Origin of the sequence: Pilimelia anulata, assembly GCF_014647895.1 — a bacterium.
In the GTDB taxonomy this organism is placed as follows: domain Bacteria; phylum Actinomycetota; class Actinomycetes; order Mycobacteriales; family Micromonosporaceae; genus Pilimelia; species Pilimelia anulata.
Genome location: NZ_BMQB01000014.1, coordinates 57,672 through 113,217, shown reverse-complemented (window position 1 = coordinate 113,217; position 55,546 = coordinate 57,672). Strand labels below are relative to the sequence as shown.

The window sequence follows — 55,546 nt, the reverse complement described above, 5'->3', positions numbered from 1 at the left end:
AGGATGCCGGAACCAACCCCCGACTACCGGATTGCCCGTTCAACGTTCACAGATAAGGCACTAGCTCGGTCTGCGTGCCGCCCGGAGGCTCGGCGCCTCACAACCGCTGCCCTGCCTCACCCTAAGCACCCCGAGGTCGTACCCGACTCTGCTGCAACGGTGGATCGCCGCCGGGCGAACACGGCGGGGTGGCGCCCCCGTTTACCCCCCGAAAACCCCTGCGAAGCGTTGACAAACAGTGACAGCAATTGATCACCACGGTTCAGAGTTTCGGCAGGTCGGTGCGCATGTATGACAACCGATCACAAGCTAGCGGTCATCACGCCGGTAACAGAAGGTTAGGGGTTCGAGTCCCTTCGGGCGCGCAAGATCAAAACGCCATGACCTGCGGAAACGCTGGTCATGGCGTTGCTGTTGCCGTCCAATGTGGGCCCAGATGTTCTCCTGGCGTGCTCCCCTGTCGTGATCTTGTTCAAAACTACTTCACGTGGTCGCTCCGACGCCGATAAGCGCGCTTGCCCGGGCGTTCGCTTACGCTCACGAGCGATGGACGACGTCGGGCAGTGCCGGTCAGACTCAGCGGCGTGGTGCAGCCTGTCGGTGAGCCGGAGCCGCGGCCGTGGGACTCATGCACGTACCGCCGTGACGTCCCGGCGGGTGTCCGGCACGCCGCCGAGTGCGCGAAGCTGGCCGCCTACGCCGCCCGACCGGCGAGCAGCCGCCCAAGTGTTCCTCTGCCACCAGCCCCGCCGCCGGGCATGCGGCGGGCCGGGCCGGCTGCCATGACGGCGACCACCCGGGCTGCGATGGGGAGGACGCCGCCTGCCAACCCGCGCAGACTGCCGCGGTCATCCGGTCCGACAGCCATGCACTGTCATCGGTCGGCATCTATGCTGCCCTCCACCGGGCTTCATGACCTCCGGAGAGGGCGACTGTGATGCAGATCGGAACCGCGACATCAGCAGGGGTCATCGTGGCGTTGGTCGCCGGCCTGTCCGCCGGCGGAGCTCCGGGGCAGCCCCGGCCGGCGCGGGAGTACGGCATCGACGTACAGAACATCAACGGGTCGGGCTGCCGGAAGAAGGACACGGCAGTAGCCCTGTCCAACGACAACCTGGCCGTGACCGTGCTGTACGCGGGGTTCACCGCCGAGGTGACCCAGAAAGTCAAGGACGCGCGCAAGGACTGCAAGCTGATGCTCAAGATCCGCGCACCCCGGGGCAACAGGTACGTCGTGACCAACGTCGTCCAGCGCGGCTACGCCGACCTGGCCGACGGGGCAGCGGGTTCCCTCGCGGCCGTCTACGGCTACCCCGGCGCGACTCCCCTGTACCGGGCCGAGCGCACCTTCAAGCCCGGCAGCGCCCCCTGGCAGGACACCACGCCGGCGACCCAGCAGTGGTCGGACTGCGACGCCCACAAGCCGTTCCGGGTCGACACCGACATCGCCGTCACCGGCAAGAGCGATAGCACGATCGGCAGCTCCCTCACGATCGACTCGACCGACGCCGACGCGGCCAGCACCACCTTCGGCCTGCGCTGGGAGAAGTGCTAGCAACATTCGCGCACAGCGGAGATGATCCTGCACAAGATCATTGTTGACCGCGGGACGCTCGACGGCATCCTGGTGCGGGCGCAGGCCCTCGGCTCGCGCGGTTCCCGCTGCCTGATCCTGCCGATCCGCTGGGAGGAGCCGTTCGGCATGGTGATGATCGAGGCGATGGCCTCCGGGCGGCCGGTCGTCGCGCTGCGCCGCGGCTCGGTCCCCGAGGTGGTGGTCGACGGCGTCACCGGCTGGATCTGCGACACGGCCGACGACCTACCCGCGGCCCTGCACCGCACCGCCGAACTGGACCCCGCGGCCTGCGTCGCCCGAGTGCGGGCCGCCTTCGGCGCCGGCCTCATGGCCCACCGGTACGAGGCGGTCTACCGCCGGGCGATGGACCGGACCCGCCGCTTCGGCCCGCGGCGCCCGGCGATCGGCCGCGCGCCGATGCCGGCGGCGCACACGGTGCCGATCCAGTCCGCCTGAGCCCGCCCCGTCCCGTCACCACAATGCCCCGTCAATATGACAGATGTTTCGTACATACCTCCGCCTTTGAGTAAGGGTTGGTACGCATTGAAGTGATCCAATTGCCCTTGGAAGGGTCTCCTCGGTCGGGCTCGGCTCGGTCGGGGAGACTTCATGAAGGTACGGCACACTCACCGCCACAGGGTCGTGGCCGTGGCCACCCCTCGCAGCGACCGCCGTAGCGGCGGCAGGGGCATCCGCTCGGGCGGACCCACACCGGGGCGGCCGGCGTCCGTTCACTTCACATTGCGGGCCGCCGCTGGCCCTCGACCACGCGCACCACACGATCTGTCCATCACAGACGACCGGGGACGCACCGCGACGGCATCCCGACCGCGCCGCACGATTCATCATCCTGACGTGGCGCAGCGGGCCGCGCCGCTGGACATCGATGCGCGCGCAGGCGTTTCGGACCGGCCCTGGGGGGCACGGTGGCGGTGTAGCCGGTTGTCGAGTTCTGGAGGATTCGGGATGAGTAAGGTCAGCGAGTCGGTCGAGGTCAACGTTCCTGTCCGTACCGCCTATGACCAGTGGACGCAGTTCGAGTCGTTCCCGCGGTTCATGGGCGGTGTGGAGGAGGTGCGGCAACTGTCGGACACATCGACGGCATGGCGGACGAAGATCGGCGGGGTGACGCGGGAGTTCAACGCGGACATCGTCGAGCAGGTACCGGACCGGCGGGTGGCGTGGCGGTCGACCGACGGCGCGCACGCCGGGCAGGTCAGCTTCGAGGAGCTGGACCCGGCGCGGACGCGGGTGACCGCGGACATCACGTTCGAGCCCGAGGGGCTGGTGGAGAACGTCGGGGACAAGCTCGGCGTGGTCGACCACCGGGTCGAGGGGGACCTGGAGCGGTTCAAGGAGTACATCGAGTCGCAGGGCGCCGAGAGCGGCGCCTGGCGCGGCGAGGTCCGGCAGGGCCGGGTGACCGACGAGCGGCCGTCGATCTGACGATCCAGTGGACGGAGTGCGGGTGGGCCTGCTCACGCAGGTCCACCCGCCGCTCGCCGCCGCGGGTGGACCGGTGATGACGTCGGCGGTGGCGCCTCCCGCTCCGGGTGGGTCGGGTGGGTGCCACGGACTCCGCCGGCCGAAGGTCCTCGGCCGTGGCGCGGAGGGTGTCGGGAACGATCCGACCGGCCGGCCCGCGCATGACCGGGGCGCCGCAGGGGTACGGCGGGCCGGTGACCGAGAAGACGAGCGCGACGGGCAAGACGAGTCGGGGCAGCGGAACGCCGGTGGGTGCGGGCCTGCTCATCGGGGTGGGGTTCGGCGGCTTGGTCGACGGGGTGGTGCTGCATCAGATCCTGCAGTGGCATCACCTGGTCTCCGAGGTGGACCGCTACCCGCCGGGTACGGTGCCGGGCCTGGAGGCGAACACGCTGGCCGACGGGCTGTTCCACGCGGTGACGCTGGTGCTGCTCGGCCTCGGGCTGTTCCTGCTGTACCGGCGGGCGGCCGCGGGCGTGCCGCTGCCGCGGGGCGGGCGCTGGTGGGGGCTGGTGCTGGCCGGCTGGGGCGGGTTCAACGTGGTGGAGGGCGTTGTCGATCATCACCTGTTGCGCGTGCACCACGTCCGACCGGGGCCGTACGAGCTGGCCTACGACCTGGCATTCCTGGCGTTCGGGGTGCTGCTGCTGGTCGGGGGTTGGCTGCTGTACCGCCGCGGCGGCCGGCGTACCCGCCCGGCACGGCGACCCGGCGAGTGAACGGGCCAGCCCTGTCCATCGGTCGGGAACCGTACGGCAGTACTCGGTGAAGCTCGCTGCGGGTGACCGTTGTCCGGGTCACATCCCGACCCCGACCGAAGTACTGGCACTCGACGTGGTCGAGTGCTAATAGTTGAGGTAGCTGGCCGGGCGGAACCGCCGCCCGGCGTCACCCAAGGAGGTGGTTGCTGTGGTGCTCCGTTTCGACCCGTTCCGCGACCTTGACCGCCTTACCGGTCAGTTCCTCGCCGAGGGACGGCGGGTGCCGCTGGCCATGCCCACGGACCTGTATCGGTCGGGCGACCGCTACGTCCTGCAGTGCGACCTGGCCGGCGTCGACCCGGGGTCGGTGGACGTCAACGTCGATGGCGGCACGCTGACGATCAGCGCCCGGCGGACCGGCCAGGCCGACGACGTGCAGTGGCTGCGCCAGGAGCGGTCCATCGGCACCTTCCAGCGGCAGTTCTCCCTCGGCGACGGCCTGGACCTGGACCGGATCGACGCGAGCTACGACGACGGGGTCCTCACCGTCACGATCCCGCTCGCCGAGCGGGCCAAGCCCCGGCAGGTACCGATCGGCGGCGCCGGCCGTAGCCGGGTCCTGGAGCCGGCTGGCTGAGGGCGACCTGCGTGGCGGCTCACCAGCGGTTCGCCGGTGAGCCGCCGTCGCGGGTGCCGGTCCCGGCATTCCCGGCGGACGCGCAGCCGTAGCCTCTTCGATCGGTGATCACGGGCTGACGCCGGCGCACGAGCAGCCACCGGGTCTGGCGGCGGGCACGCCCGGTTGCACCCGGCCCCCGGTCGACGCCCTCCTCATATCCGGGGGTACCACCGCCGGGCGTTGCTGCTCGGGCATCCCCCCACGTAGTCAGGGAGCCAGCAGTGACGACCGATGACGGCACCCCGCCCACTGCACGCCCCGGGGACGTCGTCCCCCTCGGCGAGGCGATGCGGGCGTGGTCGGCCATCTCGCTGCAGACTTTCGGCGGCCCGGCCGGGCAGATCGCGGTCATGCAGCGGCACCTGGTCGACGAGCGCCGGTGGATCGGGCAACGGCGGTTCCTGCACGCGCTGAACTACTGCATGCTGCTGCCCGGCCCCGAGGCCCAGCAGCTGGCGATCTACGTCGGGTGGCTGCTCAACGGCCTGCGCGGCGGGCTGATCGCCGGCTCGCTGTTCGTGCTGCCCGGGCTGGTCGCACTGCTGCTGCTGTCAGCGGTGTACGTGCGCTACGGCGATACCGCGGTGGTGACCGCGCTGTTCGCGGGGCTCGGCCCCGCGGTCGTGGCGATCGTCGTGCAGGCGGTATGGCGGGTCGCCTCGCGCGCCCTGACCAGCCGGCTGCTGGTCGGATTCGCGGTCGCCGCGTTCGTGGCGTTGGCCGCGTTCGCCGTGCCGTTCCCGATCGCGGTGGCGGTGGCGGGGCTGGCCGGGTGGGCGGTGCACCGCTGGCGGCCGGGCCGGGTTGCCGCCGGCAGCGGGCACGGCAACGCCGACGGTCCGGCCCCGCTGATCCCCGACGATGCGCTGCACCACGGCCGGACCTCGGCTCGGCGGGCCGCCGCGATCCTGGCCGTCGGTCTGCTCGCGTGGCTCGCTCCGGTCGCGCTGGTCGCCGCGACGACCGGGGTGGGCAGCGCCTACACCCAGCAGGGCCTGTTCTTCTCCGGCACCGCGGTGGTCACCTTCGGCGGCGCGTACGCCGTCCTGGCCTTTGTCGCCCAACGCGCCGTCGAGCACTACGGCTGGCTGTCCGCCGGCGACATGGTGCGCGGCCTCGCCCTCGCCGAGACCACGCCCGGGCCGCTGATCATGGTGGTGCAATTCGTGGCGTTCCTCGGCGCCTACCACCACCCCGGCCCGCTGGAGCCGTGGACCGCCGGCGTCGTCGCCTCGCTGCTCACCACGTGGGTGACGTTCGTGCCGTGCTTCCTGTTCATTCTGCTCGGCGCCCCGTACGTGGAGCGGCTACGGGGCAACCGGTCGCTGTCGGCAGCGCTGACCGGGATCACCGCCGCCGTGGTCGGCGTCATCGCCAACCTCGGGTGCTACTTCGCCGTCCACACCCTGTTCGGCGCCGCCCGGGAGGTCACCGCCGGGCCCGTCCGGCTGGACCTGCCCGACCCGGGCACCGTACGACCGGTTCCGGCGGTGATCGCCGTGATCGCCGGCGTGCTGGTCCTCAAGGCGAACTGGTCGGTGCTGCGCGTACTGGGCACCTGCGCCGCCCTGGGCCTGGCCGCGGGCCTGGCCGGACTGCCGGTCACCTGACCCGCCGGTGTGCTCGCGCCGCCGGACGCTCGCGGCCCGGACGGGGCGCGCCGCGTCGGGCGACGCGATGGGACCGAGTGGTCCACGCGCCCGATAAGAAGCGGCAGCCCAGGGATTCCGGGCCGGCGCTGGCGAGCGCCGCGCTGTTGCCCATGAACGCGTGCGCTGCTCACGCGCACCGGGCCTCGGCCACTGTGGGCTCGTCGCCGTCCAGGCAGGCGCTCGTCCGAGGTGGTCAGCGTTCGGTGGATGCCACGATGGCGGCCAGGGCGGCGCGGCCGCTGAGGTCGAGCTTGGCGAATATTCGGTGCAGGTGCCGTTCGACGGTCTTCACGCTCAGGAATGCCCTCGTGGCGATTTCCCGGTTGGTCAGGCCCTCGCTGACGGCATCGGCGATCTCCCGCTCGCGAGGCGTGAGGGCCTCCAGACCGGCGGGTACGTCGCTGGTGCGTGGCGCCCGCGGGCGGCTGGCGTTCATCCGGCGCTGGGCGCGCACGGCTTCGGCGTAGAACCGCTCGGCTCCAGCGCCGTCGAAGAGTTCTCGGGCGCGCGCGAAAGCAGCGCGCGCTGTCGTGTCGTCACCGGTGGAACCAGCAGTCGCGGCGATGGCCAGGTACGCCTGTCCCGCAAAGACCGGCGCGGCGGCGGCGTCCAGAAGGTCGGCGGCTTGCTCGGCCGCCGCCAGCGCCGCTTCGGGTGTGGGGGCCACGAGCGCCTCGGCCAGCAGTCCGATGCCGCGGCGCATCGGCAGGTCGAGGCCCGAGACCGTCTGCCGGCATTGATCGGCGCAGGCTGCCGCTCCGGCCGTGTCGCCGAGCAGCGCCAGGGCCCGGGTGCGCACGTACAGCCAGGTCGGCCGGGTGGGTGCGTCGATACGGGTCAGGTCGAGGTCGGCGATCAGCGCGGCGCAGCGTTCGGGATCGCCTTCGAAGAGGGCGACGAGCGCCAGGGCCGCGTGTGCGAAGGCGCGATTCCAGTCACGTTCGTCACCGGCGACGGAGATCGCCTCGCTGGCGTAGCCGCGCGCTGCCGGCAGGTCGCCGCGCCACACGGCGACCCAGGCCCGCTGGGCTCCGGCCTGGGTGCGCAGTTCGGCGCTGCCGGTGAGCGCGGCCGCTTCGGCGGCGTCGTGCAGGACCTCGTCCGCGGCGGCCAACCGACCGCTGAAGGCGAGGACGACGCCTTTGGTCAGCAGCAGGTACGGGGTGAGGTGTTGCTGCCCGGAGGCCCGGGCGAGGCGCAGACCCCGTTCGAGATGGCGCAGGGCCGCGGGCCAGCGTTCCAGGAACATTTCGGCCAGCCCGAGCCACGTCGTGGCATTGACCTGCCGGTGCAGATCCGTGTCGGACAGGGCATCGATGATCTCGGCTGCCTCCGTCGCGAGCTCGCGGACCCGGGCGCCGGTGACGCCGGCGCACAGCGCCAACGTGGCGGACTGGGCGGCGGCCAGCGCCAGCATTGCGGGGTCACCGAGGTCGCGGGCGGTCCGCAGCGTTTCGGTGTCGGGCGGGATGAACTGGCCGCTGTTGAGCCGGGCATTGGCGTACTCGAGTTGTAGCTGCACCGCGAGCGCGCTGTGCCGATCGGCAAGGGTGGACAGCTCGCGGTTCAGGAGGCCCAACGCCTCGGCGTGGTGGCCGAGCAGGCTGTCGAGCATTGCCGCGAGGCGGACGAGGTCCGCCCGCCGGGTGGGCGCGCCGGCGGGCACCAGCGCCAGGGCCGCCTCGGTGACCTGCCGGCCCTCGGCGAGCTGCCCGCTGACGGCCAGGGCGTATGCCCGGTGCGCCAGCAGGTCGAGGCGCTGCGGTGCGGCGGCGGGGTCGTGCGGCAGGAGGCCAGCGGCCGCGTCGAACCAGTGAGCGGCGGTGGCCGGCGCCGTCGCCATCGCGCTGCGGGCGGCAACGACCAGCGCGTCGACGGCCCGCGCGTCGCCCTGCACGGCGTATCGGACGACGTGCCCGGCGAGGGTGGTCGGAGCGGCTCCCCGCGCGCGGAGTGCCTCGTATGCGCGCTGGTGGGCGCCCAAGCGCCAGACCGGGTCCGCGGTCGCATGGGCGGCGCCGACCAGCAGTGGGTGGCGGTACCGCAAGCCCGCGCCGTCGGCTCGGATCAGGTCGCGGCGCGCCAGGCCGGTGAGGGCGGCGCCGGTGCGGTCGGCGTCCAGCGGTGCGATGGCCGCCACGAGGCCGGGGTCGAACGGATCGCCGGCCACGGCTGCCGCGGCCGCGACCAGTGCCTCGTCGTCGCGTAGCGCGCTGAACTCCCCGATGAAGCGATGGTGCAGTGCTGCCCACGTGCCGTCCGCGGGGGTCGCTGCGGGCGGGGCGTCACCGTGCCGGGCCAGCGTTTCCAGGTACAGGGGGTTGCCGTTGCTGGCTGTGTAGAGCGCGGTTCGGTGCCCCGGGTCGGTTCCCCAGTGTTCGAACAGCACCTCGGCAGCGGGCGCCTCCAGCCCTTTCAACTCCACCGTGACGGCCCGGCCGTGGCGCGACGCTTCCGCCAGTACGGCCGCCAACCCGGGAGGGCACTGCCGAGGGCGCAGCCCGATGGCGAGGACGAAGCCTGCCGCCGACCGGTGGCGCAGCAGGTAGTCCACGGCCGCCACGGTTCCCTCGTCCGCCCAGTGGACGTCGTCGAGACATACCAGGAGACCACCCGGGTGTGTGCCGGCCGTTGCCGAAAGCAGCGTTCGCAAGGCCTGGTGAAGCCGGTACCGCTCGATCTCTGCTGTGGTCCCGGCCATCGCGCCGACCACGGGGAGGACAGCATCGAGCAGGATCTGCTCCGCGGTGCCCAGCCGGCGGCGAGCGGCGTGGATGGCGGGGTCGTCCAGAGCGGCCCTGAGCAGTCCGAAGGGCACCTGCCGATCGCGTTCGGCGGCACGCCCGACACAGACATGGCCGCCACGGCCGCGGCAGTGCCCGGCGAGCCGGTCGAGGAGCGTGGTCTTGCCGATGCCGGGATCACCGCCGACGGCGACCGCGCCGACCCGGCCGTCTCCGGTCCCGACCGCGTCGGAGAGCAGCGCGAGTTCGCGCTCTCTACCCACGAACGGCGCCCTCGCAGCCGCGCCACCGGTAGTGATATCCGGCATTGACCTCCCGCCGTCGCGTCGTTCGACGGCTGATACCCGCTCCGCGGGGCCACCGGACACCGTTCGACTCACGGCGCCGATTGTCGGCGCCGACCAAGGCGTGCCGCAACCGTCGGACGGGCCCACTGAGTCGGCCGTCTGAGCGAACCCGGCGAGCAATGTCCGGAAGCAACCAGAAAGTCCACGGTCGATAGTCGGCTATCGCGAAAGACTGTACGTTGGCACATTTGTCTATTGTGGTCCGGGTTTGTGAATTCGGGGTGAGGGTTCTCATCCATGTTAAGTGGACCCTCCGCCGAATACGTTCGGAACCGCGTTGCCCTATGGGCACAATGAAAAGGGGACCCATGTCACACCTGAAACTCCTCCGCAGCCTCGCGCTGGCGACGGCGATCGTTGCTCCAGCCATCACCGCGGTTCCTGCCGTCGCGGCGGCTGGCCCGGCGTCCGCCATCAGCGCCCCCGCCGCGGATGTTCCCGCGTGCACCCTCGGCTTCGGGAACCAGACCTTCCACCTGGACTGCACGCCGTACAGCCAGCGACGCCGCTTCTACGTGCTGGCGTACTGCAACAAGGGCAGCTCCGGCGCCATCGTCGATGACGTCGACATCCCGGTCGGCGAGACCTACCACAAGGACAAGAACGTCCACTACAAGTGCCCCTGGCCGGGCTACGTCAGCCGGGTCACCCTGCACCCCTACTGACAGTTGCCCACGTCGAACACCTGACCCGTGAGATCCCGAGGGTGGTGCGTACGTCGCGACACCCGACGCACGCGCCACCCTCGGAGCACGACACACTCCGGGCGGAGCGACCCCGATTCCGCTGGCGTGACAGGTCTTCCCGGCACCGGGGCCCGACGCGGAGGCGGCGAAACCGGCGCGCAGGCCGTCGTGGATGGCGTGCCTCGCACCGCCGCGCCGGTGCTCAGCGGCCGGGTTGCTGACCGCCGAGTGCGGTGATCGCGGCGCGGATCTCCTTGGCGTAGACGCTGACCTGGGCGTAGAAGCCGGGGGTGCCGCGGCTGCCGCAGCCGTACCCCCAACTGGTGATCCCGACCAGGGTCCAGTTGCCGGCCATACCGGCGAGCAGGGGGCCGCCGGAGTCGCCCATGCAGGTGGTCCTCTTGTCGTCGCCGGCGCAGATGTGCAGGTCGGGACGCTCGAAATCGGGATCGTCGGAGCAGCTCCGGTCGGCGTCGGGGACCAGGGGCAGCTCCACCTCGCGCAGGATCTTCGCCTGGTGGGAGCCGTAGGAGGTCATGCCCCAGCCGATCGCGCGGAACGCCGGTGCGGCGTCCTGAGCGGCGTCGTCGGCCAGGCGCGGGTAGTGGGCGGCCCGGTGGGGCCGGTCCAGTTTGATCACGGCCCAGTCGGACTTGCGGACGCCGCGGCCGTAGCGGTAGCCGGCGGCGGTGCGCCGCTGACCCGCGGCCTCGGCGGTGGTGGGGTCGATCTTGCCGATGTCCAGGACGACCCTGTCCGGCTTGCCGTCACCGGTGGTCTCCAGGAAGCAGTGCGCCGCGGTGATGACGATGTCGGGGGAGACCTGGCTGCCGCCGCACATCGCCACGCCCTTCGGGACATGGAGCTGGATCCAGGCCATCCACGGGTACCGGGCGTCGTCGGGGACCTCGGCGCCGCCGATGATCCGGGGCGCGGGCGTAGCGGCGTCGGGCGGGGTGACCAGCGACGGCGCCGCGGCGGCTGCCGTGGCGGTCACCGTGAGGCCCGCGGCGAGGGCCGCGAACAGGGCGTGGCGGAGGGGCACGACGCCTCCTTGGCGGAGTGGGCGTCCACCGGCGTGGGCGGGTGCCGGGCGGGGCGGCGAGCCCGCGAGCGGGCCTACCGCCGCCCGACGCTACCCCGACGGAGCCCGCGCATTGAAGAACCAAGTATTTACAGATGCCGCTTCCTGTCGTGGCTGCCCGCTACCCATTCGACTCGGGTCAGGACGACTCGACTGCGGCGGAAAACCACGTTTGCGCGCCGCAATTACCACGATTGCCGTCGACGTTTCAATACTGCCTCACGCCGACCTCGCGAACATACGATTTGGCATTCACTGCCACTGTCTTCAGTGGTGCGCCGCGACCCACCCGCCGTCCGCCAGGAAACACGACCATGAGCCACTTCACCGGTTCCACCCACCGGTTAGCCGGATCCTTCATCGCCGTCACCGCTTTCGCAGCGGCCTCCGCCGTGGACAGCAGCGGCGCGTTCGCGCGGGAGGCCGCCGGTCGCGTCCTGGCCGCTGACAGCCCGGCGGCCATCGCCGGCAGCTACATCGTGAAGGTCAGGGACGACGCCCCCACCCGCGGTGGGGTCGACGCGGCCGCCCGCCGGATCGCCGGCGCGTACGGGGGCCGGGTCGTCCGTAGCTACGCCGGCACCACCTGCGGCATGGCCCCCCGGGGGGGGGCGAGGATCCACACCGTCCGGGTGCTGGGCTGCCAGGGCAGCGTCGTCGTCGCGGGCGTCGACTGGGTGGCCGAGAACGCCGTCAAGCCGGCGGTGGCCGACATGAGCCCGGGCGGACCCGTCAGCCAGGCGTCCGACGACGCGGTCCGGCGCGGCATCGCCGCCGGCGTCGTGTTCGTACTCGCCGCCGGCAACGACCGCAAGGACGCCTGCCGCGCCTTTCCCGCTCGCACGAAGGAGGCGATCACGGTCGCGGCGAGCCAGCGGACCGACGCCGCGGCGTCGTTCACCAACTGGGGTGGCTGCGTGGACATCTGGGGACCGGGCGTCGACATCACCAGCGGCGCCCGGGGCAAGGGCGACGACAAGGCCACCGAGAGCAGCAGCGGCACGTCGATGGCCGCACCGCACGTCGCGGGCGCGGCGGCCCTGTACCTGGAGGCCAACCCCACCGCCACCCCGGCCCGGGTCGCCGAGGCCCTGGTGGCCGCCGCCACGCCGGACGTGATCACCGGTGCGCGGGACACGGTGAACAAGCTGCTGTACGCCGGCCCCGCACCGCACGCCGCCCGCGACGCCGCGGGCGCCGGTGGGCGCTGAACGACATCGGGAGCTGCCACCGGAGGGGTGGCAGCTCCCGATGAGGTTCGCCGGGCTAGAGCGCTCCGCCGCTGGTGAGCAGCGTGAGGCTGTAGGCCTGGAGGATCGGGTTCAGCGGCTGGTACCAGCTCTGGCCGCTCGGGCACTTGCCCGACGCGCCGGACGCCACGCCCTGGGCCTGGCTGCCGGCGAGGAACGAGCCGCCGGAGTCGCCCGGCTCGGCGCAGGCCGACGTCTTGGCCAGGCCGTTGACCGAACCCTGCGGGTAGTTGACCGTCTCGTTGAAGGCCTGGATGCTGCCGCAACGCCACTGGGTCGTGGACCCGGAGCGGCAGATCTGCGCCCCCACCGACGCCTGGGTGGACCCCGCGACCGGTACCCGGCCGCCCTTGTAGTCGTTCACCGCGCCGACCGGTCGGTCGGCGGAGCTGATCCGGACCCAGGCGATGTCCCGGCCGGGGAAGGTCGAGCCCGCGACGCTTCCGGTCGGCTGCGTGGTGGCGGTACCGGTCTTGCCGCAGTGGCCGGCGGTCGCGAAGCCACCCTCCACCGGGAAGCCCACCGAGCACCGCGAACCCTGCGGGTAGTAGGCGTTCCCGCCGATGATGTCGGCGATGGTCTTCGGCGTTTCGGTGGTCCGCTCGATCCGAACGCCCGCGAGCGGCACGCCCGCCGCCGCGACGAAGGACTCCGCCGCCGGGACCGACGTGGCGGAGACGACGACCTCGTTGCGCCTGACGTCCGTACCCCAGGAGCCGACGCTGGCCGGCGCCCGGGTCGCGTCGAGGTCGGCGACGACACCGGCGAGGTCGGCGGCGCTGCGCGCGACGAGGTGGGCCCGCGCGCCGGCGGCCCGGGCCTCGGCGGCGGCGGCCTCGGTGGTCACGGCGACGACGAGGCCGTCGCCCTCGATCCAGGCCCCGCCGAAGGCCGCGCCGAGCCGGTCGGTGAGTTCGTGTTCGAGCAGGCTGGCCCGGTGGTCGCTGGCCCAGCGGGCGCGCGCCTGATCGGGGGTGAGGCCCAGGTCACGCTGGACCGCCTCGGCGAGCCCGGCCGGCATGGGGTCTGCCGGTGCGGACCGATCGGCGTACGCGGGGACACCGACCGCGGCGGTAGCGGCGAGCGCTACGGCTGCGGCGGCAATGAGGCGACGCGACATGTCGACACTCCGTTTCTGGAGCAGCACACCCGGCCACATAGGGAAGGAGGATGGTGCGGTGAAGCCGCGCGCGAGTGCTCCGCTGTGGGGATGGGGTGGGCGCGCGACGGTACGCCGCGCGGCAGGGGTGGCTGCCCAAGCCCAGCGCCATCGACACTAGTGAATTTCTACGGTACGCGCCACCGCCCACCCCGACCCACCAGCACCCCGCGGGAATGCCCGTGGATGCTCACCCCCGGTGTGAACTGACCCGACGGAACGACAGCCCTCGGCGGCGTGCACTCCCGGGCCCGGGTCGACAGCGCGGCAACCCGTCCGAGGACTGGCCCGAGCCGGTGCGGGGTATGACGAACGCAGCCGAGCCCGCCGCGGCTCGCGAACCGCGAACGGAGACCTCATGCGCGCCCTGCTGGTGGCCGTGGGCATCGTGGCCGTCGTACTCATCCTGCTCGGCCTGCTGTTGAAGGCCGTGAAATGGCTGCTGATCCTCGGGCTCATCGCGCTGGCCGCCGCTGCCGTCCTGGGCGTGGTGCAGGCCCGCAGGATCTCGCGCGAACCGTAGCGGACCCCGTTGGGTCATCGCGGTCCGCGCTCGGCCGGCGCGGCGATGTGCCCCGGCGCCCTACGGCGGGTACTGCCCGCCCGGGTCCGGGCCGCGGGAGCCGGTTCCGCGTTCCGGCGCTGCCCGGCTCCGGCGGCGTCCCCACGCCGAGATCAGCGGGGCGAGGGTCAGGTCGAGTTCGCGGGCGTCGACCGCGGCCAGGTGTGCGTCGATCTCGGTGCGGTCGACCAGCCCGGCGGCGACCAGCTCGGCGCGCACGTGCCGGATGGTCGCGGCCTCCAGCCGGTCGCAGGCCACCCCGCCCACCGGGAAGCAGCCCGCCGCCGCGACATCGACCAGGCCGGCACCGCGCAACTCCCCCGGCAGCGTGCGGCCGTACCGCAGGTCAACGCCGCGGCGGCGCATCAGCTCCCGGACGGCGGCGCGCACCCGGTTGGCCCGGCGCTGCGCCGGGCCGCTTTCGTCGAGGCAGGCCAGCGGCTGCAACGCGGTGTCCGCGTCCTCGACCAGCAGCCAGCCCCCCGGCCGCAGCGCCGCGACCATCGTGGTCAGCGCCCGGGCCCGGTCGGGCACGTGAACCAGAACCAGCCTGGCGTGCACCAGGTCGAACGTCCCCGGCTCCGGCGGCGGATCCACCGCGACGTCGTGCCGCCGCACCTCGTACCCGCCATCCGGGTCCAGCCAGACCGGATCGATGTCGGTCGCCAACACCCGGCCGGACGGGCCGACGGCCGCCGCCAGCGCCCCCGGAATGCTCCGACCGCCGGCCCCCACCTCCCAGCAGCGCCAGCCCGGGCCCACCCCCAGCCGGCCGAAGTGCCCGAGCGTGGCCCCGTCGAACAGCTCCGCCAGCCAGACGAACCGCTCGCCCGCCTCGGCCCGCGCGTTGTCCAGCAGGTACCGGTGCGCGGGAACCGCCCCCGCACCGGCCCCGCCCGCCGCGGGTGCCGGCACACCGCTCGGGTCCGGCAGATCCGATGATGGGGTCACCACCCCATGGTCGACCGCTACCGTGCACCGCGCCACCGCAACGCCACTGATCCCCGCCGGGGCTACGGCGTGCCGTCCGCCGGCATGCGCTCCGGCAGCCCGAGTCGCGGGAACCGGTCGTCGTGGAACGTCACGATCTCCGCGATCGGCTCGTCCGCGTCGCCCGCGGGCAGCTCGTCGAGCAGCCGATCCGGGTAGGGCTGCAACCAGCGCACCTCGCCGCCGGTCGCGGGCTCCGGGCGGCGCTTGGCCAGCAGGTCCAGGCAGGCGTTGGTGGCGATCCGGTACAGCCAGGCCCGGAACGTCGACCGCCCGGCGAAGGTCTCCCGCCGCCGCCAGGCACGCAGGAGCGTCTCCTGCACGGTGTCCTCGAACGACCCCAGCATCCGGTAGCAGTGCACGTGCAGCTCCCGCCGGTGCCGCTGCGCCAGCCCCGAGAACGCCGGCTCGTCCACCTCCCGCAGTCCGCTCACGCCCGGTTCCCCCAGCCACATGCCTGCACCCATCACGCCATCCTCCGCCTCGTCGTGTCCTGTCGTGGGTGTGACGGGCGCGGGCGCGACGACTCATCGCCCGTCCCGGTCCCGGCGCACGTCGGGCGGCGAGATCGGACCGGGTGCGCCATTCGGCACGCTCTCCCGGCGCCGGCCGGGCTGCCGCGCCGTCTCGGCCCGAGCCCGGGGTACCGCACGTACACGACTGTCCGGGCCGCAAAGGCGGCCGATTCTTGAGCAACGATTCCCGATCATCAACCGCGTTCGGTTATGGGCCGGGATATTCACCGATACAACGGCGACGGGGGTTGCCAATACAGCGACGCCCGTCAACATCGTCACTCGCGGAAACACAATTACATGGAATTGATCGAAACGCGCATATGTAAACGTTGCATTTTCTGTTCCTGCGGCGCAGGCTCCCGAACGTCGATAACAATCGATGTCACCCGGTGTTGGACGTATCGGGGTGGTCGAGTCGGGACCATCCGGCCACGATCGTCCGACCCCCGCTCCCACCCCTCGGAGCGGGCCCACCCCCACCCAGGGAGACAGGATGTACCGAAGGTTTGTTGTGGCGCTGGGCGTCGGCGGCAGTGCCGCTGCGCTGGTGGCGGCGGGTTTGCCGCCGCTGTCCGCCGCGGCCGCGAGCGGGATTGTTCTGGGCGCCGGTGCGCCGAACGCGATCGCGGGCAGTTTCATCGTGAAGCTCCACGAGCAGCAGACGGCCCGCGCCGGTGTTGCCGCCACCGCGTCCCGCCTCGCCGCCATGCACGGCGGCACCGTGGCCCGGACCTACACCGCGGCGTTGTCGGGGTTCCAGTTCACCGGCGACGCGGCAGCCGCGGCCCGGCTGGCCGCCGACCCGGCGGTGGCGTACGTCGAGCAGGACCAGACCATCACCCTCGACGACGACACCGTCACCGACACCCGCGGCGACGAGCTGGCCTGGGGCTTGGACCGCGTCGACCAGCGGCGCCTGCCCCTCGACGGCAAGTACGCCGCCAACAGCAAGGGTGCCGGCGTCAACGTGTACGTCATCGACACCGGCGTACGCCTCACCCACCGGGACTTCGGCGGGCGGGCCAAGACCGGCTTCGACGCCGTCGACAACGGGGGCTCCGCCAACGACTGCAACGGCCACGGCACCCACGTCGCCGGATCCGCCGCCGGTACCACCTACGGAGTAGCACCGGCGGCCGCCATCCACGCCGTCCGGGTCCTGCCGTGCAGCGGCAGCGGGCCCAACAGCGCGGTCATCGCCGGCGTCGACTGGGTCGTCAAGAACGCGGCGAAGCCGGCTGTGGCGAACATGAGCCTCGGCGGCGGCGCGAGTCAGGCCACCGACGACGCGGTGAACAAGGGCATCCAGGCCGGGATCGTGTTCGCCGTGGCCGCCGGGAACAACGGGCAGGACGCCTGCGGCGTCTCCCCCGCCCGCACCCCCAACGCGATCACCGTCGCCGGTACCCAAATCGACGACGCCAAGTACAACAACACCAACCACGGCCGCTGCACCGACCTCTTCGGCCCGGCCGTGAACATCCCCTCGGCGTGGAAGGACAGCGACACCGCCACCAAGTCCATCACCGGCACGTCGATGGCCACCCCGCACGTCGCCGGCGGTATCGCGCTGCTGTTGGAGGCCAACCCCACCGCAACCCCGGCCACGATCGCGGAGAAGCTGCTCGCGAACACCACCCCGAACGTGGTCACCAACCCACCCACCGGGACGCCGAACAAGCTGCTCTACGTCGGCGTCGGTTCCTGACAGTCCCGCCCACCCGCGGGACCCGATGGCCCCGGCCGGCGCCTCACCACCGGCCGGGGCCATCACCCGAGGAACCCCGCCCGGCCCGCACCCCACTACCGCCCCAGCGGGCCGGGCGGCCCCGAACCACACGGCGACTCAGCCCACCCGCCGGCGGCAGCGCCGCGGCTCATGCATTCCTCATCGAGAACGGTCCGGTACTACCGCGACGTTCCCGGGCGGTGGTCCCCGGCGTTGCGGGCCGGGGGCCACCGCGATCCCGGTCATCCGCCGGACCGGTGCGATCGCCGCCGTCCGGATTCCGGCTGGGTCCCCACTCGACATCAGCTCGCCCGACGGAAGGACGAAATCATGAATGTGCAAAGACTGAGCACTACCGGTAGGACTGTTGCGGCCGCCGTTCTCGGCGGCCTGCTGGCTTTGTCGGCTGCCGCAGCCGGCGCCGCCGCAGCCGGATTCGCCGACCACAAGATCGCCGTCGTTCTGATCAACTTCACGGACGACAAGATTGATTCGTCGAGCGCGTTCAGAACCAAGGTCCGCGACATGTACTTCGGCTCCGGCACGTCGCTCGCGCGCTATTACGAAGAAGCCAGCAACGGCGCGGTACGGTTCGCTCCCCTGCCGGGGCAGGCCGACGTGCTCGGGCCGTTCACGATCAACGCGGCCGCGAAGTGCGACGCCGGGGTGATGCGTACCAAGACCCGCGAGATCCTGTCCGCCAACGGAATCGCGCAGTTCGACTCACTGGCCGTCTGGTTCCCCAACCGACTGGCTCGCTGCGATTGGGGCGGCCTGGGTGAAATGCCGGGGTCGACCACGTGGATGCCGGACGAGTACGGAAACCCCAGCGGGGTCGTCCACGAACTCGGCCACAACTTCGGCTTCGACCACCTCGGCACCGTCACCTGTTCGGCCGGCACCCTGTCGAACTGCGCCGATGCGGGCTACCGCGGCTCCTCGCCCATGGGCGGCGGCGGCTATCAAAGCGGCTTGGCCGCTCCGGAGCTGCTGCACAAGGGGTGGCTGGCGCCGGCGCAGCACGTCACCGTAGCGGAATCGGGAACCTACACGCTGGTACCGCTGCACGCGGCCGATTCGGTGACCGGGACCCGGGTGTTGGAGATCCCGCGCGACCCGTCCGGCAAGCGGATCACCGTCGCCTACCGGAAGAACGGCACCACCATCGACGTCGGTGTCGGTGAGGGCGTGCAGCTCCACCTGACCGAGCAGGGCCGGTACGGCCGATCCGACCTCGTCGACCCTTCGCCGGCGACCACCGACGACCGCGACACCGACCTCGACGTCGGCGCCCGGATCACCGACAACGGCACCGTCATCGAGACCGTCTCGGCCTCCGCGACCAGCGCCACCGTCCGCATCACTGTTCGCACCGGGGCCCACTGAGCGAGCCGCCTCTCGAACACCGACGCGGACATCGACGTCCGAGAGCAAGAAACCGGATATGCGCCGGGACCGGATTCGCGGGAGCACCTGTCCGCACCCGAAAGCCGATAGGCATTCACAACTATCAGTTTCTCGGGTAGCGTCGGCAGCCCACCCGGTCCCGGAGCCAACACCATGCAGCCGCACCTCACCACGGCCCTGCGCGAAGGGCCCTTCCACGAGGCGCTGCGCGCCGCGATCAAGGCGCGCGGGCTGTCATTGGAGCGCCTCCGGACGCGCCTGCACGCCGCCGGTTCGCCGGTCGGAGTGGCCACGCTCAGCTCGTGGCAGTCCGGCCGGCGCCGGCCGGAGCGGCCGGAGTCGATCAGCGCGGTCGGCGTTCTCGAATGCATCCTGGACGTGCCGTCCGGCTCCCTGATCACCCTGCTCGGCACCCCCCGCCCGCGCGGGCCCGGCCCGCGCAGCACGACCCCGTCGCGCCGGTTCGCCGACTACATCCAGCTCGCCGAGCCGGACGCGGCGCTGACCCAACAACTCGCCTGGCCCGACGACCGGATGCGGGTGATCAGCGCCTGGGACCAGATCCACGTGACGGCGGGGAGCTGCCTGGCCTCGATCGAGACCTTCCTCGTACTGGAAGCCGTCGAGGACGTGGACCGGTACGTGACCGCGCACCACGGCGTCGAGTGCCCCGACCCCGACCGGACGTTCCGCTTCGAGGCCCTGGCCCACTGCCGGCTCGGCCGGGTGCGCCGGGATCCCGCACACCCGCTGTTCGTCGCCGAACTGCTGTTCGACCGGACCATCCCGGCCGGCGACACCGCCCTGGCCCGGTTCCGGATCACCGATACCAGCGGCATTCCCGACACCGAATTCGGCCGGTTCGCCCGCATGTCGACACCGCACGTCACCGTGACGGTCACCTTCGCCCCGGACGCCCGCCCGCAGCGGTGTTGGCGTTTCCAGCGAGAGCGGCAGGGCTGGCCGGACCGGGTACACACCGAGGTGCAGGTCGGTGAACAGGGCGAGGTGCACATCGCCCGCAGCCCGATGCCGCCCGGCTGCCTCGGCATCGCCTGGGAGCCCGCCGACCACCCGCCCCCGGCCGCGGGGACGGACGGATAGCGCAGCCTCTCGGATGCGCGCCGACTTCGCCGACGGCGTTGTCACCGGGCCGCGGGCGTGACCCCTATCCCTCGGGGCGGTGCAGCAGGCCGGCGGCGAGCGCGTGCAGCAGCGGCAGTACGGCCGGGTCCGGTACGTCGAGCGCCGGGCCCGTCACCGCGTACCACTCGTCGGCGTCGCGATACTGCACGCGCAGCACCAGTCGGCCCTTGTCCACCCGCGTACCGAGGGTCAGTTCGCCCGTGACGGCACCGACCTCATCGGTCATGACGCCGCCGCCGTTGTTCGCGATCGGCGCGGTCAGCTCGCCGGGGATGGTGTCACCGCTGTCGGGCTGCTGCTGTTCGGCCATGCTCCGGTCTCCAGAATCGTCGCCGGTGCGGCTCGGCCGCGCGGCGCTGCGTCGGGGTCGGCCGCGGAACTGCGGGGTCGCGGCTGCGGATGGGTACTGCGGTCACCGGTGGTGTGCGGACGACGCCCACAGCATTCCCCGCACGGGCGGCCATCATGCCTCCATCATCGCCGGCGGGTGCTCGCGAGGGGCGGTCGTCCGGACTGCCGCCGCTGGCGGGAGGCTCGCCGCAGCGACGCCGAACTCCGCCCCGTCGGGGTCGGCGCCGCGCCCCAACCTCGCCAAGTATCCAAGTTGCTCAATCTGGCGTACACTGCTCGTCGGCGTCGCCCGCTGATGGGTCAGCGGTGCTGCGTGTTGTGCACGACGGGTTGCCCGAGTGGTTAGGGAGCCGCCTGCAAAGCGGCGAACGTCGGTTCGAATCCGGCACCCGTCTCTCCTCTGCCTCCGGCAGCGCACCGGGCACTTGGGACCCGCAACGCGCCGACGAGACGCGCCGGGCCGGCCCCGCGAGGGATGGCTGGTAAATGACTGGACGAGTGGGCGCCCGGGCTTATAGCTTCAGCAGTCGGCCGTGACACCGCCCGAGGAGGTGAGACCCATGAACGCTGTATCGATGTGGGTGCTCCCCCTTCCCGCCACGGTCGGGCGATCGACGTAACTGTCGCCGGGAGCGCCATGCCGACAAGGCCCTCCCGAAAGGCAGTACCCCATGCACCCTGCGCAGTTCACCACCGAGCCGTCGTCGACCGATACGGCCGAGCGCGACACCGCGGGCGACGCGCCGACATCCGGCGCCGACCGTGCGCCCCGCACGTACGACGTGATCATCGCCGGATGCGGCCCGACCGGGGCGATGCTGGCCGCCGAACTGCGGCTGCACGACGTACGGGTACTCGTCCTGGAGAAGGACACCGAGCCCGCATCGTTCGTCCGCATCGTCGGGCTGCACATCCGCACCATCGAATTGATGGCGATGCGCGGACTGTTGGAGCGCGTTCTCGAACGCGGGCGGCGGCGCCCGGCCGGCGGCTTCTTCGCCGCCATCGACAAGCCCGCGCCGGCGGGCCTGGACACCGCGCACGCCTACCTGCTGGGCATTCCCCAGCCGGTCATCGTCCAGCTTCTCGAGGAGCACGCGATCGACCTGGGCGCCCGGGTCCGGCGCGGCTGCGCGGTCGCCGCCTTCGCGCAGGACGACGACGGCGTGACCGTCGAGCTGGCCGACGGGGAGCGGCTGCGTACCCGCTATCTCGTCGGCTGTGACGGCGGGCGCAGTACGGTGCGCAAACTGCTCGGTGTCGGCTTCCCCGGCGAGCCCTCGCGGACCGAGACGCTGATGGGCGAAATGGAAGTGGGCGTGCCGCGGGAGGAGATCGCCGCCGGGGTGGCCGAGGTCCACCGGACCGACCGGCGACTCAGCCTCCAGCCGTTCGGCGACCGGGTGTACCGCGTCGTGGTCCCCGCCGCGGGAGTCAGCGATCGCGCGGAGCCGCCCACCCTCGCGGACTTCGCGCAACAATTGCGCGCGATCGCCGGAACCGACTTCGGCGTGCACTCCCCGCGCTGGCTGTCCCGTTTCGGGGATGCCACGCGGCTGGCCGAGCGCTATCGGGTCGGGCGGGTGCTGCTGGCCGGCGACGCGGCACACATTCATCCGCCCATCGGCGGACAGGGCCTCAACCTGGGCGTCCAGGACGCGTTCAACCTCGGCTGGAAACTGGCCGCACAGGTCCGCGGTTGGGCACCGGGGGCGCTGCTGGACACGTACCACGCCGAACGTCATCCGGTCGCCGGGGACGTCCTGGACAACACCCGCGCCCAGACGGAGCTGCTCGCCACCGGACCGGGCCCGCGGGCCGTCCGCCGGCTGCTCACCGAACTGATGGACATCGACGAGGTGAATCGCCGGCTGATCGAGAAGATCACCGCGATCGACATCCGGTACGACCTCGGCGCGGGCCCGGACCTGCTCGGCCGCCGAATGCGCGACCTGGACGTGCGACAGGGCCGCCTCTACGACCTGCTGCACCGCGGCCGGGGCCTGCTGCTGGATCGCACCGAACGCCTGGGCGTCGGCGGCTGGTCGGACCGGGTCGACCACCTCGCGGACGCCACGGCGGTACTGGACGCTCCGTGCGTCCTGCTGCGCCCGGACGGCCACGTCGCGTGGATCGGCGACGACCAGCAGGGCCTGGACGACCACCTCGCCCGCTGGTTCGGCGAGCCCACCAACCCCTGAGAAACGCGGGAACCGGGGGGCTGTTGCTGCGAGCATTCGCCTCGTGCTTCGCGGATGCCCATCCGCACGACGCGTGCGCGAATGTGCCATGGGGCTGCTGGGTGCTGGACATCGACGCGCTCTACGCCCGCATGGGGCAGCTCGGGGTGCCGATGATCGACCGCATCCAGGGGCCGCCGCGGTGGGACGGGCCCGACCTGCTGCTCCGGCAGACCTCGTTCCGGGCACTGGCCGAGCCCGCGGCGTTCCGGGGCGCGGACGGGACGCTCAGCCCCGGCGCGCTGCGGATCCGCTTCGGCGAGGTCGAGCAGCGCGGGATCGCGACCACGCCGGCGGGGCGGCGGCGGTACGGACTTCCTGCCGAAGTCGGCCGCGGGAATCTTCGCCTCCAATCTCACCTCCGCCGGCCGGGTCCGCGCCGACCGGGCGGCCCACCGGGACCGGGACTGGCTGTCCGGCGTGCTCGGCCGGGAGGTACACGACCCCGATCGGCTCTGCCTGCTCCAGCGCGCCCGCTCGATCCGCGCGGTGGAGCGGGAACTGGGGCGGCCGGCGGCGGACCGCCGCCGCTGACCCCGACGAGCGGGTACCCGTTCGGCCGGGATATGTGGCGGATCATGCGATGTTCGTACCGGTCGCCCGGTCCGTCCTCCACAATGGGTGTTCCGCGTCCACATACCCCCGGGACTCTTCATGGTGCTGGCACCCGATGCCCCGTCGGAGCCCTCCTGGTCGCGTCGGCTGGCCGGCGCGCTGTTCGCGACGCAGCGGCGGTGGGGCTGGCGTGCCATCGAGCCCGTCCGGCCCGCGGCGGCCATCGACCCGGACCCCGGCGCCGCGCCGGAGTGGGTGGAGCCGATGCCGCCCGACACCAGCAACCTCGTGGCCGAGCGGAACTGGGCCCGGCGACACCTGCTGGCGCGGGTCGCGTTCGCCGGCGCGGCCGCGGCGGTGTACGTCATCACCCGCCCCGGCGTACAGCGGTTCCTCGCGGGGCAGGGGTTCGAGCCGGAGCTGTACGAGGCGTACGCGACGTACGGGTGGCTGCTGCTCCTGGTGCTGGCGCTGCCGGTCCTGCCGCGGACCGAGGCGTGGCTGCGGGCGCGCCGGAACCTGGCGCGGTTCCTGGGCCCGTACCGGCTGCGGGCGGACGCTTCCCGCGCGGCGTACGACCGGGCCTTCGCGGCGTGGCAGGAGGCCGTCGACCAGCACGCCCGCCGGCTGCACGCGATGACGACGCGGCGGAGCGCCGGGCCGCGGTGGGAGCCGGTGGCGCCGGCGGTGGCCACCCAGCGGGTGGACGTGATCGGGGGCGACGCCCGGCGGCACGGCTGGGCCAGCTTGCTGGTGATGCTGGGGACGTCGGTGCTGGGCGAGGGGCAGCGGCTCGCGGTACTGGACCTGACCGGCGCCGACGTGGCCGGCGGGCTGCTGGCGCTGGCGGCGGAGCGGGGCCTGGACACCCGGCACGTGCACCTGTCCGGGGCGGGCTCCGACGCGGACCTGCTGGCCGGGCTGGGCGAGCCGGAGCTGGTGGAGTGCCTGACGTACGCGTTCACCGCCGCCACCGCCGGCGCCGACCAGCGGCACGAGCGGGCGCTGACCAAGGAGGTGCTCGAGGGCCTGGTGCGCGCCCTGGACGGCCCGGTCACCCTGGAGCGGCTGGCCGCCGGGATGCGGGTCCTGCGCCGGGCGGCGCCGCCGGACGTGCTCGCCCCGGCCGAGCTGGAACGGCTCGCCGAGCAGCTCGGCGCGCTGGGCACCGACGACTGGACCGGCCGCCGGGTGCGGCTCATCGACCACCACCTCGGCACGCTGGCCGAGCGGGTGCGGCCGGCCGACGGGGCCGGGCCGCTGTGGCCGGAGGTACCGCTGGCCGTGGTGGCGACGCCGGACGGCCGCGGCGACGACAAGCGCCTGCTGGACCAGGTGCTGGTCCAGCTCGCCCAGCACCTGTGCGACCAGCCGCGGCGCCCCCGGGTGCTGGTCGTGGCCGGCGTGGACCACCTCGGCGCGGGGACGCTGGACCTGCTGGCCGGGCACGCCCGGCGGGCGGGCGTGCGGCTGGTGCTGATGATCGACCACCCGCAGGGCACGGGCGAGGCGGCCATCGGCACCGGCGGTGCGGTGTGCGTCATGAAGATGTACAACCACCGGGACGCCGAGGCCGCGGCGAGCTTCATCGGGCGCGAGCACACCTTCGTGCTCAGCGAGACGACCGTCAACGTGGGGCGCAGCTTCAGCGACGGCGGCCGGGACGGTTTCGCGGTCTCGACGGGCCGCGATTCCCACGGCTCCCCGGAGACGTGGCCGATGGCCCGCCGGATCGACGGGGTGTCCGACTCCCGCGGGCAGGCGTGGACCGGCACCCGGACGTGGAACGCCGGGCGCAGCGTCGACTCCTCCTGGACCGCCAGCCGGGTGCACGAGTTCACGGTCGACCCCGAGCGCATTCTCGGGCTGCCCGAGACGGCGTTCATCCTGGTCGACAACGCGCCGTCGGGCCGGCAGGTCGTCCTCGCCGACTGCAACCCGGGCCTCGCCCTGCTCAACGGCGCCGAGCCCGAATAGCGGAGCCGCGCCGCGGTCCGGCGCCGGCCTTGTCATCGGCAAACAGAATTGGTCGACGTGAAAATGCCGCGCTAGAAGGCGCGAGCCATAACCTCGCATAGCTAACCGCTATAGCCGGTGGCTATACACCGCTGGGATTGTCCGCGCCCCGATCCGAACGGCGATAGTGATTGACGTCGATCGAGTGCGGTCGGCGTCCTCATCATCCCCGTGCGCCCGTCCCCACCCGGAGTCCGCCATGAACTCTCGTACCCTGCTGTCCGCATTCGCCGCGGCCGGCGCCGCGGCGCTGGTCGCGATCCCGGCGGCGCCCGCGGCCGCTGCCGACCCGCCGCGCGGCATCGTCGGCGGCAAGCCGGCCGCCGAGGGCGCCTACCCCTGGGCGGCCCACCTGTCCATGCTGTGCGGCGGGTCGCTGGTCTCCCCCGACATCGTGCTCTCGGCCGCGCACTGCTTCGCCGGCGGCAGCGGCCGGGTCACCGTCAGCGTCGGCGACGTCAACCGCACCAAGGGCACGAAGCGCACCGCCGCCGGCGTCAAGTACGGCGTCAGCCCCGACCCGACCGACCCGCCGGGGGCGAACGTCGCCGACTGGGCCGTGGTCAAGCTCGACCAGCCGATCACCGACATCGCTCCCGTCGCGGTGCCGACCGACAACCGGTACGACGCCGGACCGACCTTCCGGGCGATGGGCTGGGGCGCCCGCAGCGAGGGCGGCAACAGCGTGACCGCGCTGCGCGAGGTCGACGTGCCGTACGTCGCGCCCGAGCAGTGCGCGGACACCGTCGGCGCGGCCGAGATCTGCGCCGGGGACCTGGCCAAGGGCGGCATCGACACCTGCCAGGGCGACTCCGGCGGCCCGCTGGCCGCCCGCGACGGCGACCGCTGGGTGCTGGTCGGCCTGACGAGCTGGGGCCACGGCTGCGCCCGGGCGAACAACCCGGGCCACTACGCCCGGGTCAGCGGCTTCGTCACCCCGATCAAGAACGCCATCACCGCGCTCGGCGGCACCATGCCCGCGGGCTGGTGACCGATCCGTCCCGCACCCCGATCAACACAAGGAGAGCAATCGTGAAGTACCTGACCAGCCGCCTGCTGATCGCCGCCCTCGCGGTACCGGCGCTCTGCGTCGGATCCGCCGCGCCGGCCCTCGCCGGCGGCGCGTCGCCCGTCGTCGACCCCACCGGCGACACCGTCGACGCCACGACCAACGAGCCCGTGGAGCAGCCGGAGGGCGACCTCGTCGCGGCGAACGGGCGCCGTACCGGCGACGGCCTGGAGTTCAGCTTCAAGGCCGCGAAGCCGACCGACCCGCAGACGGACGGGGCGTGGCAGGACGGCGTGGCGAGCGCGTGGATCAACCTCGACACCAACAGCGACGGCCAGCCCGAGTACACCCTGTTCTACGGCACCTACACCGCCGAGGGGGTCGTCGCCCGCGTCTTCGAGAACCACGACGACGGGACGATCACCACCATGTGCGACGGCGACGCCGTGTTCAGCGGGGGCACCAACACGTTCACCTTCCCGCTGTCCTGCATCAACAGCCCGAGCGACCTCGGCTACAACGCCAACCTGGCGTACCCGCGCGAGGACGCCGACGAGCCGCCGCTGAGCCTCGACGCCGCGCCGGACAGCGGCTACGCCAAGGTCGACTGAGCCACCGTCCACGGCGGACGGCGGGCACCGGGAGCCGGGCGGTGGGGCGGGAAATGCTGGGTGGACCCGCCCCACCGCTCCCGCGGCCCGCCGTACCGACATCGCCCCGGCCCCGGCCGGCCGGCGCAAGCCGCAGCCCGCACCGCCCACACTCCCCGGGAGTCCTGGTGAATCGTCGTCTCCGCTACGTCCTCGCCCCGACCGCGGCCGTCGCCGTGTCGGTCGGGCTGCTCGCCGCGCCCGCCGCGGCCGACCCGCCGCGCGGCATCGTGGGCGGCAAGCCGGCCGCCGAGGGCGCGTATCCGTGGATGGCGCACCTGAGCATGCTGTGCGGCGGATCGCTGGTGTCGCCGGACATCGTCCTGTCGGCCGCGCACTGCTTCGAGGGCGAGAGCGGCCGGACCGCGATCAGCGTCGGCAGCGTGAACCGCACCGCGGGCACCAAGCGCACCGCCGCCGGCGTGAAGTACGGCGTCGGCCCCGGTACCGGCAGCGAGCCGGTGCCGAACGTGGCCGACTGGGCCGTGGTCAGGCTGAACGAGCCGGTCACCGACATCGCGCCGGTCGCGGTGCCGACCGACGCCCGGTACGACGCCGCGCCGACGTTCCGGGCCATCGGCTGGGGCGCCCGCAGCGAGCACGGCAACAGCGTGACGCTGCTGCGCGAGGTCGACGTCCCGTACATCGCCGACGACCAGTGCCAGGGAGTGGTCGGGGCGGCGGAGATCTGCGCCGGCGACCCGGCGAAGGGCGGCATCGGCCCCTGCCGGGGCGACTCCGGCGGCCCGCTGGCCGCCCGCGACGGCGACCGCTGGGTGGTGGTCGGGATCACGAGCTGGGGGTACGGCTGCGCGCAGCCGTCGGGGGCCCACTTCGCACAGGTGAGCGCGTTCATCGACCCCATCAGGGAGGCGATCCGAGCCCTCGGCGGGACCATGCCCGCCGGCTGGTGAGCCCCTGCCCGACGTCTTGCCGGACGTCCGCAGACCCGCGGCGCCACCCGGCGTCGCGCCACCCCTCCTTCCGGGAGTAGTCATGAAGTTTCGTATTCTGTCCGCCGTCGCGGCGGCCGGCGCCGCGGCCCTGATCGCCGGGCTGCTCGCCGCCCCGGCCGCGGCCGACCCGCCACGCGGGATCGTGGGCGGCAAGGCCGCCGCCGAGGGCGCCTACCCGTGGATGGCGTTCCTCAAGATCGGCATCTACCAGTGCGGCGGGCTGCTCGTCTCCCGCGACATCGTCCTGTCCGCCGCGCACTGCTTCGAGGACGGCCACGACGGGAGCACGGCCAGCCTCGGCCGGGTCGACCACCGGCAGGGCACCAAGCGCAACGTGGTCGGCGTGAAGTACGGCAAGCCCCCGCCGCCCAGCGGCCCGCTGCCGGACGACGTCGCCGACTGGGCGGTGCTCAAGCTGGACCAGCCGGTCACCGACATCGCCCCGGTCGCCCTCCCGACCGATGCCGGGTACGACGCCACCCCGACGTTCCGCGCGATGGGCTGGGGCCGGACCAGCGAGGGCGGGCAGGGCACGAACCTGCTGCGCGAGGTCGACCTGCCGTACATCCCGGACGCCTCCTGCCCGGAGGTCGTCGGCCCGGCCGAGATCTGCGCCGGCGACCTCGCCAAGGGCGGCATCGACACCTGCGGCGGCGACTCCGGCGGTCCGCTGGCCGCGCGCGACGGCGACCGCTGGGTCGTGGTCGGCCTGACGAGCTGGGGCGTCGGCTGCGCCCGGGCGAACAACCCCGGCCACTACGCGCAGATCAGCGCGTTCATCGACCCGATCAAGAGCGGCATCAGGGCGCTCGGCGGGACCATGCCCGCCGGCTGGTAGCGGCAGCCCCCGTACCCCGGCCCCGTCCGACGCGGGCCGGGGTACGGACGTCGGCAATCCCGACGGGCCCGCCGCCGTCGCGCCGGCTTCGGCCGGCTAATTCCCGCTCGAATAGGGGTTCGGCATAACAGCGAAATGTTATGCCCGCGACTCATTCGGCCGCGACCATTCCCGACGATAAAAATTGCCGAATCGGCCCGGACACCCATCGATATTCTTGTTGTAGCCTGCGGTGATGGAACTCGATTTCCGGCATCTGCGCCTCGTCCGGGCCGTCGCGCGGTGCGGGTCGCTCACGGCCGCCGCGGCGGTGCTGGGAATGGCGCAGCCGTCGGCCTCGACGGCACTGTGCCGGGCCGAGCGCATCGTGGGCGGGAAGCTGTTCCACCGGACGATCGACGGTCTCGTGGCCACCGAGTTGGGCGCGACCGTGGCCGCGCACGCGCTGACGATTCTCGGCGCGCTCGAACAATTCGAGGAATCCGCCAGGAAGAACCACGGCCGGTCGGCGCGGGCGACGGTGCGCGTCGGCGCGACGCCCGGTCCCCTGGCCGCCGTCCTGCCCCGGATCATCGACCTGGCCCTCGGCGCGGTCTCCGACGTGCGGATCGGCTTCAACGGCCGCTACTGGCTCAACCTGCTGGTCGCCGGGCACCTGGACGCCGCCCTCGTCGTCGACTTCCCGGCGGCCGAGCTGTCCAGCCCGCACACCGTCCGCCGGGTCGTCGCCGTCGAGCCGGTCTTCGTCGGCCTGCCCGAGCGGCACCGCCTCGCCGACCGCGCCCAGATCGACCTCCGCGAACTGGCCGGCGAGGTGTTCGCGGAGATGTCCGACGCCGGGCCGAGCATCCAGAGTCACCTGGCGGCCGCCTGCGCGGGTGCGGGCTTCACCCCGGCGACCGCCATTCTCGACCTGAACGACGTGCACTGCCTGGCGCAGCGGCCGCGCACCGTCCTGCTCATGAAGCCGACCAGCCAGCCCCCGCCCGGCATGGTCGCGGTCCCGCTCGCGGGGACGCCCCTGCACATGGTCACCAGCCTGCACGCCCCGGTCGGCCGGTCGGCGGTCACCGAGCAGGTCGAGCAGTTGGCGGCGGAGCTGGTCCGGGCGCAGCGGCAGATCGTCGCGGCCAACGGCGTCTACCACGCCTGGCAGCAGCGGCGGCACGGCCGCGAACTGCTCGCCGCCCCGTAGCCGGCGTCTCCACCCGCGCGGGCCGCCGCACCCGCGCCGACCCCGCTGCCGCAGTGCGGGGGAACCGCGCACGCGACTCCCCCGCACTGCGATCCGGTCAGGCCAGCGGCCGGCGGCGGGTGAGGCGCAGCGCCGCGGCACCGGCGAGCAGCAGGGCGACCCCGGCCCCGGCGACCAGCGTGGTGCGCGCGCCGGTGACCGCGAGGATCGCGGCATCGGTGACGGTGACGGTGAGCTTCATCGCGCGCGGCCGGCCGTCCGGCCCGACGCCCTGCGCGATGATCGTGTGCGTGCCGGCGGCCAGGCCGGCCGGCACGACGATGCCCTTGCGGAAGTTGCCGCTGCCGTCGGTGACCACGGTGCCGAGCACGACCGGCGTCGAGTACACGCTGATCACGACCGTCGAGTGCTCCGCGAAGCCGGTGCCGATGAAGACGATCTCCTCGCCGCGCTCGGCGGTGGTGATGTCGCCCTCGTCGGTGGTCAGCTCCAGGCTGGTGCTCGGCGGGCTGTCCGGCGGCGCGGGCGCGGTGGGCGTGGCCGGGTCGGACGCCGCGCTGCGGGGCGAGTCCCCGCCGCTGGTGTGCGCGACGACGGTGACGGTGTACGCGACCCCGGCGGTGCCGCCCAGCACGCAGGTGGTCGCGCCGTCCGTCGTGCAGGTGGCCGGGCCCGGCTTCGCGTACGCGGTGTAGCCGGTCACGGTCGGGCCGCTCGGCGCGTGCCACGACACCTTGACCGAGGAGACGCCGGCGACCGCCGTGACGGCCGACGGGGCCGGCGGCACGCTGCTCACGTTGTACTGGATGGTCGCCATGCCGCCCTCCGCGGCGTTGCCGGCGGCGCTGTTCCACTGCGCGTCGGCGCTGCCGCCCGTCACGGCGCCGGACCCGGCGGTCGTGCTGGCGCCGGACACGCCGGCGCTGGCCACGTAGCCGGAGCCGCCGCCGCCCCCGCCCTCGCGGTTGGTGCCGGGGTCGGTGGCCTGGCACTCGCCCCCGCCGCCGCCGTAGTAGCCGCCGCCCCCGCCGCCGCCGCCGTCGTAGCCGTCGGCCCCGGTGCCGCCGGTGTAGTGGCCGCCGGCGGTGGCCGACGTGCAGTCGTTGATCACGCCGGCCGCGCCGCCGGCCTGCTGCGTCGCGCCCCGACCGCTGACCGGGTACGCGGGGCTCTCGCCGGTCGCGCCGCCGCCCGCCCCGCCGGGGTACCCGTTTGCGGTGGCCGCGCCGGCCCCGCCGCCGCCGGCGATCAGCAGCGGGTGGGTGCCGTAGCTGCCCTTCCAGAGCGCCGACATGCCGCCGCCGCTGCCGCCGTTGGTCCACCGGCTGACCGTGTCGCGGTCGCCGAGGCCGCCCGCGCCGCCGCCGCCGTACGTGGCGGCGATCGACGCCCCCTGGCCGGCGTCGCCGACGGTGACCGTGAACTGCTGGCCCGGCGTCACCGCGACGGTGCCGACCGTGAAGCCACCGCCGCCGCCGGCGGAGGCGCCGGTCGAGCCGCCGCCGGCCCACAGCTTGACCCGCAGGCTGTACACCCCGGCCGGGACGGTGAAGGTCTGGTCCGCGCCGGTGGCGGCGAACGGGACACAGTGCTCGTACGCCGACTCGGGCGTGCACTGCGGCACGGCCAGCGCCGGCGTGGCGAAGGCGGTCGGCAGGGTGGCCCCGGCCAGCGCCGCGGCCGCTGCCGCGCGGCCGATCGTGCGCATGCGCCGGCGCCCCGGTTGCTTCGCGGTCACGCTGATCCCCGTTCGATGAAGAAGCATTACGACGTTCAGCATCGTATGGGGTGAATGTCATTGAATTGTCAGTAAATGCCGCTAGCCTCCCGGACGGGCGACGGCGCAGCGGAGTGTTGAACCTCAGCTATGCGCCGGGGTGACGCCGCCCGGCGGTCAGGCGGCGGGCGGCGAGGTAGCACTCGCAGCCGAGGCAGAGCCCGAACGCGGCGTTCAGGAACGCCGCGACCAGCGCGAACGCCGCGCCGACGTATCCGAGCGTCGCCGCCCCGAGCAGGAAGCCGGCGGCCGCCGCCAGCGCGAAGCAGCAGCCCACCGCCTGCGCGAAGCGCACCGGGGCCGCCGGCTCGCGGTCGGCCGGCGGCCCCAGCCGCGGCGCGACCAGGCCGCGGTAGAGCAGGGCGTACGGCCCGCGGCGCGGATCGACGGCGGTCGCGGCGAAGACGACCGCCTGCGCCGCCGCCAGCCCGCCCGCGACCGCGGGCGCGGCCGGGGTGACCAGCAGGATCGCCACGAACACGGCCGCGGTGACCGCGGCGTTGAAGCGCGGTCCGCGCGGGTCCAGCTCCATCAGGCACTCCCGTCGGCGAGCAGCGGCGCGACCGCCGCCAGGACCCGGTCCCGGCTCGGCTGCCCGACGGCCCGGCCGACGAGCCGGCCGGCGCGGTCGACGATCAGCACGGTCGGGGTGCGCCGGATGCCGTGCGCCCGGACGACATCGAGGTGCGACTCGGCGTCGATCTCGACGTGCCGCAGCCCGTCGACCCGGGCGGCGACGTCGGCCAGCACCCGCCGGGTGGCCCGGCACGGGGCGCAGAACGCCGACGAGAACTGGACGAGGGTCACCGCTCCCGGCTCGGCGCCGAGCGCCGCGAGGTCACCCGGCTCCGCCGGGCCGGTGCGCGGCGCCGCGGTGCCGGCTGCCGTAGTAGCCGACGCCGCGCCGGCAGCCGGGGTATTGGCCGGGGCCGCGGTGCCGGCCGGCGCCGCCGTGATCAGGGCCGGATACCCGTGGTCGGCGGCGGGCGGGGTTGCGGCGGCGGGCGGGCGCGGGCGCCAGGAGCGGCGCGAACGGGCCCGGTGCCACACGCCGAGGCCGGTCGCCGCGGCGAGCGCGCCGGCGGCGACCCACGCTCCCACCAGCGCCTCGGCATCCACAGGCACCACCGTGCCACGCCGACCGTCGATCCGCTATCGGCCGCCGGGCGTGCGGCGCGTCACCCGCCGCGGCAACCCGCCGCCCGGCCGCCCGGCGGGAACGGGTCGCCGGAACGGTCGGGTCGCGGCGACGCCGGCCGAACGGTGGGAGCAGCGTCTCGCTCGGGGTGTGGCATGACCGACTCCGCGCCCGGCGCCGGCGTCGGTCCGGCCGCCGTGGGGAACCGCCCCGCCCGCCCGCCGCTCGGGCGACCCCGGGGGCGGTGGGACGACCGGGGCGCGATGCCGCTCGCGCTCCTCCTGGTCCTGCTGTCCGTCGGCCTCGGCACCGCGGCCGTCCCGGCGGCGCTCGCCCGGATCGACGGGACCCGCCTGACCGTGGCGCGGGAGCGCGCGCTGCGGCAGGCGATGACCGGGTTGGAGACGGCCCTGGCCCGGGTCCGCAGCATGAGCACGTTCGCCGAGCTGTGCGCCGGCCGGCCGGGTACGGCGCCGGTCGGCTTCGTCGCCAGCGCGGGCCGGTCCCGGTACGCGGTCGAGGCCGCGCCACCACGCTGCAGACGCGGCAGCACTTCGCGCCGCTGCAGCGGATCGACCGGGCCCAGTTGTTCCGCATCCCGGCCACCCCGACCGACGCCGCCCCCGGCAGCCCCGCGCCCGTCTACACGGTCCACGGCACGACCCGGTACTGCCTCCAGCCCGGCGCCCGGAACGTGGTGCGGCCGGTCACCTGCACCGGCGGCGCGGCCCAGAACTGGATCCGGTACGGCGACACCGGCGTCTACCGCACCAAGTACCGGCTGGTCCACGCGGCCAGCGGGAATTGCCTGACCCGGACCGGCCCGGAGGACATCGACCGCGACCCGGACGTAGCCCAGCAGCACATCGAGTGGCACGGCTACGCCGACAACTTCAAGGTGATGGCCATTGCCTGCCGCGAGGCGACCGCGCGGAACGACGACGACGGTTTCAACAAGCCGTCGCTGGTGAACCTACAGAAGTGGAACAGCCCCGGCTCGGTCCTGCCGGACGACAGCGACCAGCCCGCCGAGACCGTCCCGGCCGGCCCGCTGCGGGACCTGGTCGAGGTCTGACCGGACAGCGGAGCCGGTCGCGAAACGGGAACGGCCGGTAGCGCACGAGAATGGCAGGAAGAATCTACTTCCTGCCATTTCCAACGTATAGCGCACCCCGGGGCTTGCGGCAAGACCCGGGCCCTGCCGCAGAATCGACGGCCGGACCGATCGGGCTGCATCGGAGGTAATCCCATGACCGAGTACGTCCTGGATCTCGGCGAGGTCGACGGGTCGCGGATCGCGGCCGTCGGCGGCAAGGCGGCGAACCTGGGCGCGCTGGCGCGGATCGACGGCGTCGACGTACCGCCCGGCTTCTGCGTGACCACGGCCGCCTTCCGGCGGGCCGCGGCCGGGGTGCCGGGGTACGCCGACCGGCTCGACGCGCTGTCCCGCGCGAACCCGGACGACCGGGCGGCGATCCGCACGCTCAGCGCGGGGATCCGCCGGGCCGTCGAGGAGGCCGCCGTCCCCGACGACGTGGCGGCGGCGGTCGACGCCGCGCTGGCCGGTTCCGGCGCGGACGCCGCGTACGCCGTGCGGTCCAGCGCGACGGCCGAGGACCTGCCGACCGCGTCCTTCGCCGGCCAGCAGGACACGTACCTGAACGTCGTCGGCCCGGCGGCCGTCCGGCGGCACGTCAGCCGGTGCTGGGCGTCGCTGTACACCGAGCGGGCCGTGACCTACCGGCTGCGCCACGGCATCGACCACCGCGCGGTGAGCATGGCCGTCGTCGTACAGCGGATGGTCCTGCCCCGGGCGGCCGGCGTCCTGTTCACCGCCGACCCGGTCACCGGCAACCGGCGGGTCGCGACCGTGGACGCCGGCTTCGGGCTCGGCGAGGCCCTGGTCTCGGGCCTGGTGACCCCGGACGCCCACCGGGTCCGCGACGAGGAGATCGTCAGCCGGGCGATCGCCGCGAAGCAGCGCGCGGTGCACGCCCTGCCGGGCGGCGGGACGCACGAGGTGGCCGTCGACCCGCGGCAGCGGGAGCAGCCCGCCCTGACCGACGCGCAGGTGCTCCGGCTGGTCCGGCTCGGCCGGCGGATCGAGGCGCACTTCGGCCGCCCGCAGGACATCGAGTGGTGCCTGGACGGCGACGACTTCCGGATCGTGCAGAGCCGCCCGATCACCACGCTGTTCCCGGTCCCCGCGGCCCCCGACCGGGCGAACCGCGTGTACCTGTCCGTCGGGCACCAGCAGATGATGACCGACCCGATGAAGCCGCTGGGCCTGTCCGTCTGGCAGCTCACGGCCATGGCGCCGATGCTCGACGCCGGCGGGCGGCTGTTCGTCGACGCCACCCGACTGCTGGCCGCGCCCGCGGGCCGCGCCGGGTTCCTGGAGATGGTGGGGCGCTCCGACCCGCTGATCCGGGACGCGCTGGAGACCGTCCTGGACCGCGACTTCGTCCCGCCACTGCCGGACGCCGCGCCCGCCGGGCCGCCGCCGGGCGGGGCGCCCGCCCCGATCGCGACCGACCCGGCGATCGTCGCCGAGCTGGTCGAGCGCAGCCGGGCGGCGCTGGCCGCCCTGCGGCGCGACATCAGCACCCGGACCGGGCCGGCGCTGTTCGACTTCCTGCTGGACGCCTTCGCCGAGCACAAGCGACTCCTCGGCGACCCGCTGAACCTCCAGGCGATCATGGCGGGGATGGAGGCCACCTGGTGGCTCAACGACCGGCTGGCCGAGTGGCTCGGCGAGAAGAACGCGGCCGACACCCTCACGCTGTCCGCCCCCGGCAACATCACCTCCGAGATGGGGCTGGCGCTGCTCGACGTGGCGGACGTGATCCGCCCGCACCCGGAGGTGGTGGCGTACCTCCGGCGGGTCGGCGACGACGACTTCCCGGGCGAGCTGCCGAAGCTCCCCGGCGGGGCCGGGGCGCGCGACGCCATCGAGGACTACCTCGACCGGTACGGCATGCGCTGCGTCGGCGAGATCGACATCACCCGGCCGCGCTGGCGGGAGCGCCCCGGCACGCTCGTGCCGGTGCTCCTGGACAACATCAAGCTGTTCGCGCACGGCGCCGCCGCGCGCCGCTTCGAACAGGGCCGGCGGACGGCCGCGGCGAAGGCGACGGAGGTGCTCGAACGCCTGCGGGCCCTGCCGGACGGGCAGCGCAAGGCCGACGAGACCGAGCGGATGATCGACCGGGTCCGGACCTTCATCGGCTACCGGGAGTACCCCAAGTACGCCATCGTCAGCCGCTACTTCGTCTACAAGCAGGCCCTGCTGGCGGAGGCCGACCGCCTCGTCCGGGCCGGCGCGCTCCGGGAGCGGGAGGACGCCTTCTACCTGACGTTCGCCGAGTTCCACGACGCCGCGCGCACGAACCGGGTGGACGACGGGCTGGTCCGGCGGCGCGCGGCGGAGTTCCGGTCGTACCACGCGCTCACCCCGCCCCGGGTCCTGACCTCGGACGGCGAGGTGATCACCGGCGCGTACCGACGTGAGGGCGTGCCGGCCGGCGCCCTGGTCGGCCTGCCGGTCTCGGCCGGGACCGTCGAGGGGCGCGCCCGGGTCATCGCCGACATGGCCCGGGCCGACCTCGAACCGGGCGACATCCTCGTCACCGCGCACACGGACCCCAGCTGGACGCCGCTGTTCGTCGCCGTCGCCGGCCTGGTGACGGAGGTCGGCGGGCTGATGACGCACGGCGCGGTGATCGCCCGCGAGTACGGCCTGCCGGCCGTCGTCAGCGTGCCGGACGCCACCCGGCTGATCGCCGACGGCCAGCGGATCCGCGTTCACGGCAGCGACGGGTACGTCGAGATCCTGTCCTGAAATAATCACCACCGACCGCGAGGAGCAGCGCATGACGACCCACACCAGCCGCGCCGAGGTGGCCACCGACGCGCCCGCCCGCTACGCCAAGCAGCTCGTGGCCCACCTCGGCCGCAAGCTCACCTTCACCACCGACGGCGCCACCTCCACCACGAACCTCGACGACACGACGGCCAGCATCACCGTCGGCGACAACGTCCTGATCATGGTCGCCGCCGGCCCGAGTGAGGAGGGCGTAGCCCGCGCGGCCCACGTCCTCGGCAGCCACCTCGAACGGTTCGGCCAGCGCAACGAACTCGCCGTCACCTGGACGACCACCGCCGAGTAGCCGGCGGTCAGCCGGCCCGCCAGCCGGCCGGGTCGACGCCGCCGGGAACGGCCGCGGCCGGGCCGTACGGCTCGCGGGTGAAGACGTGGGTACCGAGGTCGAGGTGGCTCACCGCGCCCGCGGCGTCGCGCACGACCCGCAGCGGCTCGCCGGCGAAGTAGCCGTTGAGCCCCACCCACCCGCCGTCGCCGGTGGGGCGCAGCCGGATGGCCCGCTCCTCCGCCGCCATCATGGCCAACTCCAGGTAGCCGTCGGCGATCGGGCGCAGGACGTGGGGGGCCGCGCCCCAGTACCACGGTCCGGCGAGGTCCAGCAGGAGCGAGTCGACCGCGTCCAGCGGGCGCCACGGCGCCGGGATCCGCGGCTCCCGCTCGGCCACCGTGTGCAGCAGGTCCGCCGCGAGGGCGCCCACGGCCAGGCCGGCGGTCACGTTGCCCAGCACCACCGCGCCCAGGTCGTCCTCGGCGCTCGTCCACACCGTCGCGAGGAAGCCCGGCATCGAGCCGGTGTGGCCCGCGAGCAGCCTGCCGTCCCGGCGCCGCAGCTCCATGCCGAGCCCGTACCCGCTGTCCCACTCCGCCGCCTCCGGCGGGCAGGCCGGGGTGCGCATCTCCGCGACGGAGTCCGCCGACAGCACCCGCCCGTGGCCGCCGATCAGGAACGCGGCGAACGCGGCCAGGTCCGTCGCCGTCGACCAGAGCTGCCCGGCGGGGGCCATCCGGCCGGTGTCCACGGCCGGCTCCGGCAGCAGCACGTCCGCCCACGGGTGCACCGCCCAGCCCGCCGCGTGCGGCGCGACCGGCGCCAGCGTGGTCCGGGTCATCCCGAGCGGTTCGAGTACCTCGCGCCGCAGCACCTCGCCCCACGCCGCGCCGCGCACCCGCTCGACCAGGGCACCGAGCAGCGCGTAGCCGGGGTTGGAGTAGTGGTGCCGCTCGCCGGGCGGGTGCACCATGGCGCCGGCGCCGAACAGGTCGGCCAGCTCCGGGCGCAGGGCGCCGGGCGTGCGCTCCCACCACGGGCCGGGCGTCTCGGCGGCCAGGCCGCTGGTGTGCGCCAGCAGGGCGCCGATCGTGGCCCGGCCCGCGCTGGTACCGGGCAGGTGCGCGTCCAGCGGGTCGGCGAGGGAGAGCAGGCCCTCGTCCCGCAGCCGCAGGACCAGCACGGTGACGAACGTCTTGGTGATCGAGCCGATCCGGTACTGGACGTCGCCGTCCGGCACCCGGCCGTCCACGCCGCCCCGGCCGTCCAGCCACACCGGACGGCCGCCGCGCACCACCGCGGCGACGACCGAGGGGGCCCGCCCCTGCACCTGGCCGGTGGCCAGCCGGTGCAGCAGCGCGCGTCGGGTACCGGGCAGCAGCTCAGTCTCGATCCGCGACATACCGACAACCTACCGGCCGACCGAACCCACCACAGCCCGCGCCGGCCGCTGTCAAACGGCAGCGGCGGGCGACCCCGGTTCGCGCCGGCCGGCGGGTCGGCGGGACGATCGTGGGAGCGCCGCGCCGTCCGGGCCGCGGCACCCGGTCGGGGGGTCGCGATGGCGTCGGAGCGGTACGGATCCGGGCGGCTGCTCGTCACCGGCGCCGCCGGGCAGGTCGGGCACCTGCTGCGCCCCCGCCTGCCGGGGTACGGCTGGCGGCTGCGCACAGCGGACCTCCCCGCCGCCCTCGCCGGGCCCGGCCCGGGCGAGGAGGTCGCCGCGGTCGACATCACCGACCCGTCCTCCGTCGCCGCCGCGCTCGCGGGCGTGGACGCCGTCGTCCACCTGGCCGGGATCAGCGGGGAGGACGCGTTCGACCGGCTGCTGGACGTCAACGTCGCGGGCACCCGGAACGTCCTGCAGGGCTGCGTGGACGTCGGGGTGCGGCGGGTCGTGCTCGCGTCCAGCAACCACGCCGCCGGCTGCTACCGCCGCGCCGACGCCCCGCCCGGCGGGCTGCCCGACGACCTGCCGGCGCGGCCCGACACCCTCTACGGCTGGAGCAAGGCGGCCGGCGAGGCGCTCGGCGCGCTGTACCACGACCGGTACGGCCTGGACGTGGTCTCGCTGCGGATCGGCACCTGCCGGGAGTACCCCGCCGACACGGTGGCGCTGCCCGGCTGGCTGAGCCCGGACGACTGCGCCGGGCTGGTGGACGCCGCGCTGCGCGCGCCCGGCCCGCTCTGCCGGGTGGTCTGGGGCCTGTCGGCGAACACGCGGCGGTGGTGGTCGCTGGGCGGGATGGCGGCGCTCGGCTTCACCCCGCGCGACGACTCCGAGGCGTACGCGGCGGAGCTGGTCGCCCGGTTCGGCGAGCCCGACCCCGCCGACCCGGTGCACGCGTACGTCGGCGGGCCGTTCCGCACCGCGCCGGTCGGCGTGCCGATGCGCTGACGGGCGTCGCCGCGGGGGATCACGAGCCGCCGGGCTGGTCGCGGCGGCGGGTGAGGTACGCGCGCTCGGCCTCGCGCCGGAGCCGGTCGACGGCCCCGACCCGGCGGGGTTCTGCGCCATGGGGGCCATCTCCTGACCCGCCCCGGTGGGGCGGGCGATCCCGACCCGGCGGCCGGCCCGGGGCGGGGCTGGCTACGGTGGGGGCATGGTCGTGCGTTCCCCGCGGCGCGGCACCCCGCGCTGGCGGCCCCCGCTGCCGCCCGGCATCCCCGCCGCGTACACCCCGGCGGTGCTGCCCGAGCACGACCTCGATCACGGGGCGTCGTTCGACCGGGTCGACTTCACCGGCGTCGACCTCACCGGCCGCCGCACCGGCGGCGTGCACTGGACGGAGTGCCGGCTGGCCCGCACCGACCTGGCGGGGACCGTGCTGGACCGGTCGCGGTTCACCGACTGCGTCGCCGAACGGGCCGACTGGGCGAACCTGCGGACCACCGGGTCGACCCTGCTGCGCACGCGGCTGACCGGGCTCCGGCTCACCGGGCTGCACTGGGTCGACGGCGGCCTGCGCGACGTCACCGTCGCCGAGTCGCGGATCGACCTGGCGTCGTTCCGGTTCACCTCGTTCCACGCCGTCCTGTTCGACGACTGCGTCCTCACCGGGGCGGACTTCACCGGCGCGCACCTCGGCGGCGCCCGGTTCGTCGGCTGCGACCTGACCGGCGCCCGATTCCCGGAGGCGCGGCTCGCCGGCGCGGAATTCTCCCGCTGCACGCTCGCCGACATCGACGGCATCGCCCATTTCGCCGGCGCGACCATCGACAGCCACGACCTGATCGCCCTCTCGTACACCCTCGCCGGTGCTCTCGGGATCCGAATCCGCGACTGATCCCGGCCCGTCGCCCGAGAGCCACTCCCGAGTCACAAATGGTATGAAGCTGCGCATATCAGGCGTTGGTTCGCTACATTGTCGGGAGTCACTGTCAGGTACGGGGGTCCCACGGTGCACGCGATTCACACTGCCCACAGTTCACACACTCCGCCCGGCCGCCGCCGGGTCGCCGCCGCATGGGCGGCCTGCCGGCGGGTCGCCGCGGTCGTCGTCCTGACCCTGGCGACCGGCGCGCTCGTGTCCTGGGGGTCGGCCACGCCCGCCGCCGCGGCCACCGGCTCCGATCCGAACACCGACCTGTACATCGTCGGGCAGTACAACTCCACGCTGCTGCGGATCGCCGCCGGCGGCGGCGAGACCAACGTCGGCAGCGGCCTGAGCGACCCGTACCAGTTGACCCGCGCGAGCGACGGTTCGCTGTACATCGCGGACGCGGGCAACAACCGGATCGTCCGGATCGCCGCCGACGGCACCCAGACCACCGCCGTCACCGGGCTCAGCTACCCGAACGCCGTGAACATCGACTCGAACGGCACGATCTACGTCGGCCAGGGCAACCAGTTGCTCAAGGTCGTCAACGGCGTGCAGTCGACGATCACCGTCAGCGGGGGCGTCACCCCGTACGGCATCGCGGTCGACCCGAGCGACAACGTCTTCGTCTCCGACTACACCCGCAACCGGATCATCAAGGTGACCAGCGGCGGCGTCGTGAGCGTCTACGCCACCGGCATCGCCTTCCCGACCGGCATCGTCGCCGACTCCAACGGCGTCGTGTACGTCACCAGCGCCACCGCGTACAGCGTGTACCGGATCGCGACCGACGGCACCAAGACGACGTTCGCCACCGGCATCCAGTACTCCTGGGGCCTGGCCATCGACGGCGGCGGCAACCTCTTCGCCAGCAGCAACGGCAGCTCCAGCGTCTACAAGATGGCGCCGGACTTCCCCGGCGGCAACGCGTCCGCGATCGTCACCGGCCTGAACAGCCCGATCGGCCTGGCCGTCAGCACCGTCCCGCCGGCACCGACCGTGGTCACCGGCGTCGCGGGCGACACCAAGGTGGCCGTGAGCTGGACCGGCTCGGCCACCCACGGCGGCAAGCCGATCACCAACTACACGGTGACGTCCAACCCCGGCAACCACACGTGCAGCACCAGCGGCGCCACCACCTGCGAGGTCACCGGCCTCACCAACGGGCAGGCGTACACGTTCACGGTCACCGGCACCAACAACGGCGGGGCCACCGGCCGGTCCGCGAACAGCGCACCGTCGGCGCAGGTCACGCCGGCGGCGCCGGGCCCGCCGACCGCGCCGGCGAGCCTCACCGTCACGCCGGCCAACGGGGCGCTGGACCTCAGCTTCCCGCCCGCGGGCGGCGGCGGCATCATCCGGTACGAGGTCTCGGTCGACGGCGGCACCTGGACCACGCTCACCACGGCCGGCACCAACCCGCTGACCGGTACGGTGAGCAGCCTGACCAACGGCACCACGTACGGCATCCGGGTCCGCGCGGTCAACGCCAACGGCGACGGTGCCGCGGTCGGGCCGATCAACGGCACCCCGCGGACCGTGCCCGGCGCGCCCACCCTCCAGACGGCCAACCCCGGCGACACCACGGCGGAGCTGGTCCTCACCCCGCCGAGCACCGGCGGCAGCCCGATCACCGGGTACCAGTACAGCACCGACAGCGGCAGCACCTGGCACACGCTGACCACCAGCGCGGGCACCGGCGGGACCCGGGTCGGCACGGTGTCGAGCCTGACCAACGGCACGCCGTACACGTTCGTCGTCCGCGCCGTGAACGCGGCCGGCAACGGCGGCGCCAGCGGCGGCCAGACGGTCACCCCGGCCACCACGCCGGGCCAGCCGACCCAGCTCGGCGTGGTCCGCGGCGACAGCAGCCTGGACCTCACCTTCACCCCGCCGGGCAACAACGGCGGCAACGCGATCACCAGCTACCAGGTGTCCACGGACAACGGGGCGACCTGGTCGACGGTCACCACCGCGGCCGGCAACGGCGGCACCCGCACCGCCACCGTCACGGGCCTGACCAACGGGACGACGTACCAGGTCCGGGTGCGCGCGGTGAACGGCGTCGGCGCCGGCACGGCCTCGGCCGCGGAGCCCGGCACCCCGTCCACGGTGCCCGGCGCCCCGACCGGCGTCAGCGCCGCCGCGGGCAACAACACCGCGGAGGTCACCTTCACCCCGCCGGCCAGCGACGGCGGCGCGACGATCGCCGGGTACGAGTTCTCCACCGACGGCGGCACCACCTGGGCCACGTCGGCCACCACCGCCGGCGCCGGCGGCACCCGGGTCGCGACGCTGACGAACCTGATGAACGGCGTCTCGTACGAGGTGCGGGTGCGGGCGGTGAACACCCGCGGCAACGGCCCGGCCTCCGCGCCGGCCAGCGTCGTGCCCGGTACGCCGCTGCCGCCGGAGGAGGTGGCCATCTTCGGCCAGACCTCGTCGCTGGCGGTCACCTGGTCGGCGCCGCACGACAACGGCGTGCCGATCACCGGGTACACCGCGTACGCCTCGCCCGGCCTCGCGACCTGCACCGCCGACGGCGACGAGCACGACTGCGTGCTGGGCGGCGTGGCCGGCACGTCGTACACGGTCACGGTCGTGGCGCACGCCAGCGGGATGAACTCGGTGCCGTCGGCGGCGTCCAACGCCGCGATCCCGACCGCGCCGGCCGTGCCCACCACGCCGCCGGAGACCACGCTGCTGCTCACCACCGAGGACGGCGACATCTCCACCGCCGAACCGGGCCAGGAGATCGTGGTGCTCGGCGAGGGCTTCGCGCCCTACTCCACGGTGTCGATCACGCTCTACTCGGCGCCGGTGGTCCTGGGCAACGCGGTGGCCAACGGCTCGGGCAGCTTCCGCAAGGCGGTCATCGTGCCGACGTCGCTCGCGGCGGGCGTCCACACGATCATCGCCTCGGGCGTCGACCCGGACGGCAACCCGCACTCGATGAAGCTGGTCGTCACGGTCGCCGGGGCGGCGACGGCCGACGAGCTGCCCGTGACCAGCACCCGGTACGTCGGGGAGCTGGTCGCGGTCGGGGCCGGCTGGCTGCTGGCCGGGCTCGGCCTGTACGCGGCGGCCGGCTGGCTGCGGCGGCGCAGCGCGCTCGACTGACCGGGCACTCCGGGCCGCCCGCGGGCGGCACCGGCGGGCGCTGACGGGCGCCGGAGGGGCAACCGCCCTCCGGCGCCCGCCGCGTTTCGCGGCCGACATCCGTCGAACGTCCGCCCGCCCCGCCGCTACCAGTGTCGAACCCGGCACCGGACCGCGCCGGGGCGCCGCCGAGCGGTCCGGCATGCGCCCGGCGAATCGATGAATACGGATGGGCCGATCGGCTGACCTGCAGGTTGACGCGCCGGTCGGTCTGCTATTAACTGCTGTCTATGTAATGCCCGCCACAGCCCGCATGCTGTGGCCACCCCGACAGCCGAGGGTCGTCCCCCACACAGCCCTCGGTGCCCCGCGTCCCGACGGGCCGTGCGCCCACTCCCCCACCCACGCCCGGACCACAGACCTTCAGGGCGCCCCGCCCCGCCCCCCACAAGCATGGCGGACGCCCGGACAGGAGTCCCCGCTCATGGACATGAGAACCCGAAACCTCGGCGTCGTGCTCGGCGCGATCGCCCTGGCCGTCGCGGCCGCCGGCCCCGCCGCGGCCCACGACACCAAGTCCGAGGAAGGCAGGGCCGAGGCCGCCGCCGTCCTCAAGGCGTACAGCCCCGGCTGGGCGGCCCCGCAGGCCATCCGGGGCCCGGTGGCCTGCACCAACGGCATGATCGAGAAGTACCCGTGCAAGAACGTCGAGCTGCTCAGCTTCACCCCGCAGAACACGATCGGCGGCAGCAACAGCTCGTCGAGCATGTGGGAGTGGTACGACGAGCAGACCAAGGACGAGTACGTCCTGTTCGGCCGGGACAACGGCATCTCGTTCGTCAAGGTCACCGACCCGCTCAAGCCCGTCTACGTCGGCAACCTGCCCTCGTACAACGGCGTCAAGGCCGTCTGGACCGACGTGCGGGTGTACAAGAACTGGATGTTCACCGGCAAGGACTCGGTCAACAACGGCATCCAGGCGTTCAACCTCGAAAAGCTGCGCGGCGTCACCAGCCCGCAGACCTTCAAGGAGGACGCGCACTACAAGGGCCTCACCAACAGCCACACGCTCTGGATCAACCAGAAGACCGGCTTCCTGTACGCGTCCGGCGCCAGTAGCTGCAACAAGGGTCTGACGATCATCGACATCAGGGACCCCAAGAACATGAAGCAGGTCGCCTGCTACTCGTCCGAGGTCTACTCGCACGAGGCGCTGGTCTGGAACTACAACGGCCCGGACACGCGGTACACCGGCAAGGAGATCGCGTTCAACTTCACCGGCCAGGGCCACACGCTCTCGGTCCTCGACGTCACCGACAAGTCGAGCATCAAGGTGCTGTCGAAGACGAGCTACACCGGGGCCAGCTTCACCCACCAGGGCTGCTTCACCGAGGACATGAAGTTCCTCAACATCAACGACGAGACGGCGTCCACCGCGAGTGGTAGCTGGAACATCATCTTCAACATCGAGAAGCTCGACGCGCCGAAGTTCGTGACCAACGCCAAGGACGCGCACAAGGCCGTCAACCACAACTGCTACACCGTCGGCAACCGGGCGTACCAGGCGTCCTACTCGGCCGGCCTGCGCATCCGCGACGCGAGCCAGATCCCGGCGGGGAAGATCGTCGACGTCGGCTTCTTCGACACCGCCCCGACGGTGGACAGCGGCATGGGCAACACCTGGATGATCCTGCGCCCGCTGCGCAACGGCGCCATCCCGGTCGGCAACATGGGCATCGGCCTGTACCTGCTCAAGCCCACCGGCCCGGCCGTGGGCGCGGGCACGGGTCCGTTCCCGCCGGGTACCTGATCCCCGGCACGCGGTGGCGCGGCCCGGTCGTTCCCGACCGGGCCGCGCTCGCATTCCCCCCGGCGCCGCGGGCGGCCGGCGCCGTGGTCGGCCCGGTGTGGTCGGCCCGGTGTGGTCGGCACTCGGCTGTCGCGGTCGGGTCGCTCCGGCGGGGTTGCCGGCGGGGTTGCCGGCGTCGCGGCGGAGGCGGTGGACGAGGGCGTCGGCCTGCCGGCGGCCGGTGAGCCGCACGACGTCCGGGTGCCCCTCGTGCCCCTCGTGCCCGGCGACGAGGCGGTCGACGCGGTCGCGGGTCGTGCGCCGGTACCCGAGGACGTAGCGGACGAAGAACCACGTGAGGTGGTCGTGCACGCCGTCACGGTGCCGGCCGCGGGTGCCGCAGCCGGCGCGCGGCGAGCCCGCGCAGGCACGTGCGCAACGGCAGGTCGAGCACGACGACCGTGAAATGGGGTGAGGGGCGGCGCTTAGCGCCGCCCCTCACCCCATTTCGAAGGGTTCAGTGCTGGTAGGAGTACTCGTCGTGGGTGAAGTGGTGCGGGGCCACCGGGACGCCGCCGCCGGCCTTGCGCTTCACCTCGGCCGCCTCCTCCGGTGCCGGCTCCGAGTGGCGGCAGGTGTTCGGGTGGGCGCTGCCCGACATCACCCACTCGCACGGCTTCTGCCGGTAGTCGGGCAGGGAGAGCGCGTGGCCGAACTCGTGTACGGCCACCCGCAGCGGGTCGTGACCGCCCTGTGGGCCCGGGTCGATCGCCTGGTTGCCCATGTGGATGACCCCGCGGCCGAAGCCCTGCATCTGGGTGTTCGGCCAGCCGGAGCCGGTGGTGAACGTGATGGAGGGCGGCGAGCCGATCTCCAGCTTGATCTCGGGTACGTGCTTGTTCCAGACCTCGGCGGCCTGGTTGACGACGTCGGTGTACTTGCCGGCGCCCTTCGGGTCGTACTTGATCACGCGCACCGCGGCGGGCGCGGCGCTGGTGTTCTGTGCCGAGGCCGAGGGGGCGATGAAGGTGACGCCGGCGACCGCGGCGGTCAGTCCGGCGGCGGCGATCCGGAGCACGTCACGCCTGCGCATAGGGGGACTCCTTGGTCGACTGGGCCGCGACTCGTGATGTGAGTCACGGCAGGCAGGTCATCAATCTATAGTCGTCAATCCGTCCGGACAACGCCGACCGAACCCCGCGACCCGGCGGGGCAGTGGGCCACCCGCGCATCGGTAACCCATCGAGCGACGTCACTGACTTTGCGTAGTCGTCGCCCCGGAAACCCGGCCGCCCACCGGACGGCACCGACACCGCGGCCCACGAGTGGTACCGACCCCGCCAGCCCGTGGGTGAGCTGGGATTACGGCCGATTCGACAGCATTCCGTCGTCCGGTACCCGGGGCGGGACGCCGGGCGGAAACGGTCGCCGAAACGGCATCGCGAACCCGTCGCGACAGCGCCGAAACGCACCGCGACAACGGTGCGGCAGCACATCGTTCTTTCCATAGCACCATTGGATCCCAACGGAAAACTGCGCTGCCGACCCGTTCGGCACCGGGGGCCGGCGACCATCGGTACCGGCGGATTCAGGACACGTCGGCGTACGTCGTGCCGATCCGGAGCCGGCCGACCCGGTTGGTGATCGCCGTCTTCGTGTTGCCCCGGTCGTACGCGCCCCACTTGGGCTCGTTGGCGGAGTCCCACGTGCGGCCGGTGAGGCGGGCCGAGCCGTTGGCGAAGTTCTGCTTCACCCCGTCGTAGTACAGCTCGATCCAGCCGCTCGACGCCGACTTCGCGGTGTGAATGCCGATGGCGACGCGGTGCCACTCGTCGGCCCGCACCGCGCGGGACCAGACGTACTGCCACTTCGCGCCGCCCGGACCCACGTACACCAGGCTGACCCTGCCCTTGCCCACGGTCATGAGCACCGGGTAGTTCTGGTCCGCGTTGGGGTACGACTTCCACTGCCACGGCACCCAGTCGGTGCCGCCCGGCACGACGGAGAACTTCTGTTCCCAGCCGAGCCAGTAGGTCCTGTCCGCGGCGAACTTGTACCGGGAGCCGTTGACCTTCGCCCCGCGCGACTCGCAGCGGTAGACGCCGACGGACTTGCTGTACTGGAACACGGTGCCGCGGCCGTCGGCGTCCGGCGTGGTGCGCAGGTTGCCGGGTGATGCGCATTCGACGTTGCCGAAGACGTTGGTGCCCTGCGCGGGATTGCCGTCCCACACCAGCGTCGCGTCCGCCGACGCGGGGGCGGCGACGACGACGAGGGCGGCGGCCGCGGCCGCCGCGAGGGCCGCGGTGCGGGGATGGCGGAGTTTCTGGCGTGCGGGTGCGGACACGGAAACCTCCGGGGTGGGGTGGAGCCGGGGCGCTGCCCGGGTGCCCGACGTTTCTGACTGAACTCATTCGCGATGTTCAAGGAATAGGTTGTGTGAATCAATAGTCGGCGGCCGGGTGAACGGATATCACCGACTACCGCCGCCGAGCCCGTGAAATGTACGGAATACGCCCGTGGGTGTGGACGCGGCGCGATCAGGAGCGGCGTTCGCGGGCGCGGCGCTTGCCCTCGTGCATCGCCTGCACGCGCGCGGTCGGGATGGTGTGCCCCTCGGCGACCAGGTCGGCGGGCAGGTCCTGCGGCGCCGGCATGGCGGCCGCCCACGGGTCGGCGCCGGCGAGCAGGGCGGCCGCGCGGCGGAGGGTGAAGTCGGCCGGCGTCACGTCCGGCAGCGCGTCGAAGGCGACCGGGAACGAGACCGGCAGGCCGGGCCGGGTCCGCGGGCTGTACGCCGCGACGACGGTGGCCCCGCCGGCCCGCGAGGTGTCGATGAGCACCCGGCCCGCCCGGTCCTCGCGCAGGAAGGCGGTGGTGGTCAGCGCCGGGTCGAGCCGCTCGGCGCGGGCGGCCAGGGCCCGGGTCGCGGCGGCCGCGTCGGCGGCGGCGAGGCCGGGCCGCAGCGGGACGAACACGTGCAGGCCCTTCGCCCCGCTCGTCTTCACCGCCCCGGCCAGGCCGGCGTCGGCGAGCGCCTGCCGGACCGGCCCGGCCGCCCGGACCACCGTGCCGAAGTCGGCGTCCGCCGGCGGGTCGAGGTCCAGCACGAGGTGGGTCGGGCCGGCGGCGCCGTCGCCGCGGAACAGGGTGGGGTGGTACTCGACGGCGCGCTGGTTGGCCAGCCAGATCAGGGTGCGGCGGTCGTCGCAGAGCGGGTACGACACGTACCGGCGGGACGTCTCCGCCCACACCCGCGCGGTCCGGATCCACGCCGGGGCGTACGGCGGGAGGTTCTTCTGCATGAACGGCGGCTGCCCCGGCCGCACCCGGACCACCGACAGCGGGCGGTCGCGGAGCTGTGCGACGAGCTGCTCGTGCGCGGCGTCGAGGTACTCGACCAGGTCGCGCTTGGTCGCGTCGGCGCCGTCGAACAGCGGCTGGTCGAGGTTGGTCAGCGGAACCCCGGCGCGCTCCTCCGTCATGAGCCGATCCCACCACGGCCCACCGCTCCCCGCCGGCCCAACGGCGCACGGGACCGCCCCGGTTCGCCGCCGGGCCGGCCGTCGTGAGGCCGCGGCCGGACGCCGGCCCGCCGACGAGGGGCGGCCGGTCGAAACCGCCGGTCAGCGCACGCCGACCGGGCGGAACTGGACGCTGATCCGCGGCCCGCACGGCCGGGTCGTCTTCGGTACCGCGTGCTCCCGGGTGCGCTGGCAGCTCCCGCCCATCACCAGCAGGTCGCCGTGGCCGACGTCGAAGCGCAGCGCGCGGCCGCCGCCGCGCGGGCGCAGCGCGAGCGCCCGCGGGGCGCCGAGCGAGACGATCGCCACCATCGTGTCCTCGGTGGCGCCGCGGCCGACGGTGTCGCCGTGCCAGGCGACGCTGTCCCGGCCGTCCCGGTACAGGCACAGGCCGGCGGTGGCGAACGGCTCGCCCAGCTCGGCGCCGTAGTGGGCGTCCAGCGCCGCGCGGGCCGCGTCCAGCGCGGGGTCGGGCAGCGCCGCGCCGGGGCCGTAGTGGGCGAGCAGCCGGGGTACGTCGACCACCCGGTCGTACATCTGCCGCCGCTCCGCCCGCCACGGCACGCCGCGGCGCAGCCGCTCGAACAGCGCGTCGGCGCCGGCGAGCCAGCTCGGCCGCAGGTCCAGCCAGGCGCCGGCGCCCAGCGGCAGGCGCCGCACGGTGTCGCCGAGCGGCCCGGGCCGGGTCCGCGCGCCGCCGGCCAGCAGCGAGCCCTGGAACGTCACCCCGACACCGTACCCCGGGTTAGTACAGGTGTACGAAAAGAAATCTCAGCGGCGGCGGGCCGTCAGCCACGGCCCCAGGCCGTCGCCCTCGTTCGCGGCCAGGAACGCGCCGCGCGCGTTGAACAGCGCCTCCTCGGCGTGCGCGAGGCAGCCCCACGCGGTGTCGCCCCAGGTGTCGGCCAGCTTCACCTGCGCCGGCTGGTCGCACGCCGCCCCGTGCGGGCCGCCGATGCCGCAGCCGCCGGCCGGGGCGTCGCCGCGCGCCGCGACCCGGGCGGCCGCCTCGGCGAGGATGGAGAAGCCCGCGTCGGGCCGCTCGCCCGCCGGCCCGGCCGGTCCGGTGGGGACGCGCTGGCCGAGGACGACCACGTTGCCGTCGGGGTCCGCGGTCCGCAGCTCGCCGCCGGGCGCGTGCGGCGGGTGGCCGACGTGCTCGCAGGCCACGCCCGCCGCGGTCAGCGCCTCCCCGACCGCGGTGACGTCGGTCGACCACAGGTACAGGCCCATCGGCAGCGCCGCGGTCACCGGGCACGGGTCGACCCGGGCCAGCAGCAGCGAGCACTCGCCGTGGCCCAGGTACCGGTAGCCGCCGGCGGGGCTGTCGCCGCGGCGCAGCTCGCTCAGCCCGAGCAGCTCGTAGAAGACCTGCGCGGCGTCGAGGTCACGCACGTACGAGATCGGGATGGCGTCCTGCAGCGTCGACACCACGCGCACCCTACGGCACCGCGCGCCGCCGGCCCCTCCCCCGGTCGGCGGTGTGCGCACAGCGCACACCGCCGACCGGGGGAGGTGGCGCCGGAATTCCGGCGAATCGGCGCCACTCCGGTCCGGACCGTCCCGCCCGGGGTCATCCGGCGGGGTCGCTGGCGTGCCGCCCCCCGCGGTCGGCGGCCGACCCGGCCTCGGCCCGGACCGCGTGCGCGGCGTCGCCGGCGTCGGACCGCACGGTGTCCACGGCCTCGGTCGCGGTCTCCCGGACCGCGGTGACCGCCTCGGCGGCCGGCGCCCGCAGGCTGTCGGTCAGGTCGCCGGCGGCCTCGCCGAGCTGCTGCTTCCACTGCGGGGCGTGCTCCTCGACCGCGTCCCCGGCGGCGGCCACCGCCCGCCGCTCCGGGTCGCTGCCCGGCACCAGCGACGACACCAGCCAGCCGACGCCGAAGGCGATCAGCCCGGCGGCCAGGGGGTTCCCCTCGGTCTGCCGGCGGATCGCCGCCGGGGCGTCCGCGGCGGCCTCGCCGACCGCGTGGGCGGTGTCGGCGATGGTGTCGCCCACGGCGCCGGTGGCCCGGCTCAGGCCGCCGCCGGCGTCGTCGGCGGTACCCATCACCGTGTCGCGGATCCCCCGCAGGGTTCCGGTCAGGCGCTGCTTGCGCTCCTCGACGATCCGGGTCGGGCTGGCCTTGTACGCCAGCGCGTCGACGTCGTGGCTGAGCGAGGCGCGGGTGCGCTCGATCTCCCGGCGGATCTGTTCGGGCTGGGCGGTCATCAGGCAGCTCCTCGGTTCGGGTTGAGCGCGTTCGGGATCTTCTCCAGGGTTTCCGCGGTGCGCGGCAGGCCGCGCAGCTTCCGGGCCTGGTCGCGGGCCGCCGCGTACAGCACGGCGGCGCCCAGGCCCCACAGGACGGCGACGATGAGCCCGGCCCACCCGCCGTCCATCACGTTGGACAGCCCCCACCACACCGCGATGGACAGGAACAGCAGGGTCATGTGCGCGGCCACGCCGGCGCCGGCGAACAGCCCGCCGGCCCGCCCGGCCCGGCCGGCCTCGGCCCGCAGCTCGGCCTTGGCCAGCTCCATCTCCTGCCGGACCAGCAGCGACAGGTCCTCGGTCACGGCGCCGAGCATGTCGCCGAGCGACCGCGAACCGACGTCGCCGTACCGGTCGGTCAGCGGCGGCTCCGGCTCGAAGTCGCCGCTCACCGCACGCTCCCCTCGACCCGGCCGACCGCGTACTCGCCCGGACCCGGCGCGCTGCCGGGGCCCGGGCCGGACGGCGGCGGCACCGGCGGCACCCCCGCGCTGCCCGCGGGCACCGGCGCGACCCCGGTCGCGGTCGGCTGCGCCGGCACGTACGGCGCCGCCGCCGGCGACTCGGCCGGCACCGGCGGCGCGGGCGTCACCGGCGGGGCCGGCGGCGTCGCGGGCGCGCGGCCGGCGGCCGGGCGGGCGGACCCGTCCGCGGGGTCGCCGAGGTTCCGGGTGACCCGGCCGGCCAGCACGCCGAGGGCCGCGGCGCCGAGCAGGAACGTGCCCGGCTTGCGGCGGGCGTACCGGCGGACCTCGTCCAGGACCGCGCCCGGCTCCCGCTCCTCCAGCCAGCCCGCCAGCTCGGTCAGCTTCGCCGACGCCTGCCGGGCCAGCTCGGTCGCCGTACCGGACTCCCGGGGCGACGCCTGCGCCATCCCGTCCAGCTCCTCGCCCAGCGTGCGCAGGCCGCCCGCGGCCCGCTGCTGCTGCGCCCGGGCCTGCTCGGCGAGCTGGCCGCCGGCCTCGTGCGCCAGGTTCCGGGCCTGCCGCCCGGCCTCGGCGGCCACCTCGCCGCCCTGCTCCCGTACCGACTCGGCGACCTGCGCGCCCGCACCGGCGGCGGTCTCGACCACGGGCCGCACCCGGTCCGCGACCGCGCCCGTGGCGTCCGACCCGGTGCCGTCCGCACCCGACCCCGGCGATCGATTCTCGGAGAAATCCGTCATGTCACTTCCGCTCTCTGGACAGTGGACACCGCCGGAGGGGCGGATGCGCCGGCCCTACCCGGTACGGCGCAAGCTCATTCCTCCACGTCAGCGGCCCGCGGGCGCGCGTCGGGGCAGCCGGCGCTGCGCCGGCACCACTAGGGGTGCCGGCGCAGCGTGGTGCCGGGGACCCGCCGGCGTCACCGCCCGGCGGTCGCCGGGGTCGGGTCGAACCGCTCCCAGGCGCGGTGCGCGCCCAGCAGCTCCACCGCGGCGGCGGCCGCGGCGGCCGGCGAGTCGGCGGTCTCGACCCCCGGCGTGCCGGCCACGCCCGCCGCTTCCAGCACCGCGTCCCCGGCGCCGTCGGCGACGATCGCCTTGCCGTGCCGCCAGCACTCCTCGACCAGCAGCAGGACCCGCGGGTCCACCGGCGCGGCCACCGGTACGCCGGCCTTGGCGTCGCGGACGCCCGCCGCGTCGGCGGCCGGGGGCGGCGCCGCGGTCAGCAGCAGCGCGTCGAACTCGACGGACCGGGCGGTGGCGAACGTCCGCTGCACCGGCAGCTCGCCGACCCGGCCGCCGCGGCCGGCGATCAGCAGCGGCACCAGGCCGGCGGCCCGGACCGCCGCGCGGGCGGCGTCCGCCCCGGCCGGGTCGTCGCCGACCACGATGCCGACGACCCGCCCGTCGACCGGCCAGCGCGCGCCGACCACGGACAGCGCCGGGCTCGGCGTCACCTCGGCCGGCGGCACGGTCGGCTCCGGTACCGGGAGGCCCAGCCCGGCCGCCACCTCCTCGCACAGCACCGGGTCGATGTTGGCCAGGCACCGCACCTGGCGCTCCCGGATGGTCGGGTGGACGCACTTGCCCAGCTCGAAGGTGTACGCGTGCACGATGTGCTCCCGCTCCACCGGCGACATGCTCGCCCAGAACAGTCGTGCCTGGCTGAAGTGGTCGTCGAACGACACCGGGCTGGCCCGCACCTTCGGCGCCTCGGCGACGGTCACCGGCAGGTCGACGAACGGGTGGTCGCCCTCGCCGGCCGGGAACGGGTTGCCGCCGTCCAGCGAGTTGGGCCGGTACGGCGCGACGCCGGCGTGCACGGCGTGCTGGTGGAAGCCGTCGCGCAGCATGTCGTTGACCGGGGCGTGCGGGCGGTTGATCGGGAGCTGCGGGAAGTTCGGGCCGGCGAGCCGGGTGAGCTGCGTGTCCAGGTACGAGAAGAGGCGGCCCTGCAGCAGCGGGTCGTTGGTCACGTCGATGCCGGGCGGCAGGTTGCCGAGGTGGAAGGCGACCTGCTCGGTCTCGGCGAAGAAGTTGCGCGGCGTCCGGTTCAGGACCAGGCGGCCGACCGGCTGTACGGGGGCCAGCTCCTCCGGCACGAACTTCGTCGGGTCGAGCAGGTCGATGCCCGCGAACGTCTCCTCCGGTACGTCGGGGAAGACCTGCAGGCCCAGTTCCCACTCGGGGAACGCGCCGGACTCGATCGCGTCGTACAGGTCCCGCCGGTGGTAGTCCGGGTCGACGCCGGCGAGGAGCTGCGCCTCCTCCCAGACCAGCGAGTGCACGCCGAGCTTCGGCTTCCAGTGGAACTTCGCCAGCACGGTCCCGCCGGCGGCGTCGACCAGCCGGAAGGTGTGCACGCCGAAGCCCTCCATCATCCGGTACGAGCGCGGGATGCCCCGGTCGGACATGTTCCAGAGGGTGTGGTGCTGCGCCTCGGTGTGCAGGGAGACGAAGTCCCAGAACGTGTCGTGCGCGCTCTGCGCCTGCGGGATCTCCCGGTCCGGGTGCGGCTTGGCGGCGTGGATGATGTCGGGGAACTTGATCGCGTCCTGCACGAAGAAGACCGGCATGTTGTTGCCGACCAGGTCGAACGTCCCCTCGTCGGTGTAGAACTTCGTGGCGAAGCCGCGGGTGTCCCGCACGGTGTCGGCGGAGCCGCGGGAGCCGAGCACGGTGGAGAAGCGGACGAACACCGGCGTCCGGCGGTCCCGGCGCAGGAACGCCGCGCAGGTCACGTCCTCCGCCGTGCCGTACGCGGTGAAGTGGCCGTGCGCCCCGGCGCCGCGGGCGTGCACGACCCGCTCCGGGATCCGCTCGTGGTCGAAGTGGGTGATCTTCTCCCGCAGGTGGTGGTCCTGCAGCAGCACCGGGCCGCGCGGCCCGGCCTTGAGCGAGTGGTCGGTGTCGCGCAGCCGGGCGCCCTGCGCGGTGGTGAGGAACGCCCCCTGCTGGCCCCTGTCGGCCCGCGGCACATCGGTGGCGGCGCCGGTCGGCGTGCGGGTCTGCGGGGCGCCCTGCTCGGGCCTCGGCGGCAGCGGGTCGCGGGGCTCGGTCGGCTCCGCCAGCGCCGGCGGCTCCGCACCGGGGGCGCCGGGCACCTCCGGGGTCGGTGGGCCGGCGCCGTTCGCCTCGCTGCTGTCATCGGTGCGCTTGCTGTCCATCTCGGTGGCTCCTCCCGGGCGGCGTGCTGACTGCCGACCCGTACCCGGCCCCCGACCGGGCAAACACCCGCACGGGACCGCTCCGCCGCAGGTCCGGGCGCCGACCACCCGCCATTTCGGACGGCGACGGCGTCCGGCTCCGGCGGGCGCCGCCGGGCGGTTGGCGGTCGGCTCGGCCGGGCGGTGGCGGGCGGCTCGGTCGGCCGCCGGCGGTGGCGCCGCCGCTCGGTCCGGCGGCGCCGCCCGGCGGGGGTGCTAGTCGGCGGAGATGGCGTCCAGCAGCTCGCCGACCGGCCGGTCGGGCAGCGCCCGGGCCACGTCGGCCAGCGCGACGATGCCGACCAGCTTGCGGCCGTCGATCACCGGCAGCCGGCGTACCCGGTGCTCGGCCATCGTCCGCAGGATCTCCGCCGCGTCGTCGTCGGCCCCGATCGTCACCGCCTTGCCCTGCGCCAGCTCGCCGGCCCGCACCGTGTTCGGGTCGCGGCCGCCGGCCAGTACCTTCACCACGATGTCCCGGTCGGTGAGCATGCCCGTGAGCCGGTCGTCGGCGCCGCAGATCGGCAGCGAGCCCACGTCCAGCTCCGCCATCAGGCGGGCGGCCTCGGCCACCGGCTCCTGCTCCCCCACGCAGGCCGCCCCGGCGGTCATGATCTCCCTCGCGGTCGTCACGTCTCTCCCCTTCCGTCGATGGACCTCACCCCCACCCCTACCCAGCGGGGCCACCGCGATGCACCTCGCGCGCGCTTTCACCGATCCGGAGCGCGGTCCGGGGCCGGACGCGGACGGGGTCGGGCGCGGTCCGGGGGCCGGGGCGCGGTACGGGTCAGGGCGCGGCGGTACCGCGCGGCCGCGGCGCGCCGGGGGTGAGCCGCCAGTCGGGGTGCCGCTCCCGCCACGCGCGGTAGACGCGGCTGGTGTCGACGACCCGGTGCTGCGCGGCGACCAGCTCCGACCACAACCGCGCGCCGCGCTCGGCGATCAGCGGGTGGTCGGCGCCGACGTGCAGGCTCGTGGTCATCCGCAGCGGCGTACCGGCCAGCGGCACGGCGACCATGCCCGGCGGCGGCTGGCTGGTCGGCCGGAGCAGCAGGGCGGCGTGCCGGCGCCGGGCGAAGGAGCGGAGTTCGGCGAGCCCGAGGGTGACGGTCGCGGGGGTGAACCCCGCCTCGGCGCAGGCGGCGACCAGGTGCTCGTGGGCGCTGGGCCCGGCGTCGGACATTTCCCCGAGCGTCGCGTCGGCCAGCTCGCGGAGGTCGACCTCCACCCGGTCGCCGAGCGGGTGCCGCTCCGGCAGGGCGACGAACAGCGGTTCGACGGCGACGACCCGACGGATGGTGTGCGGGCTGGTCAGCTCGGCGGCCGGGTAGTCGACGAC

46 protein-coding genes, 1 tRNA gene and 2 pseudogenes (1 of these 49 running past the window's edge) are annotated in these 55,546 nt (G+C 74.0%); 28 read left to right on the top strand and 21 right to left on the bottom strand.

Translation table 11 applies throughout. The annotated features are described in order from the left end of the window. Positions 1 to 937 precede the first annotated feature (937 nt). The 6 genes from IEY94_RS22640 (at position 938) to chrA (ending at position 6,051) form a co-directional block, all read left to right on the top strand. A complete protein-coding gene (locus tag IEY94_RS22640) occupies positions 938 to 1,555 on the top strand; it encodes a DUF4360 domain-containing protein (protein WP_189172275.1) in 618 nt (205 codons plus the stop codon). A 21-nt stretch (positions 1,556 to 1,576) separates the two neighbouring features. Continuing rightward, a complete protein-coding gene (locus tag IEY94_RS22635) occupies positions 1,577 to 2,032 on the top strand; it encodes a glycosyltransferase (protein WP_189172274.1) in 456 nt (151 codons plus the stop codon). Positions 2,033 to 2,542: 510 nt separating this feature from the next. Continuing rightward, positions 2,543 to 3,022, top strand: a complete 480-nt coding sequence (locus IEY94_RS22630) for an SRPBCC family protein (RefSeq protein ID WP_189172273.1) — start codon at positions 2,543 to 2,545, stop codon at positions 3,020 to 3,022. Positions 3,023 to 3,255: 233 nt separating this feature from the next. Then, the gene (locus IEY94_RS22625; protein WP_229784363.1) at positions 3,256 to 3,780 is read left to right on the top strand and encodes a DUF2243 domain-containing protein; all 525 of its coding nucleotides are present in this window, start codon (positions 3,256 to 3,258) and stop codon (positions 3,778 to 3,780) included. A gap of 190 nt (positions 3,781 to 3,970) precedes the next feature. Continuing rightward, entirely contained in the window at positions 3,971 to 4,399 is a 429-nt protein-coding gene (locus IEY94_RS22620; RefSeq protein ID WP_229784362.1) for an Hsp20/alpha crystallin family protein, read from the top strand. A gap of 263 nt (positions 4,400 to 4,662) precedes the next feature. Further along, positions 4,663 to 6,051, top strand: a complete 1,389-nt coding sequence (gene chrA / locus IEY94_RS22615) for a chromate efflux transporter (RefSeq protein ID WP_229784361.1) — start codon at positions 4,663 to 4,665, stop codon at positions 6,049 to 6,051. A 235-nt stretch (positions 6,052 to 6,286) separates the two neighbouring features. Here the strand turns inward: chrA and IEY94_RS22610 are convergent, their stop codons facing one another. Next, a complete protein-coding gene (locus tag IEY94_RS22610) occupies positions 6,287 to 9,100 on the bottom strand; it encodes an ATP-binding protein (RefSeq protein ID WP_189172271.1) in 2,814 nt (937 codons plus the stop codon). 392 nt (positions 9,101 to 9,492) lie between these two features. Between IEY94_RS22610 and IEY94_RS22605 the strand changes: the two genes are divergently transcribed. Next, positions 9,493 to 9,849 (top strand): hypothetical protein, encoded by a 357-nt coding sequence (locus tag IEY94_RS22605; protein ID WP_189172270.1) that lies wholly within the window; start codon positions 9,493 to 9,495, stop codon positions 9,847 to 9,849. Between the two features lie 223 nt (positions 9,850 to 10,072). Here IEY94_RS22605 and IEY94_RS22600 read toward each other — a convergent pair whose 3' ends face one another. Then, the gene (locus tag IEY94_RS22600; protein ID WP_189172269.1) at positions 10,073 to 10,915 is read right to left on the bottom strand and encodes a S1 family peptidase; all 843 of its coding nucleotides are present in this window, start codon (positions 10,913 to 10,915) and stop codon (positions 10,073 to 10,075) included. Positions 10,916 to 11,268: 353 nt separating this feature from the next. Here IEY94_RS22600 and IEY94_RS22595 point away from each other — a divergent pair, with 353 nt between their 5' ends. Further along, positions 11,269 to 12,165 (top strand): S8 family serine peptidase, encoded by an 897-nt coding sequence (locus tag IEY94_RS22595; protein WP_229784360.1) that lies wholly within the window; start codon positions 11,269 to 11,271, stop codon positions 12,163 to 12,165. A 55-nt stretch (positions 12,166 to 12,220) separates the two neighbouring features. Here IEY94_RS22595 and IEY94_RS22590 read toward each other — a convergent pair whose 3' ends face one another. Beyond that, a complete protein-coding gene (locus tag IEY94_RS22590; protein ID WP_229784359.1) occupies positions 12,221 to 13,225 on the bottom strand; it encodes a S1 family peptidase in 1,005 nt (334 codons plus the stop codon). 496 nt (positions 13,226 to 13,721) lie between these two features. Between IEY94_RS22590 and IEY94_RS22585 the strand changes: the two genes are divergently transcribed. After that, positions 13,722 to 13,886 (top strand): hypothetical protein, encoded by a 165-nt coding sequence (locus IEY94_RS22585; RefSeq protein ID WP_189172266.1) that lies wholly within the window; start codon positions 13,722 to 13,724, stop codon positions 13,884 to 13,886. A gap of 60 nt (positions 13,887 to 13,946) precedes the next feature. On the opposite strand, the gene IEY94_RS22580 is transcribed toward IEY94_RS22585, so the two are convergent. After that, positions 13,947 to 14,876: a methyltransferase domain-containing protein gene (locus IEY94_RS22580; protein ID WP_229784358.1), complete on the bottom strand. Its 930-nt coding sequence runs from the start codon at positions 14,874 to 14,876 to the stop codon at positions 13,947 to 13,949. A 131-nt stretch (positions 14,877 to 15,007) separates the two neighbouring features. Then, positions 15,008 to 15,382: pseudogene (locus IEY94_RS22575) on the bottom strand (sigma factor); the annotation flags it as partial. A 544-nt stretch (positions 15,383 to 15,926) separates the two neighbouring features. Here IEY94_RS22575 and IEY94_RS22570 point away from each other — a divergent pair. The 3 genes from IEY94_RS22570 (at position 15,927) to IEY94_RS22560 (ending at position 19,673) form a co-directional block, all read left to right on the top strand. Continuing rightward, positions 15,927 to 17,141 carry a S8 family peptidase gene (locus IEY94_RS22570; protein WP_189172265.1) on the top strand — a complete coding sequence of 405 codons (1,215 nt, stop codon included), beginning with the start codon at positions 15,927 to 15,929 and terminating at the stop codon, positions 17,139 to 17,141. 351 nt (positions 17,142 to 17,492) lie between these two features. Next, positions 17,493 to 18,548, top strand: a complete 1,056-nt coding sequence (locus IEY94_RS22565) for a metallopeptidase domain-containing protein (protein ID WP_189172264.1) — start codon at positions 17,493 to 17,495, stop codon at positions 18,546 to 18,548. Between the two features lie 174 nt (positions 18,549 to 18,722). Continuing rightward, positions 18,723 to 19,673 carry a helix-turn-helix domain-containing protein gene (locus tag IEY94_RS22560; protein WP_189172263.1) on the top strand — a complete coding sequence of 317 codons (951 nt, stop codon included), beginning with the start codon at positions 18,723 to 18,725 and terminating at the stop codon, positions 19,671 to 19,673. 64 nt (positions 19,674 to 19,737) lie between these two features. On the opposite strand, the gene IEY94_RS22555 is transcribed toward IEY94_RS22560, so the two are convergent. Further along, the gene (locus IEY94_RS22555; RefSeq protein ID WP_189172262.1) at positions 19,738 to 20,025 is read right to left on the bottom strand and encodes a hypothetical protein; all 288 of its coding nucleotides are present in this window, start codon (positions 20,023 to 20,025) and stop codon (positions 19,738 to 19,740) included. Positions 20,026 to 20,390: 365 nt separating this feature from the next. Between IEY94_RS22555 and IEY94_RS22550 the strand changes: the two genes are divergently transcribed. The 9 genes and pseudogenes from IEY94_RS22550 to IEY94_RS22510 all read left to right on the top strand — a co-directional run bounded on the left by IEY94_RS22550 (position 20,391) and on the right by IEY94_RS22510 (position 29,525). Continuing rightward, positions 20,391 to 20,461: transfer RNA gene (locus IEY94_RS22550), tRNA-Cys, on the top strand. Between the two features lie 276 nt (positions 20,462 to 20,737). Beyond that, the gene (gene rox / locus IEY94_RS22545) at positions 20,738 to 22,267 is read left to right on the top strand and encodes a rifampin monooxygenase (RefSeq protein ID WP_189172261.1); all 1,530 of its coding nucleotides are present in this window, start codon (positions 20,738 to 20,740) and stop codon (positions 22,265 to 22,267) included. After that, positions 22,162 to 22,605, top strand: a pseudogene (locus IEY94_RS24435) (2-oxoadipate dioxygenase/decarboxylase family protein); the annotation flags it as partial. The gene rox and the pseudogene IEY94_RS24435, both read left to right, overlap by 106 nt. A 355-nt stretch (positions 22,606 to 22,960) precedes the next feature. Beyond that, positions 22,961 to 24,838 carry a hypothetical protein gene (locus IEY94_RS22535; RefSeq protein ID WP_189172260.1) on the top strand — a complete coding sequence of 626 codons (1,878 nt, stop codon included), beginning with the start codon at positions 22,961 to 22,963 and terminating at the stop codon, positions 24,836 to 24,838. Between the two features lie 238 nt (positions 24,839 to 25,076). Beyond that, positions 25,077 to 25,868: a serine protease gene (locus tag IEY94_RS22530; RefSeq protein WP_189172259.1), complete on the top strand. Its 792-nt coding sequence runs from the start codon at positions 25,077 to 25,079 to the stop codon at positions 25,866 to 25,868. A 41-nt stretch (positions 25,869 to 25,909) separates the two neighbouring features. After that, positions 25,910 to 26,497, top strand: coding sequence for a hypothetical protein (locus IEY94_RS22525; RefSeq protein WP_189172258.1), 588 nt, complete (start codon positions 25,910 to 25,912; stop codon positions 26,495 to 26,497). A gap of 167 nt (positions 26,498 to 26,664) precedes the next feature. Beyond that, the gene (locus IEY94_RS22520) at positions 26,665 to 27,450 is read left to right on the top strand and encodes a S1 family peptidase (protein ID WP_189172257.1); all 786 of its coding nucleotides are present in this window, start codon (positions 26,665 to 26,667) and stop codon (positions 27,448 to 27,450) included. An 82-nt stretch (positions 27,451 to 27,532) separates the two neighbouring features. Further along, positions 27,533 to 28,330 (top strand): serine protease, encoded by a 798-nt coding sequence (locus tag IEY94_RS22515; protein WP_189172256.1) that lies wholly within the window; start codon positions 27,533 to 27,535, stop codon positions 28,328 to 28,330. Between the two features lie 235 nt (positions 28,331 to 28,565). Further along, positions 28,566 to 29,525, top strand: coding sequence for a LysR family transcriptional regulator (locus IEY94_RS22510; protein WP_189172255.1), 960 nt, complete (start codon positions 28,566 to 28,568; stop codon positions 29,523 to 29,525). A 97-nt stretch (positions 29,526 to 29,622) separates the two neighbouring features. Here the strand turns inward: IEY94_RS22510 and IEY94_RS22505 are convergent, their stop codons facing one another. From IEY94_RS22505 to IEY94_RS22495, 3 genes are all read right to left on the bottom strand, one after another. Beyond that, positions 29,623 to 31,263, bottom strand: coding sequence for a fibronectin type III domain-containing protein (locus IEY94_RS22505; protein ID WP_189172254.1), 1,641 nt, complete (start codon positions 31,261 to 31,263; stop codon positions 29,623 to 29,625). Positions 31,264 to 31,390: 127 nt separating this feature from the next. Next, the gene (locus tag IEY94_RS22500; RefSeq protein ID WP_189172253.1) at positions 31,391 to 31,834 is read right to left on the bottom strand and encodes a DUF4395 family protein; all 444 of its coding nucleotides are present in this window, start codon (positions 31,832 to 31,834) and stop codon (positions 31,391 to 31,393) included. Then, positions 31,834 to 32,421: a TlpA family protein disulfide reductase gene (locus tag IEY94_RS22495; protein WP_229784357.1), complete on the bottom strand. Its 588-nt coding sequence runs from the start codon at positions 32,419 to 32,421 to the stop codon at positions 31,834 to 31,836. The genes IEY94_RS22500 and IEY94_RS22495 overlap by 1 nt, the downstream gene beginning before the upstream one ends. 467 nt (positions 32,422 to 32,888) lie before the next feature. On the opposite strand from IEY94_RS22495, the gene IEY94_RS22490 reads away from it, so the two are divergent. From IEY94_RS22490 to IEY94_RS22480, 3 genes are all read left to right on the top strand, one after another. Further along, positions 32,889 to 33,515 (top strand): ricin-type beta-trefoil lectin domain protein, encoded by a 627-nt coding sequence (locus IEY94_RS22490; protein ID WP_189172252.1) that lies wholly within the window; start codon positions 32,889 to 32,891, stop codon positions 33,513 to 33,515. 174 nt (positions 33,516 to 33,689) lie between these two features. Next, a complete protein-coding gene (gene rph, locus IEY94_RS22485; RefSeq protein ID WP_189172251.1) occupies positions 33,690 to 36,281 on the top strand; it encodes a rifamycin-inactivating phosphotransferase in 2,592 nt (863 codons plus the stop codon). A 31-nt stretch (positions 36,282 to 36,312) separates the two neighbouring features. Then, a complete protein-coding gene (locus tag IEY94_RS22480; protein WP_189172250.1) occupies positions 36,313 to 36,609 on the top strand; it encodes a DUF2218 domain-containing protein in 297 nt (98 codons plus the stop codon). Between the two features lie 7 nt (positions 36,610 to 36,616). On the opposite strand, the gene IEY94_RS22475 is transcribed toward IEY94_RS22480, so the two are convergent. Next, on the bottom strand, positions 36,617 to 37,993 hold the full coding sequence (locus IEY94_RS22475) for a serine hydrolase domain-containing protein (RefSeq protein ID WP_189172249.1): 1,377 nt from the start codon (positions 37,991 to 37,993) through the stop codon (positions 36,617 to 36,619). 159 nt (positions 37,994 to 38,152) lie between these two features. Between IEY94_RS22475 and IEY94_RS22470 the strand changes: the two genes are divergently transcribed. The 4 genes from IEY94_RS22470 to IEY94_RS22455 all read left to right on the top strand — a co-directional run bounded on the left by IEY94_RS22470 (position 38,153) and on the right by IEY94_RS22455 (position 44,820). Beyond that, the gene (locus tag IEY94_RS22470) at positions 38,153 to 38,989 is read left to right on the top strand and encodes an NAD-dependent epimerase/dehydratase family protein (RefSeq protein WP_189172248.1); all 837 of its coding nucleotides are present in this window, start codon (positions 38,153 to 38,155) and stop codon (positions 38,987 to 38,989) included. A gap of 205 nt (positions 38,990 to 39,194) precedes the next feature. Continuing rightward, positions 39,195 to 39,878 (top strand): pentapeptide repeat-containing protein, encoded by a 684-nt coding sequence (locus IEY94_RS22465; RefSeq protein WP_189172247.1) that lies wholly within the window; start codon positions 39,195 to 39,197, stop codon positions 39,876 to 39,878. Between the two features lie 114 nt (positions 39,879 to 39,992). Next, entirely contained in the window at positions 39,993 to 43,031 is a 3,039-nt protein-coding gene (locus IEY94_RS22460; RefSeq protein ID WP_189172246.1) for a fibronectin type III domain-containing protein, read from the top strand. 469 nt (positions 43,032 to 43,500) lie between these two features. After that, complete coding sequence (locus tag IEY94_RS22455; RefSeq protein ID WP_189172245.1) at positions 43,501 to 44,820, top strand: choice-of-anchor B family protein; 1,320 nt, start codon at positions 43,501 to 43,503, stop codon at positions 44,818 to 44,820. 496 nt (positions 44,821 to 45,316) lie between these two features. Here IEY94_RS22455 and IEY94_RS22450 read toward each other — a convergent pair whose 3' ends face one another. From IEY94_RS22450 to IEY94_RS22400, 11 genes are all read right to left on the bottom strand, one after another. After that, positions 45,317 to 45,892, bottom strand: coding sequence for a snapalysin family zinc-dependent metalloprotease (locus IEY94_RS22450; RefSeq protein WP_189172244.1), 576 nt, complete (start codon positions 45,890 to 45,892; stop codon positions 45,317 to 45,319). A 495-nt stretch (positions 45,893 to 46,387) separates the two neighbouring features. After that, entirely contained in the window at positions 46,388 to 47,146 is a 759-nt protein-coding gene (locus IEY94_RS22445; RefSeq protein ID WP_189172243.1) for a heparin lyase I family protein, read from the bottom strand. 193 nt (positions 47,147 to 47,339) lie between these two features. Continuing rightward, positions 47,340 to 48,284 (bottom strand): DNA polymerase domain-containing protein, encoded by a 945-nt coding sequence (locus IEY94_RS22440; RefSeq protein WP_189172242.1) that lies wholly within the window; start codon positions 48,282 to 48,284, stop codon positions 47,340 to 47,342. 141 nt (positions 48,285 to 48,425) lie between these two features. Beyond that, positions 48,426 to 49,049: an alpha-ketoglutarate-dependent dioxygenase AlkB gene (locus IEY94_RS22435; protein WP_189172241.1), complete on the bottom strand. Its 624-nt coding sequence runs from the start codon at positions 49,047 to 49,049 to the stop codon at positions 48,426 to 48,428. Between the two features lie 45 nt (positions 49,050 to 49,094). Next, positions 49,095 to 49,754: a VOC family protein gene (locus tag IEY94_RS22430; protein WP_229784356.1), complete on the bottom strand. Its 660-nt coding sequence runs from the start codon at positions 49,752 to 49,754 to the stop codon at positions 49,095 to 49,097. Positions 49,755 to 49,896: 142 nt separating this feature from the next. Further along, complete coding sequence (locus IEY94_RS22425) at positions 49,897 to 50,535, bottom strand: DUF3618 domain-containing protein (RefSeq protein WP_189172239.1); 639 nt, start codon at positions 50,533 to 50,535, stop codon at positions 49,897 to 49,899. Further along, on the bottom strand, positions 50,535 to 50,969 hold the full coding sequence (locus IEY94_RS22420) for a phage holin family protein (RefSeq protein ID WP_229784355.1): 435 nt from the start codon (positions 50,967 to 50,969) through the stop codon (positions 50,535 to 50,537). Before IEY94_RS22420 ends, IEY94_RS22425 begins: the two co-directional genes overlap by 1 nt. After that, positions 50,966 to 51,742 carry a hypothetical protein gene (locus IEY94_RS22415; RefSeq protein ID WP_189172238.1) on the bottom strand — a complete coding sequence of 259 codons (777 nt, stop codon included), beginning with the start codon at positions 51,740 to 51,742 and terminating at the stop codon, positions 50,966 to 50,968. Before IEY94_RS22415 ends, IEY94_RS22420 begins: the two co-directional genes overlap by 4 nt. A 179-nt stretch (positions 51,743 to 51,921) precedes the next feature. Then, positions 51,922 to 54,168, bottom strand: coding sequence for a catalase (locus IEY94_RS22410; RefSeq protein ID WP_189172237.1), 2,247 nt, complete (start codon positions 54,166 to 54,168; stop codon positions 51,922 to 51,924). A gap of 255 nt (positions 54,169 to 54,423) precedes the next feature. After that, on the bottom strand, positions 54,424 to 54,840 hold the full coding sequence (locus IEY94_RS22405; protein ID WP_189172236.1) for a CBS domain-containing protein: 417 nt from the start codon (positions 54,838 to 54,840) through the stop codon (positions 54,424 to 54,426). 154 nt (positions 54,841 to 54,994) lie between these two features. Next, a protein-coding gene (locus IEY94_RS22400) for a LysR family transcriptional regulator (RefSeq protein ID WP_189172235.1) crosses the window boundary here: on the bottom strand, positions 54,995 to 55,546 show its 3' portion. The gene runs 423 nt beyond the window's last position; 552 of the gene's 975 nt are visible here — the last part of the coding sequence; its start codon lies beyond the right edge, outside the window — the gene reads right to left on this strand; it ends in the stop codon at positions 54,995 to 54,997.

Bases quoted from the DNA above. Each gene is read 5' to 3' on its own strand.
- IEY94_RS22415 (WP_189172238.1), bottom strand. From the start codon at position 51,742: ATGACGGATTTCTCCGAGAATCGATCGCCGGGGTCGGGTGCGGACGGC.
- IEY94_RS22565 (WP_189172264.1), top strand. From the start codon at position 17,493: ATGAATGTGCAAAGACTGAGCACTACCGGTAGGACTGTTGCGGCCGCC.
- IEY94_RS22585 (WP_189172266.1), top strand. From the start codon at position 13,722: ATGCGCGCCCTGCTGGTGGCCGTGGGCATCGTGGCCGTCGTACTCATC.
- IEY94_RS22465 (WP_189172247.1), top strand. From the start codon at position 39,195: ATGGTCGTGCGTTCCCCGCGGCGCGGCACCCCGCGCTGGCGGCCCCCG.
- rph (WP_189172251.1), top strand. From the start codon at position 33,690: ATGACCGAGTACGTCCTGGATCTCGGCGAGGTCGACGGGTCGCGGATC.
- IEY94_RS22470 (WP_189172248.1), top strand. From the start codon at position 38,153: ATGGCGTCGGAGCGGTACGGATCCGGGCGGCTGCTCGTCACCGGCGCC.
- IEY94_RS22455 (WP_189172245.1), top strand. From the start codon at position 43,501: ATGAGAACCCGAAACCTCGGCGTCGTGCTCGGCGCGATCGCCCTGGCC.
- IEY94_RS22640 (WP_189172275.1), top strand. From the start codon at position 938: ATGCAGATCGGAACCGCGACATCAGCAGGGGTCATCGTGGCGTTGGTC.
- IEY94_RS22555 (WP_189172262.1), bottom strand. From the start codon at position 20,025: ATGGCCGAACAGCAGCAGCCCGACAGCGGTGACACCATCCCCGGCGAG.
- IEY94_RS22450 (WP_189172244.1), bottom strand. From the start codon at position 45,892: ATGCGCAGGCGTGACGTGCTCCGGATCGCCGCCGCCGGACTGACCGCC.
- IEY94_RS22480 (WP_189172250.1), top strand. From the start codon at position 36,313: ATGACGACCCACACCAGCCGCGCCGAGGTGGCCACCGACGCGCCCGCC.
- IEY94_RS22570 (WP_189172265.1), top strand. From the start codon at position 15,927: ATGTACCGAAGGTTTGTTGTGGCGCTGGGCGTCGGCGGCAGTGCCGCT.
- IEY94_RS22530 (WP_189172259.1), top strand. From the start codon at position 25,077: ATGAACTCTCGTACCCTGCTGTCCGCATTCGCCGCGGCCGGCGCCGCG.
- IEY94_RS22595 (WP_229784360.1), top strand. From the start codon at position 11,269: ATGAGCCACTTCACCGGTTCCACCCACCGGTTAGCCGGATCCTTCATC.
- IEY94_RS22440 (WP_189172242.1), bottom strand. From the start codon at position 48,284: ATGACGGAGGAGCGCGCCGGGGTTCCGCTGACCAACCTCGACCAGCCG.
- IEY94_RS22425 (WP_189172239.1), bottom strand. From the start codon at position 50,535: ATGACCGCCCAGCCCGAACAGATCCGCCGGGAGATCGAGCGCACCCGC.
- IEY94_RS22605 (WP_189172270.1), top strand. From the start codon at position 9,493: ATGTCACACCTGAAACTCCTCCGCAGCCTCGCGCTGGCGACGGCGATC.
- IEY94_RS22630 (WP_189172273.1), top strand. From the start codon at position 2,543: ATGAGTAAGGTCAGCGAGTCGGTCGAGGTCAACGTTCCTGTCCGTACC.
- IEY94_RS22535 (WP_189172260.1), top strand. From the start codon at position 22,961: ATGGTGCTGGCACCCGATGCCCCGTCGGAGCCCTCCTGGTCGCGTCGG.
- IEY94_RS22590 (WP_229784359.1), bottom strand. From the start codon at position 13,225: ATGCCGGCCGGGCTCGCCGAGGCGGTCCAGCGTGACCTGGGCCTCACC.
- IEY94_RS22500 (WP_189172253.1), bottom strand. From the start codon at position 31,834: ATGGAGCTGGACCCGCGCGGACCGCGCTTCAACGCCGCGGTCACCGCG.
- IEY94_RS22410 (WP_189172237.1), bottom strand. From the start codon at position 54,168: ATGGACAGCAAGCGCACCGATGACAGCAGCGAGGCGAACGGCGCCGGC.
- IEY94_RS22515 (WP_189172256.1), top strand. From the start codon at position 27,533: ATGAAGTTTCGTATTCTGTCCGCCGTCGCGGCGGCCGGCGCCGCGGCC.
- IEY94_RS22510 (WP_189172255.1), top strand. From the start codon at position 28,566: ATGGAACTCGATTTCCGGCATCTGCGCCTCGTCCGGGCCGTCGCGCGG.
- IEY94_RS22475 (WP_189172249.1), bottom strand. From the start codon at position 37,993: ATGTCGCGGATCGAGACTGAGCTGCTGCCCGGTACCCGACGCGCGCTG.
- IEY94_RS22560 (WP_189172263.1), top strand. From the start codon at position 18,723: ATGCAGCCGCACCTCACCACGGCCCTGCGCGAAGGGCCCTTCCACGAG.
- IEY94_RS22635 (WP_189172274.1), top strand. From the start codon at position 1,577: ATGATCCTGCACAAGATCATTGTTGACCGCGGGACGCTCGACGGCATC.
- rox (WP_189172261.1), top strand. From the start codon at position 20,738: ATGCACCCTGCGCAGTTCACCACCGAGCCGTCGTCGACCGATACGGCC.